This window comes from Ruegeria lacuscaerulensis (genome assembly GCF_013031245.1).
GTDB lineage: Bacteria > Pseudomonadota > Alphaproteobacteria > Rhodobacterales > Rhodobacteraceae > Ruegeria > Ruegeria lacuscaerulensis_C.
In genome coordinates, this window is the sequence record NZ_WPZL01000027.1 from 1 (window position 1) to 53,986 (window position 53,986).

The 53,986-nt window shown below is 57.2% G+C and carries 59 protein-coding genes and 4 pseudogenes; 32 read left to right on the plus strand and 31 right to left on the minus strand.

The window, feature by feature from the left end:
- Positions 1 to 104: 104 nt before the first annotated feature.
- The 6 genes and pseudogenes from GOX66_RS20530 to GOX66_RS26365 form a co-directional block, all read right to left on the minus strand.
- Positions 105 to 1,052 carry a DMT family transporter gene (locus GOX66_RS20530; protein ID WP_336509510.1) on the minus strand — a complete coding sequence of 316 codons (948 nt, stop codon included), beginning with the start codon at positions 1,050 to 1,052 and terminating at the stop codon, positions 105 to 107.
- Positions 1,053 to 1,504: 452 nt separating this feature from the next.
- A complete protein-coding gene (locus GOX66_RS20535; RefSeq protein WP_214652711.1) occupies positions 1,505 to 1,897 on the minus strand; it encodes an isochorismatase family protein in 393 nt (130 codons plus the stop codon).
- A complete protein-coding gene (locus tag GOX66_RS25655) occupies positions 1,898 to 2,092 on the minus strand; it encodes a cysteine hydrolase family protein (RefSeq protein WP_214652714.1) in 195 nt (64 codons plus the stop codon). It lies immediately after the preceding gene.
- A 241-nt stretch (positions 2,093 to 2,333) separates the two neighbouring features.
- Positions 2,334 to 2,777 (minus strand): glutathione S-transferase family protein, encoded by a 444-nt coding sequence (locus GOX66_RS20540; protein WP_170765030.1) that lies wholly within the window; start codon positions 2,775 to 2,777, stop codon positions 2,334 to 2,336.
- Between the two features lie 10 nt (positions 2,778 to 2,787).
- Positions 2,788 to 2,988 (minus strand): annotated as a pseudogene (locus tag GOX66_RS26360) (pirin family protein); the annotation flags it as partial.
- Complete coding sequence (locus tag GOX66_RS26365; RefSeq protein ID WP_170765125.1) at positions 2,906 to 3,310, minus strand: pirin family protein; 405 nt, start codon at positions 3,308 to 3,310, stop codon at positions 2,906 to 2,908. The gene GOX66_RS26365 and the pseudogene GOX66_RS26360, both read right to left, overlap by 83 nt.
- On the opposite strand from GOX66_RS26365, the gene GOX66_RS20555 reads away from it, so the two are divergent.
- Complete coding sequence (locus GOX66_RS20555; RefSeq protein ID WP_170765032.1) at positions 3,203 to 3,433, plus strand: hypothetical protein; 231 nt, start codon at positions 3,203 to 3,205, stop codon at positions 3,431 to 3,433. The genes GOX66_RS26365 and GOX66_RS20555 overlap by 108 nt on opposite strands.
- A gap of 207 nt (positions 3,434 to 3,640) precedes the next feature.
- Here GOX66_RS20555 and GOX66_RS20560 read toward each other — a convergent pair whose 3' ends face one another.
- Genes GOX66_RS20560 through GOX66_RS20570 form a run of 3 tightly spaced genes read right to left on the minus strand, consistent with a single transcriptional unit; the run spans position 3,641 to position 6,198 of the window.
- Entirely contained in the window at positions 3,641 to 5,008 is a 1,368-nt protein-coding gene (locus tag GOX66_RS20560) for an MATE family efflux transporter (protein WP_170765034.1), read from the minus strand.
- A gap of 12 nt (positions 5,009 to 5,020) precedes the next feature.
- Entirely contained in the window at positions 5,021 to 5,620 is a 600-nt protein-coding gene (locus tag GOX66_RS20565; protein ID WP_237212701.1) for a helix-turn-helix domain-containing protein, read from the minus strand.
- Complete coding sequence (locus tag GOX66_RS20570) at positions 5,620 to 6,198, minus strand: carboxymuconolactone decarboxylase family protein (RefSeq protein WP_170765037.1); 579 nt, start codon at positions 6,196 to 6,198, stop codon at positions 5,620 to 5,622. The genes GOX66_RS20565 and GOX66_RS20570 overlap by 1 nt, the downstream gene beginning before the upstream one ends.
- Positions 6,199 to 6,496: 298 nt before the next feature.
- Here GOX66_RS20570 and GOX66_RS20575 point away from each other — a divergent pair, with 298 nt between their 5' ends.
- The 4 genes from GOX66_RS20575 to GOX66_RS20590 are packed head-to-tail and all read left to right on the plus strand — an operon-like array spanning position 6,497 to position 9,895.
- On the plus strand, positions 6,497 to 7,243 hold the full coding sequence (locus tag GOX66_RS20575; protein ID WP_272871537.1) for an amino acid ABC transporter ATP-binding protein: 747 nt from the start codon (positions 6,497 to 6,499) through the stop codon (positions 7,241 to 7,243).
- 2 nt (positions 7,244 to 7,245) lie between these two features.
- The gene (locus tag GOX66_RS20580) at positions 7,246 to 8,088 is read left to right on the plus strand and encodes an ABC transporter permease subunit (protein ID WP_170765039.1); all 843 of its coding nucleotides are present in this window, start codon (positions 7,246 to 7,248) and stop codon (positions 8,086 to 8,088) included.
- Between the two features lie 36 nt (positions 8,089 to 8,124).
- The gene (locus GOX66_RS20585) at positions 8,125 to 8,958 is read left to right on the plus strand and encodes a transporter substrate-binding domain-containing protein (RefSeq protein WP_170765041.1); all 834 of its coding nucleotides are present in this window, start codon (positions 8,125 to 8,127) and stop codon (positions 8,956 to 8,958) included.
- A gap of 55 nt (positions 8,959 to 9,013) precedes the next feature.
- Positions 9,014 to 9,895 (plus strand): ABC transporter permease subunit, encoded by an 882-nt coding sequence (locus GOX66_RS20590; protein ID WP_170765043.1) that lies wholly within the window; start codon positions 9,014 to 9,016, stop codon positions 9,893 to 9,895.
- A gap of 15 nt (positions 9,896 to 9,910) precedes the next feature.
- Here the strand turns inward: GOX66_RS20590 and GOX66_RS20595 are convergent, their stop codons facing one another.
- The 3 genes from GOX66_RS20595 to GOX66_RS20605 form a co-directional block, all read right to left on the minus strand.
- Positions 9,911 to 10,228 carry a non-heme iron oxygenase ferredoxin subunit gene (locus GOX66_RS20595; RefSeq protein ID WP_170765045.1) on the minus strand — a complete coding sequence of 106 codons (318 nt, stop codon included), beginning with the start codon at positions 10,226 to 10,228 and terminating at the stop codon, positions 9,911 to 9,913.
- 3 nt (positions 10,229 to 10,231) lie between these two features.
- Positions 10,232 to 11,188, minus strand: a complete 957-nt coding sequence (locus tag GOX66_RS20600) for a fatty acid desaturase family protein (RefSeq protein ID WP_170765048.1) — start codon at positions 11,186 to 11,188, stop codon at positions 10,232 to 10,234.
- Positions 11,189 to 11,341: 153 nt separating this feature from the next.
- Entirely contained in the window at positions 11,342 to 12,427 is a 1,086-nt protein-coding gene (locus tag GOX66_RS20605; protein WP_170765049.1) for a hypothetical protein, read from the minus strand.
- A 96-nt stretch (positions 12,428 to 12,523) separates the two neighbouring features.
- On the opposite strand from GOX66_RS20605, the gene GOX66_RS20610 reads away from it, so the two are divergent.
- On the plus strand, positions 12,524 to 13,447 hold the full coding sequence (locus tag GOX66_RS20610; protein ID WP_170765051.1) for a LysR substrate-binding domain-containing protein: 924 nt from the start codon (positions 12,524 to 12,526) through the stop codon (positions 13,445 to 13,447).
- Positions 13,448 to 13,549: 102 nt separating this feature from the next.
- Positions 13,550 to 14,596: an aromatic ring-hydroxylating dioxygenase subunit alpha gene (locus GOX66_RS20615; protein WP_170765053.1), complete on the plus strand. Its 1,047-nt coding sequence runs from the start codon at positions 13,550 to 13,552 to the stop codon at positions 14,594 to 14,596.
- Positions 14,597 to 14,633: 37 nt separating this feature from the next.
- On the opposite strand, the gene GOX66_RS20620 is transcribed toward GOX66_RS20615, so the two are convergent.
- Together GOX66_RS20620 and GOX66_RS20625 are read right to left on the minus strand one after the other, a co-directional pair.
- Positions 14,634 to 15,104 carry a GNAT family N-acetyltransferase gene (locus GOX66_RS20620; RefSeq protein ID WP_170765056.1) on the minus strand — a complete coding sequence of 157 codons (471 nt, stop codon included), beginning with the start codon at positions 15,102 to 15,104 and terminating at the stop codon, positions 14,634 to 14,636.
- 238 nt (positions 15,105 to 15,342) lie between these two features.
- Entirely contained in the window at positions 15,343 to 16,131 is a 789-nt protein-coding gene (locus GOX66_RS20625) for a phytanoyl-CoA dioxygenase family protein (protein WP_170765058.1), read from the minus strand.
- A 744-nt stretch (positions 16,132 to 16,875) separates the two neighbouring features.
- On the opposite strand from GOX66_RS20625, the gene nhaC reads away from it, so the two are divergent.
- Positions 16,876 to 18,348 carry a Na+/H+ antiporter NhaC gene (gene nhaC, locus GOX66_RS20630; RefSeq protein ID WP_170765060.1) on the plus strand — a complete coding sequence of 491 codons (1,473 nt, stop codon included), beginning with the start codon at positions 16,876 to 16,878 and terminating at the stop codon, positions 18,346 to 18,348.
- 72 nt (positions 18,349 to 18,420) lie between these two features.
- On the plus strand, positions 18,421 to 19,437 hold the full coding sequence (locus GOX66_RS20635) for a GlxA family transcriptional regulator (RefSeq protein WP_170765062.1): 1,017 nt from the start codon (positions 18,421 to 18,423) through the stop codon (positions 19,435 to 19,437).
- Positions 19,438 to 19,661: 224 nt separating this feature from the next.
- On the opposite strand, the gene GOX66_RS20640 is transcribed toward GOX66_RS20635, so the two are convergent.
- The 7 genes from GOX66_RS20640 to GOX66_RS20670 form a co-directional block, all read right to left on the minus strand.
- Positions 19,662 to 19,985 carry a 2Fe-2S iron-sulfur cluster-binding protein gene (locus GOX66_RS20640; protein ID WP_170765064.1) on the minus strand — a complete coding sequence of 108 codons (324 nt, stop codon included), beginning with the start codon at positions 19,983 to 19,985 and terminating at the stop codon, positions 19,662 to 19,664.
- A 15-nt stretch (positions 19,986 to 20,000) separates the two neighbouring features.
- Positions 20,001 to 21,290 (minus strand): amidase, encoded by a 1,290-nt coding sequence (locus tag GOX66_RS20645; protein ID WP_170765066.1) that lies wholly within the window; start codon positions 21,288 to 21,290, stop codon positions 20,001 to 20,003.
- Positions 21,287 to 22,480: a YlbE family protein gene (locus GOX66_RS20650; RefSeq protein WP_170765067.1), complete on the minus strand. Its 1,194-nt coding sequence runs from the start codon at positions 22,478 to 22,480 to the stop codon at positions 21,287 to 21,289. Before GOX66_RS20650 ends, GOX66_RS20645 begins: the two co-directional genes overlap by 4 nt.
- Positions 22,477 to 23,103: a hypothetical protein gene (locus tag GOX66_RS20655; RefSeq protein WP_170765068.1), complete on the minus strand. Its 627-nt coding sequence runs from the start codon at positions 23,101 to 23,103 to the stop codon at positions 22,477 to 22,479. The genes GOX66_RS20650 and GOX66_RS20655 overlap by 4 nt, the downstream gene beginning before the upstream one ends.
- On the minus strand, positions 23,103 to 23,735 hold the full coding sequence (locus GOX66_RS20660) for a hypothetical protein (RefSeq protein WP_170765069.1): 633 nt from the start codon (positions 23,733 to 23,735) through the stop codon (positions 23,103 to 23,105). Before GOX66_RS20660 ends, GOX66_RS20655 begins: the two co-directional genes overlap by 1 nt.
- Positions 23,732 to 25,117 carry an aromatic ring-hydroxylating dioxygenase subunit alpha gene (locus GOX66_RS20665; RefSeq protein ID WP_170765070.1) on the minus strand — a complete coding sequence of 462 codons (1,386 nt, stop codon included), beginning with the start codon at positions 25,115 to 25,117 and terminating at the stop codon, positions 23,732 to 23,734. The genes GOX66_RS20660 and GOX66_RS20665 overlap by 4 nt, the downstream gene beginning before the upstream one ends.
- 70 nt (positions 25,118 to 25,187) lie before the next feature.
- Positions 25,188 to 25,376, minus strand: a complete 189-nt coding sequence (locus tag GOX66_RS20670; protein ID WP_170765071.1) for a hypothetical protein — start codon at positions 25,374 to 25,376, stop codon at positions 25,188 to 25,190.
- A 340-nt stretch (positions 25,377 to 25,716) separates the two neighbouring features.
- Here GOX66_RS20670 and GOX66_RS20675 point away from each other — a divergent pair, with 340 nt between their 5' ends.
- Positions 25,717 to 26,706 carry a LysR substrate-binding domain-containing protein gene (locus tag GOX66_RS20675; RefSeq protein ID WP_170765072.1) on the plus strand — a complete coding sequence of 330 codons (990 nt, stop codon included), beginning with the start codon at positions 25,717 to 25,719 and terminating at the stop codon, positions 26,704 to 26,706.
- A 30-nt stretch (positions 26,707 to 26,736) separates the two neighbouring features.
- Here the strand turns inward: GOX66_RS20675 and GOX66_RS20680 are convergent, their stop codons facing one another.
- Together GOX66_RS20680 and GOX66_RS20685 are read right to left on the minus strand one after the other, a co-directional pair.
- Positions 26,737 to 28,197: an aldehyde dehydrogenase gene (locus tag GOX66_RS20680; protein ID WP_170765073.1), complete on the minus strand. Its 1,461-nt coding sequence runs from the start codon at positions 28,195 to 28,197 to the stop codon at positions 26,737 to 26,739.
- Complete coding sequence (locus GOX66_RS20685; protein ID WP_336509509.1) at positions 28,198 to 29,178, minus strand: succinylglutamate desuccinylase/aspartoacylase family protein; 981 nt, start codon at positions 29,176 to 29,178, stop codon at positions 28,198 to 28,200.
- 168 nt (positions 29,179 to 29,346) lie between these two features.
- Here GOX66_RS20685 and GOX66_RS20690 point away from each other — a divergent pair, with 168 nt between their 5' ends.
- The 3 genes from GOX66_RS20690 to GOX66_RS20700 are packed head-to-tail and all read left to right on the plus strand — an operon-like array spanning position 29,347 to position 31,558.
- On the plus strand, positions 29,347 to 30,441 hold the full coding sequence (locus tag GOX66_RS20690) for a pyridoxal phosphate-dependent aminotransferase (RefSeq protein ID WP_170765077.1): 1,095 nt from the start codon (positions 29,347 to 29,349) through the stop codon (positions 30,439 to 30,441).
- Positions 30,441 to 30,989 carry a decarboxylase gene (locus tag GOX66_RS20695; RefSeq protein WP_170765079.1) on the plus strand — a complete coding sequence of 183 codons (549 nt, stop codon included), beginning with the start codon at positions 30,441 to 30,443 and terminating at the stop codon, positions 30,987 to 30,989. The genes GOX66_RS20690 and GOX66_RS20695 overlap by 1 nt, the downstream gene beginning before the upstream one ends.
- Positions 30,986 to 31,558: a thiamine pyrophosphate-dependent enzyme gene (locus GOX66_RS20700; protein WP_170765081.1), complete on the plus strand. Its 573-nt coding sequence runs from the start codon at positions 30,986 to 30,988 to the stop codon at positions 31,556 to 31,558. The genes GOX66_RS20695 and GOX66_RS20700 overlap by 4 nt, the downstream gene beginning before the upstream one ends.
- On the opposite strand, the gene GOX66_RS20705 is transcribed toward GOX66_RS20700, so the two are convergent.
- Positions 31,545 to 32,435, minus strand: a complete 891-nt coding sequence (locus GOX66_RS20705; protein ID WP_170765083.1) for a LysR substrate-binding domain-containing protein — start codon at positions 32,433 to 32,435, stop codon at positions 31,545 to 31,547. The genes GOX66_RS20700 and GOX66_RS20705 overlap by 14 nt on opposite strands.
- A gap of 144 nt (positions 32,436 to 32,579) precedes the next feature.
- Here GOX66_RS20705 and GOX66_RS20710 point away from each other — a divergent pair, with 144 nt between their 5' ends.
- The 4 genes from GOX66_RS20710 (at position 32,580) to GOX66_RS20725 (ending at position 36,049) form a co-directional block, all read left to right on the plus strand.
- Positions 32,580 to 33,431 carry an amino acid ABC transporter permease gene (locus GOX66_RS20710; RefSeq protein WP_170765085.1) on the plus strand — a complete coding sequence of 284 codons (852 nt, stop codon included), beginning with the start codon at positions 32,580 to 32,582 and terminating at the stop codon, positions 33,429 to 33,431.
- A gap of 55 nt (positions 33,432 to 33,486) precedes the next feature.
- Complete coding sequence (locus GOX66_RS20715) at positions 33,487 to 34,308, plus strand: transporter substrate-binding domain-containing protein (protein WP_237212703.1); 822 nt, start codon at positions 33,487 to 33,489, stop codon at positions 34,306 to 34,308.
- Between the two features lie 72 nt (positions 34,309 to 34,380).
- Entirely contained in the window at positions 34,381 to 35,286 is a 906-nt protein-coding gene (locus tag GOX66_RS20720) for an amino acid ABC transporter permease (protein WP_170765088.1), read from the plus strand.
- A 10-nt stretch (positions 35,287 to 35,296) separates the two neighbouring features.
- Positions 35,297 to 36,049 carry an amino acid ABC transporter ATP-binding protein gene (locus tag GOX66_RS20725; protein ID WP_170765090.1) on the plus strand — a complete coding sequence of 251 codons (753 nt, stop codon included), beginning with the start codon at positions 35,297 to 35,299 and terminating at the stop codon, positions 36,047 to 36,049.
- Positions 36,050 to 36,067: 18 nt separating this feature from the next.
- On the opposite strand, the gene GOX66_RS20730 is transcribed toward GOX66_RS20725, so the two are convergent.
- Positions 36,068 to 36,649: a helix-turn-helix domain-containing protein gene (locus GOX66_RS20730; protein WP_170765092.1), complete on the minus strand. Its 582-nt coding sequence runs from the start codon at positions 36,647 to 36,649 to the stop codon at positions 36,068 to 36,070.
- A gap of 112 nt (positions 36,650 to 36,761) precedes the next feature.
- Here GOX66_RS20730 and GOX66_RS20735 point away from each other — a divergent pair, with 112 nt between their 5' ends.
- From GOX66_RS20735 to GOX66_RS20800, 14 genes and pseudogenes are all read left to right on the plus strand, one after another.
- Complete coding sequence (locus GOX66_RS20735) at positions 36,762 to 38,012, plus strand: FAD-dependent oxidoreductase (RefSeq protein ID WP_170765095.1); 1,251 nt, start codon at positions 36,762 to 36,764, stop codon at positions 38,010 to 38,012.
- Between the two features lie 13 nt (positions 38,013 to 38,025).
- Positions 38,026 to 38,283: a sarcosine oxidase subunit delta gene (locus GOX66_RS20740; RefSeq protein ID WP_170765097.1), complete on the plus strand. Its 258-nt coding sequence runs from the start codon at positions 38,026 to 38,028 to the stop codon at positions 38,281 to 38,283.
- Positions 38,270 to 41,140, plus strand: coding sequence for a 2Fe-2S iron-sulfur cluster-binding protein (locus tag GOX66_RS20745; RefSeq protein ID WP_170765099.1), 2,871 nt, complete (start codon positions 38,270 to 38,272; stop codon positions 41,138 to 41,140). The genes GOX66_RS20740 and GOX66_RS20745 overlap by 14 nt, the downstream gene beginning before the upstream one ends.
- Position 41,141: 1 nt before the next feature.
- A complete protein-coding gene (locus tag GOX66_RS20750; protein ID WP_170765101.1) occupies positions 41,142 to 41,639 on the plus strand; it encodes an aminomethyltransferase family protein in 498 nt (165 codons plus the stop codon).
- Positions 41,640 to 41,653: 14 nt separating this feature from the next.
- The gene (locus GOX66_RS20755) at positions 41,654 to 42,067 is read left to right on the plus strand and encodes a RidA family protein (protein ID WP_170765102.1); all 414 of its coding nucleotides are present in this window, start codon (positions 41,654 to 41,656) and stop codon (positions 42,065 to 42,067) included.
- Between the two features lie 88 nt (positions 42,068 to 42,155).
- Entirely contained in the window at positions 42,156 to 43,112 is a 957-nt protein-coding gene (locus tag GOX66_RS20760) for an AEC family transporter (RefSeq protein WP_170765103.1), read from the plus strand.
- Positions 43,113 to 43,239: 127 nt separating this feature from the next.
- Positions 43,240 to 43,733: pseudogene (locus GOX66_RS20765) on the plus strand (IS66 family transposase); the annotation flags it as partial.
- Positions 43,734 to 43,799: 66 nt separating this feature from the next.
- Positions 43,800 to 44,330, plus strand: coding sequence for a hypothetical protein (locus GOX66_RS20770; RefSeq protein WP_170765104.1), 531 nt, complete (start codon positions 43,800 to 43,802; stop codon positions 44,328 to 44,330).
- A gap of 185 nt (positions 44,331 to 44,515) precedes the next feature.
- Positions 44,516 to 45,192: pseudogene (locus tag GOX66_RS20775) on the plus strand (IS6 family transposase).
- Between the two features lie 296 nt (positions 45,193 to 45,488).
- Positions 45,489 to 46,580, plus strand: coding sequence for a helix-turn-helix transcriptional regulator (locus GOX66_RS20780; protein WP_170765105.1), 1,092 nt, complete (start codon positions 45,489 to 45,491; stop codon positions 46,578 to 46,580).
- Positions 46,581 to 46,745: 165 nt separating this feature from the next.
- Positions 46,746 to 47,969 (plus strand): formamidase, encoded by a 1,224-nt coding sequence (gene fmdA, locus GOX66_RS20785; protein ID WP_170765106.1) that lies wholly within the window; start codon positions 46,746 to 46,748, stop codon positions 47,967 to 47,969.
- 107 nt (positions 47,970 to 48,076) lie between these two features.
- The gene (locus GOX66_RS20790) at positions 48,077 to 48,622 is read left to right on the plus strand and encodes an AmiS/UreI family transporter (RefSeq protein ID WP_170765107.1); all 546 of its coding nucleotides are present in this window, start codon (positions 48,077 to 48,079) and stop codon (positions 48,620 to 48,622) included.
- A gap of 113 nt (positions 48,623 to 48,735) precedes the next feature.
- Positions 48,736 to 49,101, plus strand: coding sequence for a zinc ribbon domain-containing protein (locus tag GOX66_RS20795; protein ID WP_170765108.1), 366 nt, complete (start codon positions 48,736 to 48,738; stop codon positions 49,099 to 49,101).
- 52 nt (positions 49,102 to 49,153) lie between these two features.
- Positions 49,154 to 49,344: pseudogene (locus tag GOX66_RS20800) on the plus strand (DDE-type integrase/transposase/recombinase); the annotation flags it as partial.
- Between the two features lie 58 nt (positions 49,345 to 49,402).
- Here GOX66_RS20800 and GOX66_RS20805 read toward each other — a convergent pair.
- The 6 genes from GOX66_RS20805 to GOX66_RS26375 all read right to left on the minus strand — a co-directional run bounded on the left by GOX66_RS20805 (position 49,403) and on the right by GOX66_RS26375 (position 53,885).
- On the minus strand, positions 49,403 to 51,532 hold the full coding sequence (locus tag GOX66_RS20805) for a TRAP transporter permease (RefSeq protein WP_170765109.1): 2,130 nt from the start codon (positions 51,530 to 51,532) through the stop codon (positions 49,403 to 49,405).
- An 80-nt stretch (positions 51,533 to 51,612) separates the two neighbouring features.
- Positions 51,613 to 52,605, minus strand: coding sequence for a TAXI family TRAP transporter solute-binding subunit (locus GOX66_RS20810; RefSeq protein ID WP_170765111.1), 993 nt, complete (start codon positions 52,603 to 52,605; stop codon positions 51,613 to 51,615).
- A gap of 203 nt (positions 52,606 to 52,808) precedes the next feature.
- Entirely contained in the window at positions 52,809 to 53,066 is a 258-nt protein-coding gene (locus GOX66_RS26370; protein ID WP_170765113.1) for an XdhC family protein, read from the minus strand.
- Between the two features lie 7 nt (positions 53,067 to 53,073).
- A complete protein-coding gene (locus GOX66_RS20820) occupies positions 53,074 to 53,289 on the minus strand; it encodes a hypothetical protein (RefSeq protein WP_170765115.1) in 216 nt (71 codons plus the stop codon).
- A gap of 93 nt (positions 53,290 to 53,382) precedes the next feature.
- Complete coding sequence (locus GOX66_RS20825) at positions 53,383 to 53,718, minus strand: molybdopterin cofactor-binding domain-containing protein (protein ID WP_170765117.1); 336 nt, start codon at positions 53,716 to 53,718, stop codon at positions 53,383 to 53,385.
- Positions 53,643 to 53,885 (minus strand): molybdopterin cofactor-binding domain-containing protein, encoded by a 243-nt coding sequence (locus GOX66_RS26375; RefSeq protein WP_419555573.1) that lies wholly within the window; start codon positions 53,883 to 53,885, stop codon positions 53,643 to 53,645. Before GOX66_RS26375 ends, GOX66_RS20825 begins: the two co-directional genes overlap by 76 nt.
- Between GOX66_RS26375 and GOX66_RS25895 the strand changes: the two genes are divergently transcribed.
- A partial coding sequence (locus GOX66_RS25895) for a hypothetical protein (RefSeq protein ID WP_237212704.1) occupies positions 53,794 to 53,986 on the plus strand: 193 nt, incomplete at its 3' end. The genes GOX66_RS26375 and GOX66_RS25895 overlap by 92 nt on opposite strands.

The following is a 53,986-nucleotide window of genomic DNA, read 5'->3' on the forward strand; positions in this document are numbered from 1 at the left end:
CGACCGCGATACCCGTATGTGGAACATTCCTTGAGCTGAGACGGATACCAGACAGATACCTCTTTTTCCGCCGAGGTCAGCCAAGAGTTTGAGCGCGTGCAGCCTTATATTGGAGGCGCTGCGCGCTCCGTAACCAACTGCCTGGCGACAGCTCTTTCGCGATGTATCATGTACAGCCCTGCACTGATGATGACGGCAATACCAATCAGGCTAAGCGTGTTTGGGAAGTCACTAAAAACAAGATAGCCGAACAGGGTCGCCACCGGGAGTTCAAAGTACTGCAGAGGGGCCAATGTGACCGAAGGTGCAAACGAAAGCGCATAGGTCATCATCATATGGCTCGCGGTTGCAAAAAACCCAGCTCCCAGAAGCCACAACAACGCGATATCTGTCGGCCAAACGGGATCGAACAGATCAGAGCCGGAACCTTGCGCAACCATTAGGGCTGGAATGCAAAACAGGCTGGCAATCAGGCCGGTGTGGAATTGCAGGGCCACGGGGTGCATTCGGCGCGACAATCCCCGCGTCACAAGAATGTAGAAAGCAAAGGCAATTGCCGTGCCGAGCGGAATAATGGCAACCGCGCCAAATGCCGCGAAACTGGGTTGGATGACGAACAACACCCCAACAAACCCCACAAGTGCCGCCGCGACACGACGCGGGCCGACATCTTCGCCAAGATAAAACTTGCCGACCAACAAGACTATGAACGGGGCCACAAACACGATTGCCAACGCATCGGCAAGTGGCATCACACGGATTGCTGCAATGAAACAAAACGTCGCGAACAACAAGAGTAAAGAGCGGAATACGAGTACCATCAAATCACCTCGCGCCACACGCAACGACAGTCCCATAATCCAGACAAACGGCGCCATCAACGCGCATTGCACCACAAAGCGAGCAGCCGTAATCTGCCCAACTGGCACACTGGCCGATGCGAGTTTCGCAGCTACATCCAGCAAAGGAGCAGTCAGGCAAAATCCCAGCATCAGTGCAACACCGACAAGGATGCGATCTGTTGATTGAGGTATGGAATTAGGGGTGGTCATCCCATCATGTAGAAATATCGCCAAGTGAGTGTCTGTTCTTAATGCGACGCCAGGCAAAAGCCCCGATATTCCCGAGTTCAGTCCGAGTTGAAATTTGCACCCGCAGAGAATGGCAGCTTCAACGGGCCGCACCGCGGCAAAATAGGTAGTGGATCAACCGCAGGTGTGGGCCGTCCGTTTAACCAGTTGTTAGCGCGGCAGGGGCCCTTTCTGCAACGGCACCAGGTCCGTTGTGAGCCCAGAGTCAGCAATGCTGCACATTACTTGAATGTCCGGTATTCAAAGTGGCCAAGAACGTGTCAAATTCAAAGCAAGTTTTGCCCCAAGGGTTTGCGACACAAGAGTATTCAAAGATTTTGGTGATCAAGCGGCTCTGCAAGCGTTCAAAATCAACCGGGCCGGCAACTAGAAGCTGCCGGACTGTTATTGTGCTTTGCTCACTTGGTCAGAAGTCAACCTTTGCTGAGGATTTCTTCACCCAGGATTTGGATGACCTTCTGTCCATCTTCGCTGGCCCAGTTTACCGCGAGCTCAGACATGATCGCACTGGTGGTGATAAGCTCAACCCCGGCGCGTTCCATTCGCCGGAATGTCATCTCGTCAGTAAGCGCAGTGGGCGAACCTGATGCATCCACAATCGCATTGACGTCAAACCCTTCGGATTTCGCGATGATTGCGGGCGGAGCGAGACAGACATCGGTTGTGATGCCAGCCATCAGGAAATGCTTTCGCCCAGTGTTGCGGCATGCATCGGCGAAGGCAGGGTCGTCCCAGCAGTTCACAACACCAGGGCGCTTCACACGCGCCGCAAACGCTTCAGGTGCGATTTTTTCCAGGTCCGGCATTTACGGCCCCTGAATTTGATCCTCCATGCTGGAGGTGAAGACGATGGGCATGCCCAGATCAACCGCTGTTCGCGCTAGGGCACGAGTGTTGGCTTTGATAATTTCAATGTCGACAGAACGGGCCCAGTTCATGGTGCCGATCTGATGGTCGATCAGGATCATGCCCGCATTTTGCGGTGTGGCTTTTTCAGTCATAGCTTGTTCCTTTCTTAAGGGTGTGGTGATGAACGAGAGTGCTCAACGCTTATCCCGGGACCGACACTTTTGGTCGCGTACCCTGACTGCGATGGATGTTTAGGACCGCTTGGTCTGATGCCAGTTTCCTGATTATCCGGTCGACATTGCGGTATTCAGCGGTGGATTTTGGGAAGGCATAAGCCTAGTTTGCCATTGGGTAGAGAAGTGCATCCGCAACAGATTTTTCGCCACCAACCATTCAGCTTTTTCCGTCCAGATGTTGGTCAATGCGGGTAAGCGCCTTGTCGACCAAAAGCTGAGAGGCCTCGACAACATGCGCATGGTCCGCCTCGGAGGTTGTAAAGCGGCCAGGCGAGAAGTAAGGCCAGAAATAAGGGTGCAAGGTGGCTGACAAAAACAGCAACCACTGGTTCAGCTTGACGCGCTCTTCGGATCCGGTGGCTGGCCCAATGCCAGCATTTGGGAAGCGGTCGACACGATACACCAGAACCGCGCTGGCTTCGGACAAAGCCCGTCCTTCATCGACGAGCGTTGGCACAACGACTGAGGGATTGAGCTTTAGGTAAGCTGGCGTTTTCATCGCGGCGTAGTCGAGATGTTCAACTTCGTAGGGCTGACCGATCCACTCCAATGTGATGTGGACAGCGGTCGTGCATGTGCCGGGGGCGGAACAGAGTTTCATTATCCCGCCCTCAGCCAAAAGTGGACGCGGCAAGGTCAAATACCAACAACTCGGCTTCGGCGACGATTGATATTTCAACGGTGTTGACATCACGCAGTGCAAGCCCGTCACCTTTTTCGAGCTTCTGATCACCGGCATTTACTGAACCGCTGATCACAAAAACATAGACGCCGTTGCCGATTGTTTGGGGTCGATAGGTGATGCTTTGCGCATGTGTGAAGGAACCGTAGCATCATCGATGCATCCTGTTGAGCCACGAGCGCTCCATCTGCACCATCTGGAGCCAGAACCAATTCGAACAGATCCGTGTGGCTTGCCGAATTCAGCGTCTTTTTCAAGTAGGCAGGCGCAAGGTTATTGGCTCTGGGCCGAAACCAGATTTGCAAAGCCCGCATGGGATCGTTATCGGAGTTATTGATCTCGTTATGTACGATACCGGTTCCAGCGGTGATGACCTGTATACCCTTGGCTGCAAGGGTCCCCGTGTGTTCCGAGACGTTCGGGTCAATATGCAGAACTTCCCCATCCACCATGAAGGTAACGACTTCGATGTCCTTGTGCGGATGGAGACCAAATACCCCACCGTCTCATACTGTTACGCCAGGGCCGATGCGTTCGCCCTCTGGGACGGCTATATTGCCGAAATGACTGCATGAAGTTCACACGGTTCACTCTTCTCAGTCACGCGCAATCAAGTTGGCAATCACTCTGCTCATGTTTGTTTCAGGCAACCAGCGCCTGAATATGCATTCTCGTCAATCCGAACCAATAATGTGCGACACATCCAGATGGACCGTATTTTGACAGGAACCAACCGCAACCATTCTGTTGCCTCCGGCTTTGGAACACGCAAACAGTGCGTTCTACGCCCACAAACCGCCAATTTCATTTCTTGCGACCGTTGATGTCAGGAAAATGGCGATGATCCAGCCAGTCACGACGGCGACCGCCGTTCCGAGCCAGACGCCGGTTTCGCTGAAACCCAGAATCCCGATGAAAATCCAGACAAAGAATGCGACGCCAAAACCCTGACGATAGAGGCTGATCCAGACGGTCCAAATGGGTCTTTTGAGAGCCTGCAGCAAGGAGTTGATTGAAAACAGCATCATGTAGAAAGGCAGGATCAGGCTGTCGATACGCAGATAACTTACTCCGACACGAATGACCTCGGGGTCTGGTGTGAACAGCCGCATAAGCGGCGGACCCAAAAACCACAGGATCGGAATTGCGATCAAGGACATGACGAACCCTACGCGCCAGCAGTAGAACAACGATCCCCGCACCCGCTGGTGGTTGCGCGCGCCGAAATTCTGCGAAGCAATCGGCAGCAGAGCACCCGTGACACCCAGAATTGGTAACAGCATAACTTGCTCAAGCCTTATGGCGATGGCGTAACCGGCAATGGCATGTTCGCCAAACAGTTTTAGCGCGAATTGTATGACAAAGCTCGACAACAACATGATCATGAAAGAAAAGGCTGTTGGCAGAACCTGTACGGAAATCTCGCCGAACCGCGTCAGATGTGGCCAGAAATAGGCCGCGCGCATCCGCTTCATCCGCCGCCTGCGCAACACCTGCCGTATCAGAAAGATCATCACGCCGGTCTGACTGATGACCGTGGACAACGCGAGACCGTCAAAACCGATGCCGGGGATGATGCCGGGAATCCCATAAATCAATAGGGGATTCAGCAGGATATTTGCCAGAAACGCTACAATCAGTGCACGTTGCATGGATATTGCATCACCATGGGCCTGTAGGATTCCGTTACACCCATAGGCTACCAGGAAACCGGGCATTGCCATCAGCAACCAGTAGAAATAACGCAGGCCTGCATCGCGGTATACGCCCGGTTCGGACACCAGCCGGATTAGCAAAGGTCCGAACCACAGACCTGCCAACGCAAGCAGACACGATGCGATGACACCGTAGGCTATCCCCTGCGCTGCAAAGCGTCGGGCTGCTCGGTTGTCCCCAGCACCCAGCGCATTGCCGACCAGCGCGCTCATGGCGGCACCCAAACCCACGCCAATGGAAATTGATATGAAGAACGCTTGAAACCCAATGGCCAGCCCGGCCTGAGCGCTGGTCGACAGCAGTCCGGCAAAGAAGATGTCGACAATATTATAAAGCGTGCTGAACAGCATTCCGACCGCGCCAGGTATTGCCAGGGTCCGGAAATGACCCGAAATGGACCCGCGAGTCAGATCAAGGTCAAGTGCCTGAGCCATATCAGCAAGGTATCACGGGCGCTCGGCCTGGACGGTCAGAAATACGAACTTGGGGGTCAGAACGGCTTCGAATCCGTGATTGAGCTCTGCGTCCACGCTGATGGAGTCGCCTGCCGACAGGGTAAAGCGGGCCTCGCCGTATCGATAAACGGCTTCACCTTCAAGCGCCTGAACAAAGACAACGCCGTGTCCGACATAGGTTGGCGGAGGACCCCCCTCGCGCAAAAGGGTCACGCGGCGCGCCTGAAATCGCAGATCCTTACGTGAATGCAATGCCAGATTAACGTATTCGTGGCTATGACCGGCCGAGATACGCGTGGATTTCAACCCTTCTCCGTGACGTACAAGGGTATAGTCGGTGTGATCGGTTCGCGCCTCGCGGAACAGCGAGACAATTGGAACTTCAAGGGCCTCAGCCAGTGCGGTCAGCGTATCGATCGATGGGGATACCAGCCCGTTTTCGATCCGGCTTACCATCGCGGCAGATATACCGGACAGCTCGGCCAGTCGGCGTGCGGATTGCTTGCGGCTTTGGCGCAGTTCCTTCAGCGATGCGCCAATGGCTCGGTCGATCTGTTTTCCCGGCGGGTCACCCTGCATGATTTGTCCCATCACTCGCTGCCGTAATAGCCCACCACGTCGCCGTCAGTCGTTACGCCCAACCCGTTCAGCAACCGATTGGCATAATTGAAATAGCCCACGATCTGGTTGATTTCGAGAATTTCGCCATCCGCCCAACCTGCATTTTTTAGGGCGATGACATCGGCCTCGCCCATCTCACCGGGGAACAGTGTCAATTTCTCGGCGTAGACCAGCGCCTCCAACTGATTCCCTTCGAACGCATCCTGTGGTTTGCACGCCCTAAGCGCGGCTTCGATTTTGTCGGCGCGCGCATCATTGCCAATCAGGTGGCGCGCGTTGGCCCAGTGATTGGCGTAAGAATAGGGGCAATTGTTCAGGTTCGAAACGTAGGAGCTGATCACTTCCTGAAACCACATCGGGACCGTGTTCGCTTCATCATGCAAACAGGCCCGATACAAAATCACGTGCCCTTTCATAGTGTTGGGCCGAAGAGAGTGTACCCGCATGACGTTGTCCACAGTTCCGTGCGGTGTTCGCGCCAGATCCAGAGTGGCCTGCAACTGCGCATCGGCATCTTCGTCGGAGATCATCCTGATCCAGGCAGACATACGCGGTTCCTCCTTTGGTCATCAGCACAAATTTCGGTCAGTACCTGGTTCGGCACTGAGTTTTTTATTGACGAGTATTGCATGATAAGCAACCATATTAATCAGAGCGCAACGTATTTGAGGTATCATCGACCTTGTCTGACCGACCAAATCAGTCGCAGCGTCGGTTCGACACGGACCTTGTTGCCGCGCGACGCCCGTCGGCGGGGCAGGGGGATGACCTGTTCTGCACGCTGCCCGGCGCTCAATACCGCAACAGACAGCCAGGCATGGTGTCCCGAACCCAGATAGGCACAACATGACCCAAGCCACTCCGATGATCGAAGTGACCAATCTGGACAAGTACTACGGCACGTTCCATGCGCTGAAGGACATCGATCTGACGGTGCATCAGGGTGAAAAGGTTGTAATTTGCGGACCGTCCGGCTCTGGCAAGTCGACTTTGATCCGTTGCTTTAACGGATTGGAGTGGCACAATTCCGGCCGCCTCGTGATCGACGGAATCGAGGTCTTTGACGGTGCCAAGGAAATTCGCGAATTGCGGCAGGAAGTCGGTATGGTCTTTCAGCAGTTCAACCTGTTTCCGCATTTGACCGTGTTGGAGAATCTGACGATTGGCCCGATGAAAGTGCGTAAGATCTCCAAAGCGCAGGCTGAAGAGACAGCGCGGCAATATCTTGACCGTGTGCACATCCCGGAACAGGCCGACAAGTATCCGGCTCAGCTGTCCGGGGGTCAGCAGCAGCGCGTCGCGATTGCGCGATCATTATGCATGGAAACACGGATCATGCTGTTTGACGAACCCACCTCGGCGCTTGATCCAGAGATGATCAACGAAGTTCTGGACGTGATGGTCGAGCTGGCAGACACCGGCATGACCATGGTGGTCGTAACCCATGAGATGGGTTTCGCCCGCAAAGTTGCGGATACGATGGTCTTTATGGAAGCAGGCCGGATCGTAGAAATTTCACCGCCAGAACAGTTTTTCACCAACCCCTCCAGTGAGCGCTGCCGCTTGTTCCTGGATCAGATTTTGGCGCATTGACCGTGAGCGATCTGGGCATATCGGGCGCAAAAGGCCAGCCCTTGCCGAAGCCGCCCTTCCTCAAGCGGTTTTTCGACTCGGTGCTGGTGTCCATCGTAATCTATGCCCTGATCGTCGGTGCCATCGCCTATGGTGCCTATGTTGGCGCGCAAAGCATGGGGTATAACTGGCAATGGTATCGGGTACCGCAGTTCCTCTACCGCAATACGGAAGTTGGCTTTGAATGGGGACAGATTCCGATTGGCCTGGTCGCGACGGTCAAGTTGTCTGTAATCTCTTTTCTGCTGGCAACTGTGATTGGTCTTCTGATCGCCTTGCTTCGGTTGTCAGGCCTGGTCATCGGGTCTGCTGTCGCCATCGGTTTTCTGGAGTTGATCCGCAATATCCCACTGCTGGTTCTGCTGTATTTGTTCTACTACGTGCTCGGCCCGATTTTCGGTTTCGACCGTTACACGGCGAGTATCCTGACGCTGGCGGTATTCCACTCGGCGCTGATATCGGAAATCTTCCGGGCCGGGATCAACGCCATTCCCACCGGTCAATGGGAAGCGGCAAAATCCATCGGCATGACGCCGGCTCAGACCTACCGCTATATCATCCTGCCGCAATCGGTGCGCTTCATGCTGCCACCTATGACCGGAGAAGTCGTCCACCTGATCAAATCCTCGGCGATTGTCAGCGTGATCGCGGTGGCAGAGCTGACCACGTTCGGCCGCAACATCATTTCCGATACCTACATGAGTTTCGAAATCTGGTTCACCATCGCTCTGGTCTATCTGGTGGTGACCCTGATCCTGTCGATCGGCGTCAGCCATCTGGAGAAGAAATATGCCATCGACCAATAAAACTGAAAACTTTGTCGGACAACAAGGAGAACCAATATGAAGCTTTCCCGCAGATTGCTTGGCGTCGCCCTCGGCGCAGTCGTGGCGACCGGTGTGGCGACATCTGGCTGGGCGCAAAGCACAACGCAGGAACTGTCCCGCGAAAGTGTGATTGAAACCATCAAGCAGGACGGCGTGATCCGGATCGGTTTGTCGCTGTTTGTGCCATGGTCGATGCGCGACAAGAACGGCGACCTGATCGGGTTCGAACTGGATGTCGGGCGCAAACTGGCAAAAGACATGGGTGTTGAGGTTGAATTCGTACCCACCTCATGGGACGGGATTATCCCAGCACTGGTGTCGGGTAATTACGACGTCATCATTTCCGGCATGTCAGTGACCGCGCAACGGAACCTGACCGTGAACTTCACGGATCCCTATGCCTATTCGGGCCTGGCGATCATGGCGAATAAACAACTCACAGAAGGCATGACCATGGCGGATCTGAACTCGCCGGACGTGACCTTTACCGCCCGTCGCGGCGCGACGCCCGCGGTAGTTATTGCGGAAAACTTCCCCGAAGCGAATTTGCTGCTGTTTGATGAGGATGGCGCGTCCGCCCAGGAAGTTCTGAATGGTAACGCTCATGCGACCATGGCGGCGCAACCGACACCGAACCGCGAAGCCGGACGCAATCCGGAAACGCTGGTTGTCATCGAAGGTGACCTGTTCGATCCGCGCGGCGAGGGTTTTGCCCTGCGCAAGGGGGATCCGGACGCGATGAACTTTTTCAACAACTGGATTGCGCAGCAATGGCGCTCCGGTTGGCTGGAAGAGCGCCACAACTACTGGTTTGCCACCGAAGAGTGGGCGGACCAGGTTGCTCAGTAACTGAAATAACCGGGGGCGGCTTCGTCGCCCCCGACCCTGACGCGGAGCAGACCCAGTGCAAGACTTCCTGAAAAAACTCAGATGGCCAGACTACCTGATTGTGGCGGTTCTGATCGCGTTTTTCGGATATATCTGGCTGTCAATCGAAGGCACACTGAACTACAAGTGGCGGTGGGAACTAATCCCAGGCTATGTCGTCGGATGGCATTCTGGCCGTGAAGAGTATTTTCCGAATTTGTTGTTGCAGGGACTCGTGGCAACCATCCGTATCAGCCTGTATTCCGGAATTCTGGCCCTGATTTTGGGCACTGTTCTGGGTGTGGCACGATGCTCGGCCAACCTAACCATCCGGATGCTGGCGAGGACTTATCTGGAATTCCTACGCAACGTGCCGCCGGTTGTTGTCGTTTTTATCTTCTTTTTCTTCCTGTCCCAGCAACTGATCGATGCACTGAACCTGGAACGCTGGGCGCGCGGAATCGCGCGTCAGGACGATAATCAGGTCTGGGAGTTCTTTTTTGGCGATATGCGCCGGTTCCCATCTCTGGTTTCGGGTGTGGTCGTTTTGGCCCTGTTCGAAAGCGCGTTTGTCGGTGAGATCGTCCGTGCCGGTATCCAGTCGATCCCGAAAGGCCAACGTGAAGCCGCACGATCCATCGGCATGAGCCGCATACAGGAACTGCGCTACGTGGTGCTGCCGCAGGCGATGAAGAAGGTTGTGCCCCCTTTGGCCAACCAGTTTATCTCGCTGATCAAGGACAGCTCGATCCTGTCGCTGATATCGGTTCAGGAACTGACCTATAAAACAGTCGAACTTGTGGCGTCGTCCCGCATGATTTTCGAGGCTTGGATCGCGACTGCCGGGTTTTATTTTATCGTTTGTTTCGGCCTCAGCCGACTATTCGCCCGGCTCGAAAAGAAATCGGACAAGTGGTAGGATCGGTCTGAGCGCCTAAACCCTGATCTGCACGACGCCGTTTTCAACTCGTGTTTCGAACACTTTCATCGGGCGTGTGGCCGGCGCGGAAACAGCTTTTCCGTCGCGTACATCGAACGCGCCCTGATGCAACGGGCATTCGATGACGTGACCATCGAAATAGCCATCGCACAAATCCGCCCCACCATGATTGCACAATGCAAGTGAGGCATAGATGCCGCTGGGTGTATCGTAGACGGCAATGACACGCCGTCCAAATTCGACCCTCGTAACCCAGTTCTTTTCCAACCGGCCCGCCTCGATCACATCCTGCCAAGGTTTATCTCCGACCATGAGTCACACCTCCGCCTTTCGCTGTGGACTGTTTTTCAGAATCTGCCGCAGAATGTCGCGATGGGCGGCAAAGTAACCGCCCGGTTCGACAAAGATGTGATCCTTCAGCTTTTCATGCAGCCGGGGCAAAGCGTGGAACGGCACCGAAGCCACATAGTGGTGTTCGGCGTGATAGTTCATTTTCCAGCACAAAAAGGCCCACGGGGCTGAGACCAGATTGGTGCGCGTATTTTCCGACATTTGGGCCACGGTAGGCCGTCCGACATGTTCGGTCATTCGAACAAACCGCATGACCGGCTCGCCCAGAAACAACGGAATGATCCAGTACCAGATCAACCCCCACCAGCCTGTTACGGCCATGCCCAGAAATATGGCCGTGTAGATGGACAACATTCTGCGGGCATCGCGATACACGGCCTTATGTTCAACCTGGGGAATGAACCGCAGTTCAGTTTCGCTGAGACGTCCGCAAGCATGGCGGAAAAGCTCGATGAACTTCCCGCGCCAATAGGGGAGGGCAGATAGGTAGAGCAGATATTGCCCGAGCGTTTTAGGCAACGGGATCAACTCGGGGTCTTCTCCGGTCAGCTGTGTGTAAGTGTGGTGGTCGCAATGTTCGTAGCGAAAGAACCGATGGGGCAGAATGATAATCAGTCCGCAAATCTGGCCAACCAGATCATTCAGCCAACGGGTGCGAAAAACGGTGTAATGCACGCATTCGTGCTGCAGGGAAAAGTGATGGACGAGCACGATGCCTTGCAAGAACATCGCTGGCCAGATCAGCCAGCTGTTCCAGGCCAGAGTAACAAGAGTGGTTGTGCAGATCAGTACCAGAACCCAAAGCGCCAAATGGCGCAAGCCGGGGCCGTTTGACCGTTGTAGGAATCCTTTCAACTCTTCGCGCGTCAGCTTACCTTCGGCCAAGGCCTGAGTCAGGGGCGTAACAATTGCTTTTGACATGTGATTTCCACAAGATTTGCCAGAGCGGGGGCCGCGCCCACATCGCATTTCTGGCACCGGAGACGGGAGTGCTCCGCACCATAGGGCACTATCTGCTGAGCCCTATTGCCAACAGGTTATCGCGACGCGGGGCGTTCGATCAAGACAGAAAGCTCAACTGGCGCTGCGTAGGCCGATATCTGTGTCGGGGCTGACAAACAGACCTGCAGCGCAAGGATACCGCTTTAGTATACTGGCCCCACCGGGCAGTCGATCAGCGTGAAAAACACCGTTGTCCCAATAAGTTATGCCGTCTATCACAATCGTCGGATCAAATACGTTCCAGCTGATCTCGCCCGGTGCGTAGGCGCCACAAGTGTGAAAGTGCAGGATACGTGGATTGCCGAAGGCAGCTCCGCCCCAACGCTCATAATTGTCGCGCATGTCCCAGGGATATCCGCAGCCGGGATGAATGCCAGCATGCCAGGAATGTACAAAGTTACGGTCAATGCCGAACCGCTTGGCGACCCGGTCGTAATGGGCTTCGGCGCGGGCAGTGTCAGTTGGATTACCTTCGAAACCGGTCAGGCGCCCGTTGTTCATGTGGGCAAATACCGGGCAGTCAAACTCGATCGTATATTCGTCATAGTACTTTGAGCCGGTGCCCGTTAGAAAGCTCAGCGCCACCCGGCCGGAAAAGCTGTGTGCAGGAACCGGGGTGAAGACGGACATGGGAAAGCGCAGGATCGATGTATCGCCGTCCGGCTTCAGGTTCATTTCCGGACGCCCACGGACGTCTGTACCCAGAGGGCAGGTAAAGTGCACGTCCTGCGCCGTGTGTAGGACCGCGTTGATCCCGGCCTTGAGTTCCAGGAAGGCGTCGTGGTGGCCGTTCGAAAAACCTGAACCAAACAGTTCACGGCTCAGGGCAAAGCTGACGATGATCTTTTTGCCCTGCGGCATGTCCGAGAACCGTAGCTGATCCCCTAAACGGGCCAGAAACAAAATAATGTCGGCGGTTTCAAACCGCGCAAGCAGGTCGGGGGACAGGTGCGGGTTGCCGGGGTTGAACCCCACATCCACCGTGTCAACGGACAGCCCCATCGATCGGGCAACGCCCGAAACGATAGCAACACTATCCGCGTCAAAGTAACCGAATTCCGGAGGCTCATAAGCAATTAACAACCGGTCCCCGGCCGTCGCACGGGCACAGTTCATCAATAGGTTCCGCGCACCGCGCTCAGGCGTGATGTCCGACATTCGCGTCTCCTACGGGTTCACTCATCTATTAATCTGGCCGGACTCTGGCACCCAATCTATTTGAAAGTGATTATGAGTGGCATTAGGGTGACTAATATGATCCTGAATCTGCCCTATTCCGCCCTGCGCGCCTTTGAGGCAGTGGTCCGCCATTCCGGGTTTTCCCCTGCCGCAACCGAACTGGGGGTCAGCCAAAGCGCGGTCAGCCAGCATGTGCGCGCGCTTGAGGAATGGCTGGGCCGCGATTTGCTGGTCCGCGGCGCGCGCCAATCGCGCCCGAACCGCGAAGGAGAGCTTCTGGCGCTGGCTATATCCGAAGGGTTGGGGCGTATCTCGGACGTATGCACCCAACTGAGGGACAAGACACGTACCGATCGGACCATCGTGATCTCATGCCTGCCGGGGTTTGCATTCAACTGGCTGTTTCCACGGCTATTAAAATTTGATCTTGCCCATCCGGACCTGTCGATATCCATCGCGACTGACACCGGGCAATATCCGTTTTCGCGCGCGGATGCCGATATCGGGATTCGCTATGGGTTGGGGGAGTACCCGGGCTATCAAGTCGATTTGTTGATGACCGAGCAGCTGTTTCCGGTCTGCGCGCCGACCTTGTTGCCAGACCTGCGCAAGGTCGAGGATCTGGTTCGGCATACGCTTCTGGTAGACGAAAACCAGCACCATGGCTCAGCCAGCCCGACCTGGGACTTCTGGGCGCGTCAATGCGGTTTGACCTTACCCCCGGTTGAGCGAACCCGGAGATTGGGGCAGTCCAATATGGTCATTCAGGCTGCCACCGAAGGTCTGGGCGTGGCGCTCGGGCGCGAGCCTTTGGTCATCGATATGCTGTGCGACGGGCGTCTGGTTCGCCCTTTCCGCGAAATGACACAATCGCCCTTGTCCTATTGGCTTGTGCGCCCGCACGAGACCAAAGATAGTAAAAAGGTCATTGAGTTTTTGACCTGGATACGCGCCGAGATCGCTTCGCAGCCTGAGGTTCCGCCTCCGGCTGAGACGTGAAATTAGTCAGGCTAATACAAACCATTACCAATCCGGCATGGCGCAGGGGTGTTCTGCTGCTCATACTAGCATGAGCCATCTGACGATTTGGAGAGCATTTCAATGTTTCTGAGGAACTGCTGGTACGTCGCCGCCTGGAGCAAAGATATCGGTCGCGAATTGCGCGCCGAGACGTTTCTGGGTGAGAATATCGTACTCTATCGCCAGCAGGATGGCACGCCTGCCGCGCTGGAGGATGCCTGTCCCCATCGCAAACTGCCTCTGTCCAAAGGCAATCTGATCGGTGACGTGGTGGAGTGCGGGTATCACGGCCTGAAATTCGACTGCGCCGGGAAATGCACTGACAGCCCGACCCAGCGCGGCATGACACCCCGCCGGGCGGTTGTGAAATCCTATCCCGTGATAGACCGGTATCGGTTCCTCTGGATCTGGATGGGAGACCCGGAGCTGGCCGATCCCGACAAGATCTTCCCGATTGAGAATTTCGACGATTCAAGCTGGGGCAAAACCGATGGCGGTGTGATGGACATCGACTGCCACTACCTGTGGGTCTGTGACAACCTGCTGGACCCCAGCCATGTAGCCTGGGTTCATGTGTCGTCCTTTGCGGGCGCTGGCACGGATGAAGAGCCCTTGAATGTCGAAAGAACCGATCGCGGCGTCATCGTCTCGCGCTGGATCGAAAACAAGCCACCATCGCCCTATTACGCCAAACTCGTCGCGTTCGAAGGAGAGTGCGACCGCTTGCAGCATTATGAAATGTGCCTGCCCGCCATCGGGTTGAACAAGTCCGTCTATACCCCGGTCGGGACGGGCGGATACGACAAACCTACGGTGGCAGAGACCTTCATCAACATCTCCTACAATTTCATGACCCCGATCGACGAGGACCGGACCCGATATTTCTGGTTCCAGCACCGCAATTCCGACCCCGACAATGCGGAGGTATCGAAATTCATGAATGACGGCGCTCGAATGGCTTTTCTTGAAGACAAGGAAGTTCTGGAGCAGGTCCATCTGGGCATGAAGAACGCAACGACGCCGCATATCGATCTGGGTCTGGACGCGGGTGCCAAACTGTTCCGCAAGACGCTTGGCCGGGCGATTGAAGCCGAAGCCACTCTGGTGGACGTCGCCGTCCGGGCCTGAAGGCGCGAGGGACCGATTACGTCACGTCCCGCTGGGTCTAACTTTCAAGGGAAATGCCAAACCGGGGGCCGTTTCCTTGCCTCGGTTCGAACCCACAGGCCAGATACACGGCTTGCGCATCGGAATTGTCGGGGTGCGTGCCGACCATCATGTAGCTGCAAGACAAGTCGCGCGCTTTTTGCTTTGAGCATTCGATCAACTGACGTCCGATGCCCATGTCACGGAAGTCCTGTTCGATATAAAGATGATGCATGTCGATACCCCGGCGGCCCAGCTGTAATTGGATCAACGGGCACAGAGAGGCATATCCCACGATGTCGTCGCCCACTTCCGCAACCAGCACATGGATCCAGGGGGGTGTGCCAAAGGCATCCCGCTCCAGCGCTTTGGTGTTCACCTGCGGATTGTCTCCATGGTGGGCGGCCAATGCGCGTACCATCGACAGCAGCCGGGGAATGTCGCGCTTATCAGCGTCGCGTATGTGCACATTGTGATCTGTTTGTTTCATCGTTTCCTCCTGTCCAAGCCACAGAAGCGAAAAGAAAAATGCCGCACTGTGGCGGCACTTTTTGACTGAACATCATCGACCGCTCCGGTTAGGGGCAGGGGTAATACGAACCGAATTTCAGGGTCATGATCTTCATGCCGGAAACATGCGCCATGGTATATCGAAAGGTCAAGGCGTGACCCCCCTTTGCAACCCAATTTCTGATGTGATGAGGGCTGAGGTCAGCCCCCATCCGTTCTCAGGCTGCCTTGTATATCATCGGAAACCGACCTCCGGCAAAGGCGTCACCGGGGCGCAGGCTGTCATCGTGCAGCCATTCGGTGACCGCATCGCGCGGCTCATAGGTTGCGCCTTCGACTGCAAACCGGATCGCGTAGCCGCGCCTGAGACGGGTCGACGTCCGGTTTCCCATCGCCGAATGCACGGTCATCCCGTCAAAGGCCAGCGCATCGCCTGGCTCCATCAGAGGATAGTGAAATATGTCGTAATCAGACCGGTTGGCTTCAAAATCGGGCATGTCGACATAGTCTGGGTTGCCTTCTTCCAGATAGTGCAGGAAAGCCCCGAGCTGATCGGTTTTGAACGGCCGGTATTTTGCCCCCCAGGCATGTGAGCCGCGCACAAATTCCAGCGCCCCATTGTCGGGGTCCACAGGGTCCAAAGCAATCCACATGGTCATGATCGGCCCTGCAACCGGCCAGTATGGCTGATCGGTATGCCAGCCGGTCTGGGTCTTTGTCCCCGGTTCCTTGGCAAAGATCTGGTCGTAGATCAGCGAGGTCCATGGGCTGCCCGCCACCTCGGCCACGCGCTGTCCGATATCCGAGGTCAGGCAATAGTCCTGAAACACTCCCGGATGCTCGCGCATGTTCTTATAGGCAAAGTACCGATCACCCTTGGCGGTTTCGTCATCCACTGCCTGGCGCAACTTGGCCAGCCAGTCTTGTGAGAGAACACCTTTGAGCAGCACGACACCGTCGCGCGCATAGATGTCCTGAACTGTATTCAGATCTGGTGTAAGTGTCATGTAACGTCCATTTCCGTCGCCTCATCATTTGAGGCGGTTGCAGAAAGCGGGCACATCGTGCCCGGGTTTTTTCGGCGCTACTGGACGGGTGAGCTTCGGCAGTTGATGATAAAGCAGGGCCAAAGCGATCGGGCTGACCATTTGCCAGCAAGGCGTCGACGGAACTGTGTAACGCGACCACGCATGGCTTCACCTTTCGCATGTAACTTACCCCAAATTTTTGCGCGGGCATAGGGCGGGTACTGGCGCGGGACCTGTTGCAAGCTTCTGGCGAGTAACGCACACACCTTTGTTAACTGAATGACTGCCGGATTTATGGCTTTGGCAGGTTTTTCCTTGATTGCAGCAAGGAGCTGTAAAAGTGGAATTCTAGCGGTCAGTTCATGCGTGTAATCTCGCCAAATATAGAAAGCATCGGCGCGGATGTGTCGATGCGAGGCTTTAGTTCGACCCTTCAAACCCCTGAGCCGGGGCAGGTCGGACATGTTCGACGTGACGCTTCGCTGTAACGACATCACACAACCAGCAACCTGACAAAGCCGACGGGATAGTGTAGACGCGGGCAGTTTGTTTCGCTCGATCGCATTGGTTGGCCTTCAACTCAATCGAAGATGCCGAAATCCGACGCACCTGTGTCGCAAATTCTAACAGGATGTGCGCTCTGACCGACGGTCCCACCCCGCCAAATTTGGTTTCTTCCGCAGATCATCACGGTTCCGGATCATTCCAAAGGAGGAGACCCATATGTCTGCGAATGAAGACAACATACGGCAGCCCGGCTTGGTGCTGGCGCTTGTGCCGATAGTGCTAACCCTGTGTGTGCTTGGGCTGCAGCTGTTCTATTTCGGCGACTTTACCCCGCACATCCCGCTGGCGTTCGGGATCGCGATCACTGGTATCGTTGGCCTTATGTTGGGTCACAAATGGCCCAGCATCGAAGAAGGCGTGTTCCACGTCATCAATATCTCGCTGCCGTCGGTCTCGATACTGATCACTGTTGGCATGATCATCGGTGTGTGGATCGCAAGCGGTACTGTCCCAACGCTGATCTATTATGGTCTCAAGATATTGTCGCCTGAGCTTTTCCTTGCTGCGGGAATGGTCCTTTGCTCCATTGTCTCTGTGTCATTGGGCACCTCGTGGGGAACGACTGGCACGGTCGGCCTGGCCCTGATGGGGATCGGTGCCGGGTTCGGTATTCCAATGTATTGGACGGCGGGGGCGGTGGTCTCAGGCGCATTCTTTGGAGACAAGATCTCGCCTTTGTCGGACACGACAAACCTGGCCCCAGCGGTGACAGGGACCAATCTGTTCGATCACATTCGAAATATGCTTCCAACGACAGTTCCTTCGATGCTGATTGCGCTGGTGATTTACTTTGTCGTCGGATTCACCCTGATCGACACGTCTCAGGTTTCTTTTGACCGCATTCACGCAATCACAACGGCGCTGGACGACGCGTTCTGGATTTCCCCAATCATGCTGTTTCCCGCTGTTCTGGTCATCGTGCTGGCAGTTATGAAGCAACCTCCGATCCCGTCACTGTTTGCCGGGGCCGTCGCGGGCGGCATCATGGCTATCTTCTGCCAGGGGGCCGGATTACATGAGACGTTCACCTTCGCCAACAGCGGCTACTCGATCGATACCGGGGTTCCGGAGATCGACCCCCTGCTGAACCGCGGAGGCATTCAATCGATGATGTGGACGATCTCACTGGTGCTGCTGGCCCTGGGTTTCGGCGGAGCGCTTGAACGCGTGGGCTGCCTTCAGGCAATCATCAAAGTTGTCATCTCGAAGGTGAAGACATTTGCCGGCATTCAGACCTCGGCCATTCTGACATCTGTCGCCACCAATACCGTTGCAGGTGACCCTTACCTGTCGATTGCGCTGCCGGGCCGGATGTACGCGCCCGTCTATCGCGCGATGGGCTATTCCCCGCTGAACCTGTCCCGGGCAGTCGAGGAGGGCGGAACACTGGTGTCCCCTCTGATCCCCTGGAATGCCGGTGGTGCGTTCGTAATCACTGCACTTGGCTTGGGTATCGCGGACGGGAACTTCGAAAACCTGCTGTATATTCCGCTCGCATTTGCTTGCTGGCTGTCACCTGTCATCGGTATCATCTATGCCATGACAGGGCTCTTCTCACCAAAAGCGAGCGAAGAAGAGATCCGCTCCTGGGAGGAAAGCGGTGAGCCTGTTGCGCAGATGAGCGCCTGACCGTTCTGCACCAACACCATAAGGGGTGTTGGTGCTCTTTATCCGCCTTGGTCGAAACTGGGAGGAGAGAATATGAACCCTAGAAATTTTGTCCCTAAAGGCGCGGCCAGCTATCGCGTTGTCTACAACGGGCCAGCTAAGGAGATCTATTTCCTGTTGCTCCCAAAGCTGACCATGCTGGCCTTTAGCGCTGCGGTGGAACCTCTGAGGATCGCCAATCAGGTTACAAACAAGGAGCTGTACAAGTGGTTTCTGATCACCGAGGACGGGAACCCGGTCACCTGTTCGAATGGGATTGAGATTACGCCTGATTTCGCTTTGCAAAATCTGCCGCGATCATCGCGCCTGTTCGTTTGTTCAGGTATTGAACCAGCCGAAAGTACAAACCCTAAAGTCCTGTCGTGGATCAGCCGACAGAGAACCTTTGGCTGTGATCTGGGTGGTATTTGCACGGGCGCTTTTGCCCTTGCGAAAGCCGGGGTTCTGTCAGGAAAAAGGTTCACTTTGCATTGGGAAAACCACCCGGCATTCGTCGAACATTTTGTTGATTTGGAGCCATCGGCAAACCTGTATGAGATCGACAACGAACTTATGACATGTGGTGGTGGCAATGCCGCAACTGACATGATGCTGGACATGATCGAATCCGACTTCGGAAACGACCTGGCGGTCATCGTATCGGACATGTGCATCCACTTTCGGTCCAACAATAGCAAAACGCTTCAGAAATCAGCCTTCTCGGTGGCCTTGGGCAGTCGCAACCAATATCTGATCAATGCCATGCAGATCATGCATGAAAACCTGGAAGAGCCGTTGGATATCTCTGAAATAGCAGAAGCCGTACAGATATCTCGTCGTCAGCTGGAGCGTCTTTTCCAAAAGTATGTCGAGATTTCACCTGTGCAGTTCTACATCGAACTGCGCGTCGCGAGGGCTTACGCATTGCTCAGCGAAACCGAGATGACGGTTGCCGAAATCGCGGCAGCCACAGGCTTTAGCAGCGCTACCCAACTTACTGTGAGATTCAAAAAACGCTACGGCGGGGCGCCAACTTCGTTCAGACGGGGGTGGTCTGAAAAACGTGAGTAACTTGCGACTGACAAGGGTCAGAAATTGCGACTTCTGAACTATTGAAATAAATTCGCAGGAGCTAACCAAAGTCCGTTTTGACAACCTTGCACCTTCGGTATGGCAATTGCCCGCCAAATACCTGTCAGACATCTCATAACCGCAAACAATCTGGGTCAGGCCCTGTTTGTTTCTTGTAACGGGTGTACTTCACGGTGTGCACAAGACCCTAAACGCCTGAGTTCCTAGCCTTGTGTGTCGGGGGTGTGCACTGACAAACCTTCGAGTGCGGCAGTGACCCTGACCTGACAGGACAGGCGCGAGCGGTGGTCGGTGGGCGCGGCCGCGAAATCCAGCATATCGGCCTCGTTCGGGTCCTGCGCGCCCACCCTGTCCACCCAGGCGTCGTCGATATAGACATGGCAGGTGGCGCAAGCACAGGCGCCGCCGCAATCTGCGGCTATAGCATCGATCCCCGCATCCCGGGCGCCCTCCATAAGCGACCGGCCCTCGGCAACTTCGATATCCCGAGACGTTCCGGTGTGATCGGTAAAAGTGATTTTGGGCATTGCGAAGTCCTAATGTCAGTTGGAGTGTTTGAGGGTATCCTGCACCCATTGTGCGGTATCGAGCAGCCGGGCATCGGCGCCGCGCGGCGCGATCAGTTGAATGCCCAGCGGCAGGCCATTCGGAGCTTTGCCAAAGGGAATGGCGAAGGACGGCACCTGCAACAGGTTCCACATGCGTGAAAACAGCGGATCGCCAGTAGCTTCCAAACCTGCGGGGGCCGGTCCGGGCGCTGAAGGCACCAGCAAGGCGTCGGTATCCTCAAACAGTTGATCCAGAATGGCATTCGCTCGGTCGCGTACGGCCAGCGCCTGTTGGTATTCGCCCTCGCTAACCTGCTGGCCGGCTTCAATCAGGGCGTGGAACTGGGGGCTGATGGCAGGGACGCCAAGATCGAATTCTTGGTGGCGCAGGCATGCGGCCTCGTAGCTCATGACCGTGTTATGGGCTGCCGTTAGTTCGGTAAAGACCGGTGGATGGGCCATCTCGCCAGCCTCAGCCCCGGCGTCGGCGATTGCGGACAGTGCACGGGAGCAGGCGTCGCGCATTTCAATCGAGCCATCCATCCAGTGCGGCCCGCGCATCAGGCTGATGCGCGGCAGGTTGTCTTCGAAACAGGGCACTGATGGTGGATCGACCCCACGCAGGACCGCATCCGTCAGCGCCAGATCGGCCGGATCGCGTGCCAGTACACCCAGCGTGTCCAGGCTGTGCGACAGGCCCATGACACCCTCCAGCGGATAGCTGTTGATGGTGGGGCGAAAGCCGCAGACGCCGCAATAGGCCGCAGGCCGGATCAGCGAGGCCGCCGTTTGTGAGCCAAAGGCCAGAGGCACCATGAAATCTGCCACCGCCGCGGCGGAACCCGATGAGGACCCGCCCGGCGTATGCGCCGGGTTATGCGGATTGGCGGTCTTGCCGGGGCGGAAATAGGCGAATTCGGTGGTCACCGTCTTGCCAACGGGTATCGCGCCCGCGTTCAGAAACGCCTGCACACAGATGGCGGTCCGATCCGGCTGACGATCCCGGTACAGATCGCTACCCCAGCCGGTCGGCATGTCATCGGTGTCGATAATGTCCTTGATGGCAAAAGGCACGCCATGAAGCGGGCCGCCGATGGGGAGAGTGTCGGCGATCCGGGCTCGCTCCATGGCGCGGTCCGCATCCAGATGCTGAAAGGCCCCGACAATGGGTTCCCTCAGCGCGATGCGATCCAGATGCGCCTGCATGACCTCGGATGGTTTGGCCTCGCCCGCCCGGATCAGACCGGCAAGTTCGGTGACGCTGCGATGGTTCAGATCGCTCATGCATCCAACGCTTTCATGGCCGCGGCGAACGGGGTAACGGGCATATCGTAGATGCCGCCGCCCAGCCTGCCTGCTTCGCCCAGACGGTCCAGAATGCCCAGACCGATCACCGGACCCGATCCCTGCGCCACCGCACCGCGCGCCGTCGAGCCCAATCGGATGTCAAGCGCGCGGAAATAGGGGTGTGCGCCAACCGACAGGCCCGATGCGCGCGCCTCGGCATTGTCGGGCAAAAATGCGCCCACACTCTTTTTCTGCTCGGGGCTATGCTCAATCGCCATAGCACCCAGACCGAAGGCTTCGACAACCGCGCTGTCGCCGATGGCGCCCAGAGCGCGATCTTCGGGCAGATCGACATCGAAATTGCCTCGCGGCGGGCTGGCAGGGGTAGTGAACCACTTTCCGGGCAGGCCGGCGATCTGAATGCCAACCTCGCGCCCGTTGCCGCCCGCTGCGGTGACAAAGCTCGACCCTTCGACCCCTTCGGCCAGCTTCATCATGATTTTGGTCGCTGCCATCCACAGGTTGAGGAACAGGGATGGCGAAGTCGCCATGAACTCCAGCGCGTTGTCGTCGCTGATGCCGTTGGGCGTCCGGTCCTTCAACTCTTCGACCAGTGCTTGTGTGGCAACCGGGGTACGCCCGTGACAGTCATCACCGCCCACCAGACCGACAACCGCCAGCGGCACCAATGCGATACCTTCGGCAATGCCGCCCTGCAACACGTCCAGAAAGCGGGTGTTGAGCCAGCGGATATGCTCCAGCACCGCCTCAGACCGCAGCCCCAGCCGCATCGCAGGGCGCGACCCGGCATTGATCGGAGTGAATATCCGCGTCTGCCCGCGCCACGCGTCATAAATCGTGTGCAAAGGCATGTTGGCCGAGACCACAGCAGCCAGAGGCGTGACCACATCGTGATCCTGCGCCGGTTGCAGCACGATCTCGCCGGACAAGATCATCGCCTCAGCCTGATCGAAGTCGCGCGCCAGGCCTTCCCAAACAGCGGCCACACAGGCCGAGTTCAGGATCGGGGCGGTGATCTGATCCGGCGCGGCAAAGGCAGGGCCTGCGTGCAGCAGAACGTTATCCGGCAGGTTCACCGCGTCGGCGGCGGTGTTGAAACGGTTCCAGACCGGTTGCGTCACCATCGCCCTGTCAAATGCCAGTTGATCGGCTTGATGCAGGCTCATGACACCTCCGGCGGGATGATCCAGGTTTCCGAGAAGTAAAGAAAGGCGCTGGTGGTTTCGTACCCGGCCTGCACTCTTGTCCCCAGCTTTCCGGGCAGGGGGCGGCCGTTGACGATGATCTGCGCCGCATGCGCGGGCACCAGCAGCGAGAACATGTTTTGCTCACCCGAGGCCACCTCGTGCGGCGAAAGCTCCAACGCACGGGGTTTCTCCAGATCTTCCCAAACCAGTTCCACGGTCAGGCCGGGACCCGCGATGGTTTCCGTGTAGCGATGGCTCATCGGATCGCCGCCCGCCCGAACCGCCTGCGCGCCGACCTCGGGCAAACTCGCATAGGCGGGCGCATTGGCAAAAGCGGCCAGCTTGCTGATGAAGTTTTCCCTCAGAAACGCCGTGACGTCGGGATTATCGGACAGGATGACATTGGGGGCATCGGCTGTGCCCTCAACCGTACCGGGCGAGCCCAGCAGCAACAGGACCTGCCCCTGACCCACAGGGGACCAGGCCACGCGGAAAAACAGCGCCATGGCCGAAAACTCGCCATTCTCGTCGCACAGCAGAATGCCGGGGTTTTCGCCGGTCCAGTCGACGGCGCCCGGCGTGATTGGTTCGTTCAGGGGCATCAGACGTCCTCCCGCAGGGTGACCCATGTTTCGGAAAAGGCCAGAAAGGCGGTGCTCATGGTTCGGCCAAAAAATTGGCGATCCGCCACCTGACCGGGCAACGCGGTTCCGTTGACCCTGACCTGCGCCGCCCTGGCTTCGAGGAACACCGAATACATCTCGTGTTCCTTGGTGGCCGAATTTTCCTTGGTGACTTCAACCGGCAGGGGCGGGCCCATGTTCTGCCAGATCATCTCGAGCGTCACCCCCGATCCGCGCAGGGTTTCGGAATAGCGTGTTTTCAGATCGCCGGGGCGCTTTTCCACGCTGTCGCAATCCAACCAGGTCATCGCAGCCAGACCCGCCTTGCCGATGAACGTCGGCATCTTGGTCACCCAGCCGTCGACGATCCAGCGCATCATGCGCTGGTTGTCAGTCATGATCAGGTTGGGCACATGCGGCCAGCCGCGCGCCTCGTCCGGGGCGCCCAGCACGATGGCCGCGTGGCCGCGCCCATATGGTGATAAAACCACGCGGAAAAACAGTGCCAGAGTATCGTAGTGGTCCTGACCCGGGTTCTGTTTCAGGTAGATACCCGGGTTCTCCCCAGACCAGTCGACCCGGCCGGGGTTGTGGGGGATGCGTGTGCTCATACCCAGCTTGCCTCGTATTCCTTAAGCGCGGTTTCGATGAAATCACGCCGTTCCTGGCCTTGCAGGTGATCGCCGGATTTGAGGATCTCGGCCACCTTGAACGACACCTCCTTTTGCAGGGCGCCGTCATCGCGGCCTTCCTGCAGCGGGATTTTCAGAACTGTATCGCCGGCATAAGTCGGAATGACCTTGCCTTGGAAATTATCTGTAGGCTGCGTTGGGCTTTCACCCTTTTGCAGGGCGCGTACCGCGTTGCGCAGCATCCGGCGCGCCTTGGCCACGCCGCGGTCGGTGAAGGACAGGTTCTCGCGGGCATGTATGTTGATCGGTCCCTGGCTGACCCAGGCATCGTAATCGCCCGGATCGCGCTGGCGCATCTCGTAGGGGCGATCAGGCCCCTGACCGTAGAAATCGGTTTTGCCAAAACCCACCTCGTCACGGTTGGTCATGCCGCGCGGGTCGTCGTTGAAGCTCGGGTCGCGGAAGTGACGCCATGCGATGACCATGGTGTTGGTGTCATCTATCGGCGTGATCCAGCGGGTCAGCCCACCCCGGCCAAAATAACGCGACCGATCCGGGATCGGGAAGTGCCCGCCATTCTGGGTGAACGAGGGCAGCATGTGATCATGCACCCGGACCCAGATGAAATCGCCGTCCCGGCGCACATTGGTGTAAAAGTCGCCGGTCTGACTGTCGTGAAACTCGATCATCGGCATATGGGCGAAGGCTTCGTGAAACTGTACCCGCGCTGCCTTGGTGTGCAGATAGACTACATGGAACGGGTCCCAGGCGTTTTCCATCACCTGCAACCAGTTGCAGGGCGATTTGATCAGGTAGGGCACCAGTTCATCCCCGGTGTCATCGAAGGTGTCCATCACCGGGAAGGGCGGCATGACGTCTTTCGGCCCCAGATAGGCAAAGGCCAGCCCCTTATATTCAATAACCGGATAGGCGCCCAAACAGGCCTTTTTCTTGACCTGAGACGCGGGCGGTTCGCACGGCGTTTCCAGAACCGTGCCGTCCAGCCCGTATTTCCAACCATGGTACGAGCAGCGGATACCGCCCTCTTCGATGATGCCGAATTCGAGGCTCATGTTGCGGTGACAACAGTGCAGATGCGTACAGCCCAGCTTACCTTCCTTCTTTTCACGGAACAGGATCAGATCCTCGCCCAGAATGCGGATGCGATAGGGCAGATCACCGATCTGATCAGTCATCGCCACCGGCATCCAGAACCGGCGCAGATACTCACCACAAGGCGTGCCGGGACCAACCTCGGTCAGTTCCGGATCGTATCCTTGCGACCATACCGATTGCTGATCGTGACCGCGAAAATTTCCCTGGGGAATTGCAAACGGGTCCGTGTCAACTGGCTTGTTCATCTTAGTCCTCCCTACGTCTTAAAACTCATGCGCGCTTCTGGCGTGTTGGTGGCAGTGTCAGCGCCCGGCCTCATTCCGGCAACGCGGCAGAGGTAGCCTGCACGTGTTGAACACTATGAGCATCATCGCCCATCTTGATCGCGCGATCAGGTAGACGACTGGAAACCCAGGACCTGAGGAACACGCCCTGCGACGCAGCCACCAGTGAAATGCTGATTGCAATTGGTGGAACAGGCAGAATCCACCAGTTCTTGAACATCTTCCCTCCCCTTTGGCAGGACACCCGAAAACACTCACCTGCCCGTCGACTTCTTGGGGTAGTGAGAGGTCCGGTCGGTAAAACTCTGATTATGACCACGAGACTTGCTGTAAGTTGGGTGTTTTCATATATTAGATTTAAGCATAGATACGGCATATGGTATGTCAATGTCTTATTTATTACAAAATCCAACGCGCGCAGTACAGTTCCCGAGTAGGGGCTTAAGTGCCCGATGCTTCAGGAGGGCTGGACCACAGCCTGCGACAGTCCCGTGCAGTATCAGGCAAGCTGACGCAGTCCACGGGTCAGTGTTTTGAAAATCCGGGACGGACGTGTCTATATGGCCGAAAGCCTCAACCATTGGGACATGATCAGGAATGACAGTACGCCCCGGCACATCACGCGCAAACCTCCACATCCGGTTCAACGGCGTTTCATGCTGACGTTTCGACAGGTCGAGGCGTTTCGCTGCGTCTATCTGACCGGAAGCACCACAAGCGCCGCAAAGCTTCTGGGAGTGTCGCAACCTGCGGTGAGCCGTCTGCTGGGTGAGCTTGAAAGAGAGCTGGATCTGACCCTTTTCGAGCGAGCCGGACGGCGTCTGGCCAAAACTCAGGAGGCTGACGCGCTGTACGAAGAAGTGCAGCGCTCGTATCTCGGGCTGGAGCGGATAAAGGAAGCTGCCGAAAGCATTCGCGACTATCCGCATGGCAAGATTTGCCTCGTGGCCATTCCCACGGTCGAATCTACCATCGGGCTAGATCTGGTGGCACAGTTCAAACGGGAATATCCGCGCGCTTCGGCCTCGCTCGAGGTGCTTTTGTCGGATCAGGCCTGCGAGTGGGTCAGCGCCCGTCAGGCCAATATTGCGGTTGCCTATCCCTACAGCAACCGGCCGGGCCTGAATGTCAGGGTGGTCGATACGTCGCCTGCTGTCTGCGCGCTGTCTGCCGATCACCGGCTGGCGTCATGCGACATCATCAATGCCGAGGACCTGCAGGGCGAGAGCTTTGTGTCCTACCGCCCTGACAGCCTGCTGCGGCTGCGTATCGATCAGGTGTTTCGCGAACGTGGCGTGGCGCGGGATATCCGGCTGGAATGTCGTGCAACCGCCTCGGTCTTCGGAATGGTGGCGCGGGGTATGGGTGTGGCCGTGGTCGGCCCGCACCAGCCCCCGCCCAACGACGGAAGTGTGATCATTCGCCCTTTCAAGCCCGAGATTCCCGTCGAGCTGGCGGTGATCTGGCCCAAGGGCGCAAATCCGACCACGCTCGAGTCCAAGATGCTCGAAATCATCGAAACCTATTTCGGCGTATCGATCACCGATTGAGGTCACCCGGGCCTCAATAGCTGAACGCACTTACGGAAACGGATCGGGCACGGGAGCGGTTCCGGTCCAGACTGATTTGACCTGCAGGAAGTCCTTGATCGCATCGGGGCCCAGTTCGCGCCCGTATCCGGACAGTTTGATGCCGCCGATCGGACTTCCGGGATCAACGCTGCGGTAATGGTTGATATAGACTGTCCCTGACAGGATGCCGTCGGCCACCCGCGCCCCTTTGGCGGCATCAGACGTCCAGACACCTGCGGCCAGCCCGTAATCGCTGTCATTGGCCAGGGCAATGGCCTCCTCCTCGGTGTCGAAGGGGATGATTGCCAGCACCGGGCCGAACACCTCCTCGCGCCACAGTTGCATGTCGGGGCGGACCTGATCGAAGATCGTCGGCCCCACATAATACCCCCGCATCCCCTGCGCCGTTTGGGTGCCGTCCAGCAGACAGTCGGCGCCATCGGCCTTGGCCTGCGCGATCATCGAGGTCACCTTGCGCAGATGCGGCTCGTTTGCCAGTGGCGCGACCTGCGTTGCCGGGTCCATCGGATCGCCCAGTCTCAAACCCCTCGCCCGCTCCAGCAGGCGCGTGACTAAGGCGTCCTTAACCGGCGCCTCGACAATCAGCCGCGAGCCTGCCACGCAGGTCTGCCCGTTCGACAGGAAAATGCCGGACAGAACGCCGTTGACGGTGTTTTCCAGATCGCAATCTGCGAACACGACCTGAGGCGACTTGCCCCCTAGCTCCAACGTGGTGGGCACCACCCCGACCGAGGCAGCCTCGGCCACCTTGCGGCCACCAAAATCCGACCCTGTAAAGGTCACCTTGCGGGTCAGCGGATGGCGCACCAACGCCTCGCCCACCTCGTGCCCCAGCCCCGTTACCACATTCAGAACACCGGGCGGCAGGCCGGACTGATGCGCCAGCCGCGTAAATTCCAGGGTCGAGGCTGAGGTCATCTCGGAGGGTTTCACGACCACCGTGTTGCCAGCCGCCAGCGCCGGGGCCAGTTTCCACGCCAGAATCATCAGGGGCGAGTTCCATGGGGTGATCGCCACCACCACCCCATAGGGCAACCAATGCCCCACACTGGTCACATTCGGTATGGCGTTATCCTGCGTTTCGGGTGTCAACTTGCGCGCTTCGGCGGCGAAATAGCGATACCAGCTGTGCAGCCCAGCGAACTGGCCGCGCACCTCGGTGATGCGCTTGCCGTTGTCCCGGATTTCTGGCTCGACCAACTCCTCCCAGTGGATCTCAAGCGTATCGGCCAACGCGTCGAGCATGTCGGCCCGTTCCGAAGGGGTGGCCGAGGCCCAGGGTCCCTTGCGAAAGGCCAGATCAGCGTCGCGGATGGCAGCGTCGGCCTCGGATGCGCCGCAGCGTGCGACCCGACTCCATTCTGTTCCGGAGGCCGGGTCGATGCTGGGTATGGTCTCGCCCTGCCACGGCAGAAATGCCCCGGAGATAAACGGTGTATAGGTTTTCATTTATTGTCCTTCGGAAACATCGTGTGCGACAAGGGTAAGCAGATCACCACGGCAAACCATGCCGCGATTGCCATGTGCCAGTACCAGACCACCGGTCGGAAACGTCAGATTCAGCGCCGGACGCGCGGGATCATCGGGAAAACGCAAGTAACCCGCCAGGTCGCCTGTCCGCACATCCTGCCCGGCGCTGACCTTGCGATCAAACAAACCGGCGGCAGGGGCGTAAAGCGATGCGAGTGGAGAGGTGATCTCAACCTGACGTGTGGCAGTGTCCGGCGGGGCACCGTCTAGCACACCCAGATGGGTCAGGCAGTGCAGCAGACCGGCCTCAGCCGCGTCCACAATCTCGGGGGTCACATTACCACCACCTCCCAGTTCCGCCGCGATCATTGGAACACCGGCGCGGACCGCCGCCGCATTTACGGATCGGTTGTCGTTATGCTCGCCCAGTATCCAGATCAGCGGCAGGCCAAAAGCCTGGGCCAAATTCAGATTAGCCCGGGTCAGAAAAGCATTAGCGCAGCGCGAGGCCAGCGCGCAGGGCGCAAACACGGATGCCTTGCCGCCGGAATGCAGATCGATCACCGCATCGACGCGCGGCATCAGAACGGATTCGACAAAATGCGCCAGCATCGCGGTTGGCCCGCCATCGGGATCACCCGGAAAGGCGCGGTTCAGGTTCTGCCCGTCCAGTGGCGTCACCCGCGAGGATGCGGCCAGTGCTGCGGCGTTCAGCGCGGGCATCAGGATCAACTGACCCTGAACCTGCGTTGGATCCAGCCGCTCCGACAGCCGCAGAATTGCGGCAGGACCTTCGAATTCGTCGCCATGGGTGCCACCCAAAATCAAAACGGTCGGCCCATCTGATCCGCGCAGGCTGACGATCGGTATGGGGTAATAGCCCAGCGGCACATCATTGTCCGACCATTTCAGCATCACGTCCCCGGCCTGTCTGCCGGGGAGATCCAAATCAATTGTCACAAGCAATCTGCTGGTCTGAGTGGGGTGGGCCTGGGTCATGATCATCCTGATGCGGCAAATGTCCGGGGTTTTCATATCATAATTTTTTTGAAAGAGAATTGCAAAAAACTTTCTCTCGTGTGATATGAGGGTTGGGGAGATGCGAAAGATCGGCATTGGAGACATCATATGGTCGTAGCCCGCGCGAAGGCAGGTATAGACAAAATCAAACCGCATATGGTTGGAGGGGCGACACAGGCGGTTCCGCCGGTATCCATCCTGTTGAATTCCAACGAAAGCGTTTACGGCCCCAGCCCCCACGCGCTTGCGGCGGCGCGGGCGGCGGTCAGCGGGATTGAAAGGTATCTGGAAAATCCCGATCAGGTTCTGGCCCCGGCCATTGCCGAACATTTTGACCTGGACGCGGCGCGGATCACCACCGGGCAGGGTTCGGACGATTTGCTGGCGCGGCTGGCACGAGCCTATCTGGGCCCCGGCACCGAGCTGATCCGCAGCGAAAACGGCTATCTGAAAGTGCCGAACTACGCTTTTGCCAACGATGCTGATGTGATCTCGGTGCCTGATGACGATTTCAAACCCTCGGTAGACCGCATGATTGCGGCACTGACCGATCGCACCCGGATTGTCTATCTGGCCAATCCCGAGAATCCGGCGGGCACCTACCTGAGCGGCGCCGAAGTACGCCGCCTGCATGCCGCGCTGCCCGACAATGTGCTGCTGGTGATTGACGCCGCCTATGAGGAATACGTCGACGCCGACGATTACGAACCGGCGCACAAACTGGTGGAAGAGGCCGGGAACGTTGTCATGTGCCGGACGTTTTCCAAGATTTTCGGCCTGGCGGGGGCGCGGGTCGGGTGGATTTATGCGCCTGAAGATGTGATCGATTCCGTACGCCGCATCGCTCTGACCTTTCCCGTCGCGTCGCCCTCGGTCGCGGCGGCCATTGCTGCGCTGGAAGACGAAGCACATACCAGGTTTGTATTTGAAGAAAATCGCAAGGGGCGCAATTGGCTGACGGCCGAGTTGCAGGGCCTGGGCCTGAAAGTTGTGCCCAGCCAGGCCAATTTCCTTCTGGTGCATTTCCACAACCCCGAAAAATCCGCCGAAGCGGTTGATCATGCGCTGCGCCAGCAAGGCATCGCGGCGCGCCGTTTCGCATCTCCCGCCTACAAGGACTATATCCGCCTCACGGTTGGACAGTCGCAAGAGCTGAAGGCCGCGCGGGACGGTATCGCGCAATTTCTGAATGGAGGAGCATGATGGTTGCCTCGCCCCAACTGGCCCAGGATGCCCCGGTAGTCGACCACCCCTCTGGTGCAAAGATAGTCGAACAGATTAAGGCCGCAGACGTCCGCGAGATCGTTGCGCTGCCAGATATCGTCACCAGCGACGGGTTGCTCTGGCCGATCTCGCGCGACCCCGACTTCCGGCTGACCCGCATCTGCAAAGAGGATGAGGGTGTCAGCATTTGCGGCGCAATGTCCTACAACGGCACCCGCGCGGTGCTGATGATGCAGCAAACCGGGCTGATGGATTCGCTGAATGCCATTCGTGCAATCGGCATTGATTATGAACTGCCCATTGTGATGATGGTGGGGTTGCAGGGCAAGGAACCCCACGTGCATCCCGATCAGTCCGCGTCTTATGGCGTGCGGATCATCCGCCCGGTGCTGGATGCGATGCAGATTTCCCATTCCCTGATCGAAGAACCTGAAGACACTGATCATGTTTCAGGTGCTATCTCAGCAGCCTACGCGGCATCCCGCCCACATATCTTCCTGATTGGCCGTGCACCGGAGGCCCAATGACACTCTATCGTGACCAGGCGCTCAAGGCGCTGATCCCGCACATTAATGACCGCGATATCGTGGTTGCCGTCTATCAAAGCTGTTTCGATTGGCTGCAACTAAACCCGCGTGATCTGAATTATGTTGCCGTGGGCGCAATGGGGCAGGCCAGTTCGCACGGATTGGGTTTGGCGCTGGCCAATCCCGACCGGCGGGTCATCGTGCTGGATGGGGATGGCAGTTTGCTGATGAATCTCGGATCGCTGGTGACCATTGCCAATTCCGGTGTGACAAACCTGTATCATTTCCTATCGGCCAACCGGGTCTATGAAGTGAACGGTGCACATCCTCTGCCGGGTGCGGATCAGGTGGATTTCGAGGGCTTTGCCCGGTCCGCCGGATATGCTCGGGCGCAGAGCTTTTACGAGCTGGACCGGTTCACTGACGACCTTCCTGGCATCCTGTCGGCACCTGGGCCACAATTTGTCTGTATGGAAGTCACGGCAGGCGAAGCATTTCCACGGGACTACGCCTACATTCACAGTGCCAAAGCCCGGCAGACGTTCCGGGATGCACTCAGTCGGGGCTGAGTGAACCCCTGGCGATGTCCAGAAACATTTGTGCAACTGCAGACAGGGGCTCATTCTTGGACCAGAACAGAACAGCTTTGAAGTTCAGCGGCGCGGCGAACGGCAGCGCGACACAGCCGGGGATCGTTTCAAGATAACCCTTGGATGATCCCACGATGGAAACCCCGAGCCCCCGCGCCACCAGGCGGCAAATCCCATCTGTGGTGCGGGTTTCGTATTTCATGCTGCGTGAAATGGACTTTGCTTCGAAAAAACGATCGACCTCAAAGCGGAAACGCGAGGAACTCATATAAGAGATAAAGCTCTCATCCGCCAGATCGCGGGCCTGAATGATGGGTTTGTCAGCCAGCGGATGCCCCTCGGGCAGAACGCAATACACATCGTCATCCCAGATGATCAGGCTATCGAAGGACGGGTTGGACGGCACGCTTGACGTAATTCCGAAATCGTAATTCTGCGACACCATCCATTCAACCGTATCATCATTGGCCTCGAACTCCAGCCGGGCCATGGCATCGGGGCAGGTGGTCGCAAACGTGCCGATCAGGTCCGGGGCCAGTTGCGAGGCAAAGGCTGGTGTGGTCACCAGGCTGAGTCGGGCATGTCCGAATTTGCCGATCGCCGTCACGGCCTGCTTGATATGTTCCATCCCGCTCACAGCCTGACGTACCTCCTGCACCAGCAGTCGGGCTTCGTCAGTGGGAACCAGCACCCGGCCCGAGCGCTGAAACAGGGCGAACCCCACCTCGCCCTCGAGATCTGAGAGCAGCCGGCTGACAGCGGGTTGTGAAATACCAAGCATTTCCGCGGCTTCGGTTACGGTGCCGGTGGATACCACGGTTCGGAATGCATCGACCTGTCGGAAGGTAATCTTCATACCAACCGTCTTTCCACTATCAGAAAGTTTTCGCAAGGGAATTCTAATTATAGCATTTTTGAAAGAATAACTCGATAAAATGTTGACAGAGCTATATGTTGACCCTGATACTCATCAAATAATTCGGCGCGCCAGGGGGCTTGCATGCATGGACGGGTGACCACCGCAACACCACGAGCCAACCGCACTCGGGAGGATACAGGCTTTGACGCGGCAGCGTTTGGCCGCACAATCTGGCAGGTCGGGCAGGCTGTTCTTGTTTTTGCGGTCCTGGGGTTTCTGATCTGGCGCGGCGCGCAGTCGATGGACTACAGCTGGCAATGGTATCGGGTCGAGCCGTTCTTTTTCCGCGAAATCGATGGTGAGATAATATGGGGGCCGCTTGTGCGTGGCCTGATGGAAACGTTGCGTCTTGCCGGTATCGCAGGCGTGATCGCCATTCTGATCGGCTTTGTTGCCGCCTTTGCCCGGCTGTCGGATTCCATCGCTGGTCGCATTGTGTCCAAGGTCTACCTCGAGGCGATCCGCAATACTCCGCTGCTGGTTCAATTGTTCCTGTTTTACTTCGTTCTGGCGCCGATATTCGGAATTGACCGGTTCTGGGCGGGCGTCCTGTGTCTGGCCTTTTTCGAAGGGTCTTTTGCCGCTGAAATCATTCGGGGCGGCATTACCGCCGTGGACAAGGGGCAATATGAAGGCGCCGACGCCATTGGTCTGACGGCGGTTGATAAGTACCGCTTCATTATCGTGCCCCAATCATTGCCGCTGATTCTGCCGCCACTCACGGGTTTGCTGATCTCGCTGATCAAGCATTCGGCTATTGTCAGCGTCATTGCGGTTTCTGAACTCACGACCGCAGGCCTGAACCTGATTGCCGACACGTTCATGGCGTTCGAGGTCTGGTTCCTGGTTGCAGGCATCTACCTGTCGGTGACCATCACCCTGTCCATACTGGTCAGTATGTTCGAACACTCACTCAACAAAGGCAAAAGATAAGCTTTTGAAAATAAACAAATCTAACAATATCGGAGGAATAACCCAGATGAAATTCATGAAACCTATCAAAGGACTCGCAGTGGCAGCAGCAGTTGCTGTGACCAGCCTGTCAGCATCCGCCATTCCCGCTGCGGCAGAGGGCGTGATCGAGGAAATTCAGAAGCGCGGCAAGCTGCGCGTTGGCATGTCCACCTTCGTTCCCTGGGCGATGCGCGACAAGGACGGCAACCTGATCGGCTTTGAAATCGACGTCGCCACCAAAGTGGCCGAGGATATGGGGGTCGAGGTCGAATTCGTGCCCACCGCCTGGAGCGGGATCATTCCGGCACTGATCGCCAAGAAATTCGACATCATCATTGGCGGCATGTCGATCACACCGCAACGGAACCTGACGGTCAATTTCACCGCTCCTTACGCGCATTCGGGCCAGCAAATGGCGTCGAACACCGAGCTTGCGGGCGGATTTACATCCCTGGATGACTACAATGACACCAGCGTCACCATCGCCTGCCGCCGGGGCGCGACCCCATGCAACTTTGCTGCCGATCGTTTCCCCAAGGCCACTTTGCGCAAGTTCGATGACGACGCTCAGGCCTTTCAGGAAGTTGTGAACGGCAACGCCCATGCGATGATCTCATCAGCGCCAAAGCCGCGTTTCTGGTCAGATGCGCATTCTGACAAGGTGTTTGTTGCCAATGACGGTGAAAACCTCAGCCGCGGCAACGAAGCCTTCGCGCTGCGCAAGGGCGATCCGGACGCGCTGAACTTTTTCTCCAACTGGATTCTTGTGAACACCGCAAATGGTTGGCTGCAGGAAACGCATGACTATTGGTTCAAGGATCAGTCTGAGTGGAAAGACATGGTTGCCTCTAACTGATCTCCTCAAAGGCAACTCGCGGAGGCACGGCCTGATACCGTGCCTCCGTTCTTCTCCGAGGTGAAAGTGCCCATGGACAGAAATTCCCCCCCGCCCGCCCCGCCAAGAAAGCGTCTTGCCGTCTCCGATTTTGTTATATTCGGCGCGGTTGCCGCCCTGGTGATCTATGCCGGATATCAGGTCAAGGATGTGCTGGTATACAAATGGGATTGGTCGCGCGTTCTCGATTTTCTGATCCGCTGGGACCCGGAAAGACAGGAATATGTCGCAAACCTTCTGCTGATAGGCCTGTTCACTACTTTGCGCCTTGCGGTCTGGGGAACGATACTGGCCACGGTAATCGGTGTCCTTATGGGATACTGGCGCACGTCAAACAATCTGACGCTGAAGATCATCAGCCGAACCTATGTCGAACTAATCCGTAATATCCCGCCTCTGGTCTTCATTTTTATCTTCTACTTCTTCGTCTCCAGTCAATTGTTCCCAGCCATGGGGCTGGACGACGTGAACCCCGACAGCGCGATGGTCGACAATCCGGTGTTCCGGATCATGTTCGGCCGGCCCGAGTTGCTGTCGAACTTTCTCGCCGGGGTTCTGTGCCTGGCCCTGTTTGAGGGCGCCTATATTACCGAGATCGTCCGTGCCGGTATCCAGTCCGTTCCCAAGGGGCAATGGGAGGGCGCCCGTGCCATCGGTCTGTCGCCGTTCAACGTTCTGCGCGACGTGATCCTGCCCCAGGCTCTGCGCAAGATTCTGCCGCCGCTGGCAGGCCAGTTCATCACCCTGATCAAGGACAGCGCCATTGTCTCGCTGATTTCCATTCAGGAACTGACCTTTATGGCCACCGAGGTCGCCGCAACCACAACCAAGGTGTTCGAAACCTGGATTCTGGTGGGCGCGATGTACTTCGCCCTGTGTTACAGCTTTGCGCTTTTGTTCGACTGGCTCGAACGACGTGCTGCCAGAATTCGCCGATAGGAGTAGTTTAATGCTTGATGCCTCCGTCAGACCGCTGGTCGAAATCACCGGAATGTGCAAGTGGTACGGTCAGTTCAGCGCCCTGCACGACATCAACATGACCGTGAATGAGGGCGAGAAGGTTGTTGTTTGCGGCCCGTCCGGGTCGGGTAAGTCGACCATGATCCGCTGTATCAACCAGCTTGAGGCGCATCAGAAAGGCACCATCATGGTTGATGGGATCGAGGTCACGCCGGACATGAGGAACATCGCCGAAATCCGCCGCGAAGTGGGCATGGTGTTCCAGAGTTTCAACCTGTTCCCGCATATGACGATCCTCGACAACCTGATCCTGGGGCCAATGCGGAACCGGGGCGTATCAAAGAAGGACGCTACCGATCTTGCCATGCACTATCTGGAGCGGGTGCATATCGCGCAACAGGCCGGCAAGTATCCACCCCAGCTGTCGGGCGGCCAGCAACAGCGCGTGGCGATCGCGCGCTCTCTTTGCATGAAGCCCAAGCTGATGTTGTTCGACGAGCCAACCTCGGCATTGGACCCGGAGATGATCGCAGGGGTTTTGGATGTGATGATCGAACTGGCAGAGGAAGGCATGACCATGATCTGCGTGACGCATGAGATGGGCTTTGCCCGCAAGGTGGCCGATCGTGTCGTGTTTATGGACGAAGGCGAGATTATCGAGGTAGCAGGCCCTGAAGAGTTCTTCGGCAACCCGCAAAGCGACCGCGCCCAGCTGTTCCTGAGCCAGCTTCTGGGGCACTGACGGTCGGTTTACGCCGTGCTATTGCGGGCGGGTTGAGACGGTGATGAACTCGATCTCATCCGACAGGATGTCGCGGAACCCGTGCGGCAGCTTGGCGTCGAAGCTGAGTGTGTCGCCCGCCGACATCGCAAAGTCCTGAGTGCCACAACCATAAGTCGCCTGGCCTTCGATCATCTGGATGAAAACGTATCCTTCGTGCTGGTAGCGAGGCAGGTTGCCTGCTTCTTCTTTCGCTATTCGTATGCGGGCGGACTGAAAAATGCCTCCCAGGCCGTTGTGTTTGCCCAACAACAGATAGTTGTGGGCGTGGTCCTGCGTAATGCGGCAGGAAGGCAGGCCGGTTCCTGCCTTGACATGATGCACGTCCGCAGCATCGTCGGAACGGCTGAACAAAGCCATCAAAGATACCGACAGGGAATCGGCAAGTGCCTGAAGTGTGCCCAGCGAAGGTGATACATTTCCATTTTCAATACGACTGATCATCGGCGCCGATACCTGCGCCTGTGCAGCCAGCTCGGTGACGGTCAGGTTCCTCTCTTGTCGCAGCCGTTGCAGGGTCCGCCCGATTTCCAGTTCGGCATCCGATTTCCTGTCCTGCATTGAATGACCTTCATCTGATTAATTTTGAGCCCAGAATAGCTTCATTGGAGCTTGCGCAAAAGTAAAAACGTTGCTTGACAGTAAATAACTAATGATAAATATTGTTACTACCATGCAAAAGTATTCCGTCTTCTCGCTCGCCCGAAACGCACTTTCCGGGCACAAAAATTGGCCACGAGCCTGGCAAAGCCCTCCGCTCAAAGATCGCTATGAAGTGGTGGTGATCGGGGCAGGGGGGCATGGGCTGGCCACCGCCTACTACCTGTCCAAAGAGTTTGGCATCACCGATGTGGCGGTGCTGGAGCGCGGCTGGCTGGGTGGCGGCAACATAGCCCGAAACACCGTGACAATCCGCTCGAACTACATGCGTGACGAGTCAATCCCGTTCTATGTCAAATCCGTCGCCATGTACGAAGGGCTGACGGATGAGCTGAACTTCAACATGATGCATTCAAAACGCACCATGGTGGACGTGGTCCAAACATGGCCCAAGCTGCGTGAATTGCGCAGACGACAGCTTACGATGGACATCTATGGCTCGACCTATGAACACATCACGACCGAAGAACTGCGCAGGCGCATTCCGGCACTGACTGGTGGCGGACCAGATGCCCGCCTGCCGGTGATCTGCGGCATGGTGCATACGGATGCGGGTGTAAACCGGCATGATGCCGTGGCATGGGGTTACGCCCGTGCTGCGGATGCGATGGGCGTGGAGATCCATCAGCAGACCCCCGTGCAATCTCTGATCCGCGGTAACGATGGTGCCATCGAAGGTGTCGAGACCAATCGTGGCACTGTGCGGGCGCGCAAGGTTGTGGTGGCCGTGTCGGGCCATACCACAACGCTGACGGAAACTGCCGGGCTGAAACTGCCGTTGCGGACGATGAACCTGACGGCCTTTGTGTCCGAGCCGGTGAAGCCCCTGGTCGATGTGATCGTGAACTGCCCGGATAGTGGGTTCTATTTCAGCCAGTCCGACAAGGGCGAGATGGTGATCGGCGGCGCGCCTGATATGGGGCAAAGCTTCCGCCGCGACATCAAGCAGCATGTCTTCGAAGACACCGTGACCGCGATGCTGTCGCTGTTCCCAAGCTTCAAAAAGCTCAAGCTGATGCGGCAATGGGGCGGGCATCTGGACATTGCTCATGATGCCTCGCCCATCATGGATCAGACCGAAGTGCCGGGGCTGTTTGTCACCGCCGGGTGGTGGGGCGGATACAAGGCCATCCCCGCCGGTGGGCTGACGTTAGCGCATCTGGTGGCCAAGGGAGAACCGCACCCTCTGATGGCTCCATTCACACTTGGCAGGTTCCGACATCTGGACTTCGTGATGGAAGCCGGCACCACAACGGCGCGATAGAAAGGACGGGACCATGATGCTTTTAACCTGCCCGTTCTGCGGCAAGCGAAATGAAAGCGAGTTTATCTATGGAGGTCCGGTTGGGGCGGACCGCCCCGATCCCAACGCCGTCAGTGACGCGGAATGGGTAGAGTATCTGACTGTGACGCCGAACCCCTTAGGACCGGTTCGGGAAAAATGGTGGCACGCGCGCGGATGCGGAGGATGGTTCGCGATCTGGCGGGACACACGGACCCATGACATTGTGGAGGTCCCCGATGGCACAAAGTAACCGTCGCGCCTCGGGAGGGCGCATCGACCGGAACCAACCTTTGCAATTTACCTTCAACGGCAAGTCTTATGAGGGGTTCAAGGGCGACACGCTCGCCTCGGCGCTGCTGGCAAACGGCGTGCGGGTCACTGCCCGCAGTTTTAAGTACCATCGCCCGCGCGGCATCATGGGTCACGGACCCGAGGAACCGGCGACATTGGTTGAGCTTGATGGCGAAGACGCCTCGGGCAACCGTCCGGCGACTACGGTGCCGCTGCGCGACGGTCTGAGTGCCCGGTCGGTCAATTGCTGGCCCTCACCCGAGTTCGATCTGGGCGGTATAAACCAACTGTTTGAGCGGTTCCTCCCGGCAGGTTTCTATTACAAGACGTTCAAATGGCCCAATTGGCACCTGTTCGAACCGTCGATTCGCAAAGCCGCCGGTCTGGCGGCAGCTCCGGCCAAACCTCCGGCCAGGGGTCATTTCGAGGCCCGCAATGCCCATGCCGACGTGTTGATCGCCGGGGCGGGTCCTGCCGGTTTGCAGGCTGCACTTGAGGCGGCGCGCGCGGGTATGCGGGTGTTTCTGGCCGATGAGGGTGCTGAGGCGGGCGGCAGCCTGCTCCATCGCAACCTGACCATCGGCGGCCGTCCCGCTATGGATTGGGTGGCCGATGCGGTGGCCGAACTGCGCGGGATGGAGAATGTGATCCACCTACAGAACGCAACCGTCTGGGCCTATCGTGAGCATAATCTGCTGATCGTGAACCAGCGGGACCCTGAGCAGGATTCGATCCTCGAACGCAGCTGGCGGGTCCGTGCGGGCGAGGTTGTCATCGCCACCGGGGCCACGGAACGCGCATTGGTGTTTGGCGGCAATGATCGTCCTGGTGTGATGCTGGCCTCTTCGGTTCAGGCTTATGTCAACCGCTGGGGGGTGACGCCTGGGCAGCGCGTGGTGCTGTTTACCAACAACAACAGTGCTTATGCAGTGGCGGCCGATCTGGCCGTGGCGGGCGTCACGGTCGAGGCGATCCTGGACAGCCGCAACACGGTGCCGAAGGCGGCATTGGATCTGGTTTCCGGGATTACGGTGCGTTCCGGAACCGTTGTCAGCGATGTCCGGGGGCACAAACGTGTCCGCGCCGTGAAGGCTGTGCCCGCCAACGGCGGGGCCGGGACCTGGATCACTTGCGATCTGCTGGCCTGCTCCGGGGGTTGGAATCCGACGGTGCATCTGTGGTCTCAGTCCCGCAGCACTCTGCGGTTTGATGAGGAGCTGGCTGCGTTTTGCCCCGATCAGGCGGTGCAATCCTGCCGGGCCGTGGGTGCGGCGGCCGGTGTTCTGACGCTGGACCGGATCGTCGATGGAGGCGAAGACCTGACCTATCGGATTGAGCCGCTTTGGCGGGTGGATGTTCCAGGCCAGCGTGGCAAGGCGTTTCTGGACGTTCAGAACGATGTGGCCGTCAGCGATGTGCACCTGGCGCTTCGCGAAGGCTACGACAATGCCGAACATGTCAAACGCTACACCACCGGCGGCATGGGCATCGATCAGGGCAAGACCGGCAACATTAACATTATCGGCACTGTTGCCTTGCAAAAGGGCGTTCCGCTGCAGGAGGTTGGCACAACCACCTTCCGGTCGCCCTATACACCGGTCTCCTTTGGCGCGATCGGAGGATTGCGGGAAGAGACGGTGCTGTTCCCCTATCGCCATACCCCGGTGACGCAATGGAACAAGGACAATGGCGCGGTGATGTACGAGGCTGGCGCCCGATGGCGGCGGCCGGGGTATTTCCCCAAGCCCGGAGAAGATCTGCAAGAGGCGGTGAACCGGGAATGCCGCGCGGTGCGCGAAGGCGTTGGTGTCTACGATGGTTCTCCGCTTGGCACGTTCGAGCTGAAAGGGCGGGACGTTCCGCAATTCCTCGATTTTATCTATTCCAACATCATGTCCAGCCTGAAACCGGGTGATGGACGATATGGGTTGATGCTGTCCGAGGATGGGTTGATCCTGGACGATGGCGTGGCCTTCCGGCTGGATGAGCACCGCTGGATGATCTCGACCTCGACCGGCCATGCGGATGCAGTGAACCAGCAAATGGAAAAGCTGCTGCAAACCGAGTTCCCGAACTGGCAGGTGATGATCACGACTGTCACAAGCCAGTGGAACAATGCCACCATCTGTGGCCCCATGGCGCGCGAGGTCATGCACGCTCTGGGGACAGATATCGATCTCTCGCCCGAGGCGTTCCCCTTCATGTCCTTCCGAGATGGCACCGTCGCCGGTTTTCCGGCGCGTGTGGTCCGGGTCAGCTTCACCGGTGAGCTGTCCTATGAGGTCAATGTCGCCCCCCGCCATATGGCGGAATTGTGGGGCAAAGTGATGGAGGCGGGTGCTCCCTTTGGCATCCTGCCTGTCGGCTCAGAGTCCAGCCACGTGCTGCGGGTCGAAAAGGGGTTCCTGTCGCTTGGTCACGAGGTTGACGGAACGGTTGATGCCTACGATTTGGGTATGGGCTGGGCAATGTCGAAGAAGAAACCAGACTACCTGGGTAAACGCTCGGTTGCTCTGCGCCGGTCGGGCGGCGGAACGCGGCGCGAGTTGGTGGGGATTCTGCCGGAAGACCCCAACCGGCCAATCCCCGAAGGCGCGCCGTTGACCCCCGGAGGCCGCAAGGAGGCCACCGATGGTCTGGTCACGGCCTGCGTCTGGAGTGTGGTCAACAACCGATGGGTCGGGCTGGCACTGCTGCAGAACGGTCACGCGCGACAGGGCGAAACCGCCCATGTCCGGGTGAAGGATGATGTGATCCCGGTGACGGTAACGAAGCCGGTATTCCACGATCCCGAAGGCAAGCTGCTGAGGTCCTGAGATGAGTTACAAGGTTAATATCGCCCGCCAGAGCCTGAACGCGCTGTTCGACCTCAAAGGGTCCCCCGCAGCAATTCTGACTTGGGTTGAAGGGGCCTTGCCGGCTTTGCCGGAACGACCGAATTCCCGGACAAGGCGGGATGCGCTCGACCTGTATCACATCGGGCGAGATCACTGGATTGTGCGTGCCCCGCTGGGCTTGGAAGGGCGGCTCGAGACGCAGCTCAGACCCACCGACTGCCCGGCCGATATCAGTATCGTGCGGGTCTCGGACACTCTGACCTTTTTCCGCGTCACCGGCCTACAAGCGGCGGATGTGATGGCCATTGCCTGCCCGCTCGATCTGCACGACACTGCGTTTGACGCTGACGCGGTCACTTATTCCGAGCTGTTTGGCCTGAAAGCACTGGTGATGCGGTGCGAGGGCGGTTTCGAATTCGCCGTCGAACAGAGCTTTGGCGACATGATCACGGATTACCTGACCCGCGCAACTGCCTGAAAAAAGGAGGTCCCATGGCCCGCACGCATGTCCACAAATATCAGACCCGCTATCACGCTCAGGCGACCTATTCCAAAGCGATCCGCGCGCGGGGGGATTTCGTGTTCATGCAGGGACAGGTCGGCACCCTGTTGGACGGGACCCTGGTCGGTGAAGGCGACCCCGGCGCGCAGGCGGATCAGGCCTGCCGTAACATCCAGCGCTGGATGGAAGAGGCCGGCGGCAGCCTGGCAGATGTGTGTAAACTAACGGTCTATGTTACCGATATCTCATACCGTCCTGCCGTTTACGAGGCGATCAATCGCTGGTTCGAAGGCGTGCACCACTGTTCGACCGGGGTGGTTGTGCAGGGGCTGGCCGATCCGTCGTTGCTGGTCGAGATCGACGCGATGGCCGTTATCGACGACAATGCGGAACAGGCCGGGTAGGGTGGCAGACAAAAACTATCGAGAACCATTGTGTTCCAGGTTGTTTCGGTGTCCGGTTGCCCCGACCCCACGCCGCAAGTGACACGCCATGCTGACGACCCTGACTTCGATCCTGCCAATCTTTCTGATCATTGCCTTGGGCCTGGCCCTGCGCAAGGGCGGCATTCCCAGTACCGATTTCTGGAACCTGAATGACAAGCTGGTCTACTGGGTGCTTATGCCCTGCCTGCTGTTCACCAAGATTTCTCTGGCGCCGGTCGAGGCCACGTCACTGGGGCTGTATTCGATCACCATTCTGGGTGGGTTCATCGCCACTTTGCTTTTTGGCCTGATCGCACCCCGGTTGGCGGGTTATCCGGCGCCTCAGGCCACTTCGATACTGCAAGGGTGTGCCCGGCATAACTCGTTCATCGGGTTGGCGATGGCGGGCAATTTGTTTGGGCAGCAGGGGTTCGATATCGCTATTCTGGCCACCGCCATGTTGGTGCCGGTTACAAATATCGCAATGGTGGTTTTGATGGTCAGCGCGCTTCAGAAACGCGGAACGGGGTACCTGCCGATGGCCATTCTGCGCGAACTGGCGCGCAACCCCTATGTGATCGCAATCCTGTTGGCAATTCTGGCCAATCGTATTGTAGGTGACCGGATCCCAGTAGTTCACGAGATATCCGATGTTCTGGGTGCGGGCGCTTTGCCGATTACCCTGCTGGCAGTGGGGGCCAATCTGCGGGTGCGGGCGATGACGGCCCGGGTATGGCCGATACTGCTGTCCTTTTTGGGCAAGATGATGGTGTTTCCGCTGGCTGCTCTGGCCATCGGTCTGCTCATAGGTCTCCCGCAGAATGTCCTGCAGATCGCCATTGTCTATTCGGTGGTGCCAACTGGTGTATCGTCGTACACGCTGGCGAAACAGCTTGGCGGGGACGCCCCGCTAATGGCGGCGATCGTCACGATCCAAACTCTGGTCTCGGCAATCACCATCCCCGTCTCTTTGGCGCTGCTGCTGCCATTGACCGGGGCGGCCATTGCCGGTGGTGTTAGCTAGACTTCAAAGGGATCTGATGCCTGTCAAGTACCAGGTTTTCATGGGGTTCTGAAGGTGTAGACGTCCCCGCTGGCCTCTCTGTGCCATTGTGGGTTTTCAAACAGTCCGGTTTGGAGGCGTCTAAGCAATTGCCGAAGAAGCCATCCGCAGGATTGCAAAGTTCTATGCCGTAGAAAAAGTGGCACGGCGCAAACCCCCGAAAAGCGTGCCGCCTTGCGACAGGATAAGGCCAAACCAGTCTTTGATGAACTCGAACAAGGGCTGCACGATCAATTGCCCCGAATATCCGGCAAGTTGCCGCTGGCGAAGGCGATCCGCTATGCTTTGGGACGCTTGCCGAAAGCCCGCGCATACCTGGATCATGGTTACTTGGAACTGGACAACAACTCGGCCGAGCGTGCTGTCAAACCCGTCGCCATCGGGAGAAAGAACTGGATGTTTGCTGGATCCGAAGGTGGCGGAAAAGCCATGGCCATCGCATTCACCCTGATCGAAACCGCCAAACTCAATGGCGTCGACCCAAAAGCCTGGCTCAGTTGGGCCTTAGAGCGCATCTCAGATCACAAGATCACCCGCCTCTGTGAACTCATGCCTTGGAATTACACCACGCAAGCTGTGTAAAAGAGGCCAAACAATCACAATAGACCGGGCTTACCGACCGGCATCTTCAAACTGAGGAAAATACTGGTGTATATCTATGACGAAGAAGCGTCCGCGGTGAATAAAGCGGCCATTGCACGTAACACGGAAACAGGTTCGTCTGTACTCTCTCTCAACCGCATGGAAGGGCGACAAGGAGATGCGATGTTTTATTCCCGCTATGAGGGCCCTGATGGTGTGTTTGAATTCGCGACGCACAAAGAGGGCGGGGATCGTCAGGTAAAAGCAATTCTTCCCGACCCTGTCTTTTTGGGAGATATCTCCGCGGAAGAACGGCGTGAGCTGAGGAAAAAGCAGTGGGCCCTGCGAGATGAACTGAATATCCTTCACAAAGAAATCGTTAATATTCATCGAGAAATGCCACTTTCTATGGTTCTGGCTGAAGACCTGATGCGGCTTGTTTGGACCTCAAGCAGTCATGGGGGCGAACGCACGGATTGTTATATTACAGTTGGCTTTCTGAACGGGAACCCGATGGCGCCCCGTGGACAGGAAACCCCCTACCTCAAGCTGGATCAGTATGCCGCTTTTAGCGTCGGTATAAATGGAAAGTGGTGAATTGAGTTCAAACCCAACGCTTGATCGATATCTTAGTGAACCAGCCCCTGTTTCAGCGGACACCTAAACGGTTTCAGATTAGTCCTGATGAACTCGCGGGGCGAGCGTCATTTCAGGCTGCTTAGTGGTTGGTTGTTGTTATATTCTTCCATCCAGTCTCCTATCGTTGACTGCACGGTTTCGGCATCCGGCGGCGTGCTCACAGGGCGATCACGAAGGATGCGATCCTGTTCTCGGTCCTCTTCTATGCTCGATACGGCGTGTCGTACCGTGACCTTGAAGAAATCATGTCCGAGCGTGGCGTTGCGGTAGATCACACGACGCTGAACCGTTGGGTCACACGATATTCAGGCGCAATCGCCGACGCAGCGCGCAGACGGAAGGGATTGTGTGACCGTTCCTGGCTTATAGATGAGACTTACGTAAAAGTGAAAGGCGCGTGGGTCTATCTCTGCCGAGCCGCCGACAAACACGGCAAGACACATGGTTTCATGATTTCACGACGTCGGAACAAACCTGCCGCGACGAAATTCATTGCTCGAATGCTGGAATGGTCTTCCTCGAAAGTTCGTCATCGACAAGAGCGGTGCGAACATCGCTGGCATCAAAACAATCAACAAGATTCTGAAAGGCTTTGGCTGCCCGATCCCGATTGAGATGGTGAGACGCAAGTACCTTAACAACATCATGGAACAGGACCATCGATTCATCAAGAGACGCATTCGGCTAATGCTGGGATTCAAGGCATTCGCTTCAGCAGCGGCAACACTCGACGAAATCGAAGTGGCACATTTGAACTGCAACAACCAAACAACGCCCGGACATTGTTCCGTTTCATCTATTCGCCGAGGTGGCAATCTGAATCTGAAGCGATCACAAAACCATTTGTCCGACCCAATACTTTGCAACGTAATCATATGTCGCCGGTAAACAAATCTGTTCAACCTCATTCAAACACGCAGTCCCATCGGTGAGCCATTGCAAACAGAGGGATCTCTCCGTGAAGAACTGGCGCGAATCCATCGAGGCATAGGTGCTTATTCGGCTTTCTTTAACGCTGCCTTGAGCTACATCCAATTACATCCAACATATTTGTAATGCCGAGTTCAATATTGGCAGGTGGGACAGCGTAACTGGAGAAGCAGGCGCAAAATTTCCATGGAGATTTTGTCATTGGATATCTCCCGGCTTTACGCCGGTCTCAACGGGAAGGGCGATCTGTCGCCCTTGTTGGAAACGGTCTGCCAAGAATTCGGCGGATCCACGGCTATGCTGGAAATTGGTCTCGCTGACGGTCAGAAAACCCTGCTGAACCATTGCCCGCACTGGCCGTGTACGGACCAGTCAGGCACCGGCATGACTGGTCCTCGGCCTACCGTAGGAGAATTGCGTCGTCTGGTGGCACTCAAGCCCGGCATGGTCCTATCCGGGCAGGAAATGGCTGAAATTCTTCGGATCACAAGGTTCTCAATCCGGATTCGGGAGGCTGCCCTGCGCAAACGTGCAATCCTTGGAGTCACGGCACGATGCGGCATGTGCGCCGAAGTCGTGGTTGTATGGGCCAGAAACTTTACGCGCGAGTACAACGATTGCGATGGTCGACATCTCAAATCCATCCTTCTGCATCTAGACAAGATTCGCGAGCTTGGCCTCAGTATTGGCGAATATCGGCAGGAACGGCGCGCGTTGTCCACGGTCCTCAATCACATTTCCTCTGGCTGCCTGCTGGTCAATGAACACTGCTATCTTCGCTTTATGAATGCTGCGGCAGGACGTGCAATTGCCGGGAGTAGGGTTCTGCGTGTTGGTTCCAAAAGACTGGGTGGTCATACGTATGCGACCTCGAGATTGCTGTGGAGCCGGGTGTTGGGCATCGCGAGAGGACCGATAGACAAGACGGAAATCCTATCTCTTTGCGGGCCGCAAGACATCGTGCCGACAGTGCTCCGGCTGGTTCACGTGGTGCCTGTAACCAACCGTCCAGAGCAGCGCGTAGCCATCATCATTCCGGGTGGGCGGTCTGTTCAGGATGATCTTCTTTCGGAAGTTGGGCGCGTTTACGGTCTGACGCCGGCAGAGACACGTTTGCTGGATGCTATAGCAAGAGAGGAAACCCTTTCGGGCGCGGGTCGGCGTATCGGCGTTGGTGCCAACACCGCCCACACCCATTTGCAGCATCTTTACACCAAGCTCGATGTGCACAGCCATGCATGCCTGGTGCGCTTCCTGTCTTCTCGCGGGATTATCTGAGGCATGCACCTCACCTGACGGGGTGATGCGCGGTACAAATTCAACCGCTACATATTGCGCCATAGCCGCCTTGTGCGTGACCGGAACCTGCGAATTTCCGCCGGATGCCGTCGCGATGGCGGCATCCACAATTACACCTCATCGTGAGCTCTGGAGGAAAAACCGATGCACACCGCATTCCATGTCGAATTCGATAAATGGCCGGAGGAGCAATCAGTCAAAACGCACAACCGCTGGCATCCGGACATCCCCATGGTCGAAACCTTCAAACCCGGTGCGGAATTCCGGGTGGAATGCTACGACTGGACCGGCGGCCAGATCAAGAACGACGACAGCGCCAACGACGTGCGCGATGTCGACCTGACCAAGGTGCATTATCTGAGTGGCCCGTTCGGGGTCGAAGGCGCCGAGCCAGGAGACCTCATGGTCGTCGATCTGCTCGATGTGGGATATCTGCCGGAATCCCAATGGGGGTTCACCGGCATATTCGCGCGAGACAACGGGGGCGGATTTCTGACGGAACACTATCCCGATGCCCGCAAGGCTTGCTGGGATTTCCATGGAATCTATACGACCTCGCGCCACGTGCCAAACGTCCGCTGGGCAGGGATCGTCCATCCGGGTCTGATCGGTTGCCTGCCTGACGAGAAATTGCTTAAGGCCGCGAACGACCGAGAAGCCAAGCTGCTATCGACAGACCCTGACCGTGTTCCGCCGCTGCTGGCACCACCCCACGCGGATACCGCGCTAATGGGGCAGTTGGAGGCGGGTAAGGCTGCGAAGGCAGCCGCCGAGGCTTGGCGCACAGTCCCGCCGCGCGAACACGGCGGCAATTGCGACATAAAAAACCTTTCACGCGGCTCGCGGATCTACTTCCCGGTCTATGTACCGGGCGGCGGCCTGTCGATGGGGGACATCCACTGGTCGCAGGGTGATGGCGAGATCACTTTCTGTGGTGCGATCGAGATGGCAGGATACCTCGACATCGGAGTCGATCTGATCAAGGGCGGTATGGAAAAATACGGGGTTATCAATCCGATCTTCCGGCCCAGCCCTATCGAACCGCATTTCGCGGAGTATCTGGTTTTTGAGGGCATCTCTGTCGACGAGACAACGGGCGAACAGTTCTATCTGGATGCCCATGTGGCTTATCGCCGGGCGTGCCTCAACGCCATCGAGTATCTCAAGAAATTCGGCTATAGCGGCGAGCAGGCCTACGTCATACTCGGAACCGCGCCGGTTGAAGGACGTATCAGCGGAATCGTCGACATTCCGAACGCCTGCTGTACCCTCGCTATCCCAACCGAAATCTTTGACTTCGACATCCGACCGTCGGCGCAGGGACCGACGAAGATCGAGAATACGGTGTCGGTTGCCCAAGCCAGCTGACGCCCCGACCATTCACCAGTGCCGCCCACGGTCAAAAACGACTTTTGCCGTCCGGGGTCGCACAACGTTAAAGCGGACGACCGTATCCGCGGACAACGGAGGGTTACATGCTTCTGGGATTGGCGCTTCTTTATGTCGGCGCGGTACTGTTCCTGAACGGGCTTTGGCTGATGGGCCGGATTCAGGATCAGGAAATTGCCATCATCAATGTCTTTAGCGGCGGCATAACGCTATTGGTCGCACTCTATTCGGCCTTTGGTCCGGGGGCCGATGCCGCCTCGATCAAAGCGGCCGCACTGACATTGCTCTTCAGCTTCACCTATCTTTGGGTGGCCTTCAATCGCTACAGCCAGGCCGACGGGCGCGGCCTTGGCTGGTTTTCACTGTTCGTTGCAATCACTGCGGTGCCGGTGTGCCTGCAGACATTTGCAGCGGCGAGCACCCTTTGGGATTTCTGGTTCGCGCTGAGTTGGGGCGCCTGGGCTGTGCTTTGGTTCATGTTCTTCCTGCTCCTCGTGCGGGAGGCGAAGATTGCCCGGGTAACCGGAATGGTTGCGATTGCAGAAGGGATTCTGACAGGCTGGCTTCCCGGCTTCCTGCTGCTTAGCGGATTGATCGGCGCGGCCCCTCCTGCAGCAGTCGGAGCGGGGTGATACGAATCCGGTTTCACGTTCGGAACTTAAAAATGCGCGACCGAGTATCTTAGTTTTCCACCCAAAGGTTAATAGGCACCGAAGAGGAAGTCCCCGATACAAAGGAGGTAAAAATGCCCCTATACGACTACAATTGCGGCACTTGCGGTCCCTTTCAGGGTTACGCTTCTATGAGCCGCTACAGGCATCCTGCAAGTTGCCCAATTTGTGGTTCAAAAAGCGCGCGGAAGATATCGCTGCCTTTCGTTGCCAGACTGGCCCCGGCGGTTGTCGGTGCCAATTTGCGCAATGAGAAAGCAGCAGAAAAGCCAATGGTTATGAACCGCTGTCAGTTCGAAAAAACCGGCCGTCATCTGCATGATGTGCAGCAGTCACAGGATCATCATGTGCCGGATACCCGTCAACAAACCTTCCATCGCCTAGAGCCAGGTCTTCGGTCCCATATCGCGCCGGAGCGCCCATGGTTGCTCGGCCACTAACGTCGGGCCTGATACGATGGCTACTCGATAACAAAAAGAAATAGTGAGGCAGAAAAAATTGAACAATATCGTCGAGCAGGACCACCCTTTCACCAAGCGGCGCACTCGACCTATGCTGGGGTCCAAAGCCTTCGCTTCAGCGGCGGTAACGCTTGAGGGAACCAAGGTGACGCACATGATCCGCAACGGTCAGTTCACGCCTGGATTTGTCTGCTTCAGCAGTTCGCCCGATTGGCGGGATAATCAGCCCGCCGGCGCCAACAATGCCACTTGCAATGAAATTCGCAACACAACCTCACGATCAGGCAGATTGCCTGCTTTTTAGCCGGTTCCTCAACATCAACGCTCCCCCGATCACCAAACCCAACAGGTCGGTCCACCAGTCCCCCGAAATCATGCAGACAGCGCCGAAAAGCAAAATCAAGCGCACGATTGGACCCGCTGGACCGATGAACCATGCCTGCACCGAACCAGCCAGCATGAAAACCCCAAAGAGCGCCGTGACGAGATTGCGCGCGCTGACATACCACGGGGCTTCCAGCAAAAGACCCGGGCTATAGAAGAACATGAAGGGTACAATGAAGGCGGCCAGCCCTACCTTGAAGCTGGTTACCGACGTACGCATCGGCTCGGACCCTGCGATTGCGGCACCAGCGTATGCCGCAAGAGCGACGGGCGGGGTGATTGCTGAAACTACGGCGAAATAGAAGACAAAAAAATGTGCGATAAGGGGTTTGATACCAATCTCGATCAACCCGGGTGCGACAACTGAGGCCGCCACCGCATAAGCGGCCGTCGTCGGCATGCCCATGCCCAGGATCACCGCAATCATCATCGCAAAGATCAGCGCCACCAACGTGCTTTGTTGTGCGAGGTCGAAAAGCAAGCTGGAGAAACGAGCGCCCACACCCGTAAGTGAAATCACACCGACGATCAGGCCTGCGCAGGCACAAACGACAATAATCTGCAGCGACATCCGACCGCCATTTCCCAAAGCCTCGTACACTTCTCGCGGACCCATGCGAAACGGTGTCAGCCAGCTGACCATGGCTGCCGACACAATGGCAAGCGTGCCCGCGCGGATGACGGAATAGCCGCTGAAAAGTGCGCCGATCAGGATAAAGATGGGAATGAAGAGATAGACTTGGCGTATCAGGTCAGACAGCCGTGGCAGCTCATCCGGGCGCATCCCGCGCATCCCGGTGCGACTGGCCTCAAAATCGACCATAAAATAGATCGACGCGAAGTAAAGGATCGCCGGGATCAGCGCTGCGATCACCAATTCCGTGTAAGGGATACCGGTTATTTCAGCCATGATGAACGCGCCTGCGCCCATGATGGGCGGCATGATCTGACCACCGGTCGACGCCGCTGCTTCGATTGCGCCCGCAGATTGAGGGCGGTATCCCACCTTTTTCATCAACGGGATGGTAAGCGATCCTGTTGATACGACATTGCCCGCAGAAGTGCCGTTGATCATGCCCATCAGACCCGAAGCAAGCACCGAAACCTTGGCGGGTCCACCACGCGCACGGCCCGCTGCGGCGAAGGCAAAGTCGACGAAATAGTCCCCGACTTTGGAGCTTTGCAAAAAGGCTGCAAAAACGATGAAAAGGATGATGTATGTCGATGACACTGCTGTTGTCGGGCCAAGCAAGCCGTTGTCGGTGACGATATAGGTGAAAAACCTCTTCAGGTCATAGCCCCTGTGTTCCAGAAAGCCTGGCATCCAGGGTCCCAAAAAGGCGTATGCGATAAAGGCAAGTGTGATGACGACAAGAGCCAAACCGGCAAGCCTGCGGGTCAGTTCTGCGATCAGCACGACGATGACGAAGGCGGCCCAGCCATTGTTTTCGTCAGCAAAAGGTGTTCCGGCCCGCAATCGTAATGACAGCGTGTCGAGACTGAAGAGGATAAAACCGCAACTCGCCACTGTCGCAACGATCAAAGCAATATCGGCCAGCGGCAATTGCCCCTGCCGGGCCGGACGGATCCAGCCGGTCAGAATGGCCAACAGCGCTCCACCGGCAAGGGTCCAGCCATATGGCGCCAGCGTCCAGTCTGGTGGCGCCTGTGCACCGGGTTTCATGGTCAACACCGCCGCACTCAGTGAGCCAAAGGCCACTAAAACCGCAACAAGGGCCAAACCACCCAGTATCCCCGAGAAGCGTTTCTTTGCGCCTTCAGTCGCGGCTCGCACGGACAGGTTTGCGCTTAGACCAAAGCCAAGCATCAATGCGCCGGCAATGTGCAAGATGCGAAATGTCCAGGTTTCCAGCGGGGCAATGTTGAGTACATACAAGTGCCATCCGGCGTAGACGGCACATAGCAGGAACCAGATCTTCATCAGCCCTTGCGCGCGGTCCAACTCCGACGTCGCGCCGTTACCGGTGGAGGGTCCGTCCTGGTGGTGCTTCTGGGTGTCGGTCATCGGCCAAGCCCGTCTGCTGCATCTCCTTTGCATCCCACCGGTTTGGCAGGGTGCCTCGTTTCAGTGGCTTGTTCTTGGCGTCAGCCTTTCAACTCGTCCGGGATTTCGAAACCGTTTTCTTCAAACCAGCGGACGGCACCAGGATGCCACGGGATAAAAGTGTTCTTGTCGAAATTCTCAGGCAGGGTTTCGACGGCGGCCTTGTGAATCTCGATCATCTGCGGGTTGCTGGTCATCACCGCTTTGACAACCTCGTAGACAAAGCTTTCAGGCAGGTCGGCATGGGCAATGGCGAAATTCCACATCGACACACTCAGCTGGTCTTCTTCCAGAGACGGATACGTGCCCGCTGGGATCGTAAAGCTGGACACAGGTTGCGTGTCGATGACTACGGCCTGCTCTTCAGGGGAAAAGCCGAAGTAAGTTACATCGGTTTGCGCATCCAGCTGGCTGAACGCCGGATAAGGCAATCCGCCGGCCCAGGTGTAAACATCAATCAGCCCATCCTGCAGCTGGCCCGCCAGGTCCGCAGCACCGCCATTGCGAAACTCGACATTCTTGCCCATGCCTTCGAGTATGCGCGGCCAATAGGTACCGGGCGTACCTCCTGCCGGTCCCACGCCGACAACGGCACCGTCGGGGATATTGCCGAACTCCGTAATGCCAGAGCTTTCCAGCGTCACGGCATGAAAGCCTGTTTTGTACATCGGAAAGATCGCGCGAATCTGGTCGTGCTGAAGGCCGGGCGCCAATGCGCTGTTGCCATTGATCGCATCAAAGGCAGGTCCCATGGTGACCATTCCCATGTCCAGATCGCCGGTCTGCACCAGTGCAGCATTCTGAACCGGACCACCTGTAACTTCTGTGCCCCCGGGAACATCCAACGTTTCTGATATCAGGTTGGTCCAGCCCGTGCCGTACACAAAATAGGTGCCACCCTGACTTGCGGTCCCGACCGAAAAACTGTCGGGCCAGTCGCTTCGGTCTTGGGCCATGGCCATGCCAACGGCAATATAAAATGCACTTGATACAGCGATCGCTTTGCATGCGGTTGAGCGTTGTGTGATTGTCATGGTCTCCTCCTGTTGAGACAGGGCAAACTCGGGGTGTTCAGGAAAAACTTCATTTTTTACCCAAACTATAAAGCTATGCGTGTCTCTGATGGAGGCAAGCGATGTAACGCATTTTCTATTGGCGATTTCCAAAATCTGGGAGGAAGGCAAATGGCGCTATTTGTTGCGACACAGCCGGCGGAAGAGGAACTTATCGATGCTTTCTATGTCCAAATCCGGACACGGGCATCCGAACGCCGGTTAATGTGACAACACCGGTAGGACGGATTGTGCATAAGTTGTCGGGCGATATGCAGGGCTTCAAACTCAAGTGTACCGCCGCCTGTGGAGCCTAAAAAGGAACGGGGACCAACAACCAGCCATGTCCCGGCATTTCGCGGGGTCGATCCGGCGGCATCAATTATTACAACCCGAACGCAACCCCCTCGGTTTCTAAAACCTGTAAGGCTTTTTCGATCCACATTTGGGTCAGGCGCGGTTTAGATAGCGCTGCAAGGTCATCAGGATATTTTCTGCGGTCGCGGGGGCATCGAGACCTTCGTAGTCCCGTCGCTGAACCACGCTTGCCACTGTATCTGACAGAGCGTTCAGAACGCAGATCGCCAGAAAAAAAGGAGGCTCGCCGATAGCTTTGGGCCGGAACACTGAGTCATCGACATTGGTGGACCAATCGACAAATTCCATGCGCATGTCGTTCGGACGATCGCTGCAGGTGGGAATTTTGTACGTTGCCGGGGCGTGCGTTCGCGGACGACCCTGATCGTCCCAGATCAGTTCTTAGGTCGTCACCCAGCCCAGGCCTTGTATGAAACCGCCCTCAAGCAGTCCTAAATCCAAGGCCGGGTTCAAGGATTTGCCGGCGTCGTGCAATAGGTCTAAACGTGTGACCCTTTTCTCGCCAGTCAGGGTATCGACCACAACTTCGGCAACGGCAGCCCCATAAACATAATTCCGATGAGGCTGCCCGGTCATGGCGATCGGATCATACTGGTCTTCCGGCGATTTGTAGTGGCCGGTCGCCAACAGCGATAAACGCTTCATAAATTCCTGTCCGGTGAGATCGTCGAATGAAATATCCTGATTTCCGACCCGGACCCGGTTAGGCAGAAACACGTCTGATCGCGGGGCACAGAATGTTCTTCGGACAAGAATTCTGTGAGCCGAACCTTGATCTTGCGGGCTGCATTTATGGCTGCAGCTGCGTTTACGTCGGTTCTCGAAGAAGCCGCAGTGGCAATCGTGTTCGGAACCTTTTCAGTTGTTGTTGCCGAGACGTGGATCCGTTCGACATCTACCTGCAATTCTTCGGCAATCACCGGATGTGTTGCAAACTTCTTGCGAGTGAAAAAGTTGCCACTCACAAGGCACACTTATCCTACGA

What these genes read in the sequence shown, in the direction of transcription:
- GOX66_RS20635 (WP_170765062.1), top strand. Translation starts at nt 18,421, where the DNA reads ATGAACCCTAGAAATTTTGTCCCTAAAGGCGCGGCCAGCTATCGCGTT.
- GOX66_RS20615 (WP_170765053.1), top strand. Translation starts at nt 13,550, where the DNA reads ATGTTTCTGAGGAACTGCTGGTACGTCGCCGCCTGGAGCAAAGATATC.
- GOX66_RS20660 (WP_170765069.1), bottom strand. Translation starts at nt 23,735, where the DNA reads ATGAGCACACGCATCCCCCACAACCCCGGCCGGGTCGACTGGTCTGGG.
- GOX66_RS20695 (WP_170765079.1), top strand. Translation starts at nt 30,441, where the DNA reads ATGGTTGCCTCGCCCCAACTGGCCCAGGATGCCCCGGTAGTCGACCAC.
- fmdA (WP_170765106.1), top strand. Translation starts at nt 46,746, where the DNA reads ATGCACACCGCATTCCATGTCGAATTCGATAAATGGCCGGAGGAGCAA.
- GOX66_RS20715 (WP_237212703.1), top strand. Translation starts at nt 33,487, where the DNA reads ATGAAACCTATCAAAGGACTCGCAGTGGCAGCAGCAGTTGCTGTGACC.
- GOX66_RS20645 (WP_170765066.1), bottom strand. Translation starts at nt 21,290, where the DNA reads ATGAGCGATCTGAACCATCGCAGCGTCACCGAACTTGCCGGTCTGATC.
- GOX66_RS20680 (WP_170765073.1), bottom strand. Translation starts at nt 28,197, where the DNA reads ATGAAAACCTATACACCGTTTATCTCCGGGGCATTTCTGCCGTGGCAG.
- GOX66_RS20690 (WP_170765077.1), top strand. Translation starts at nt 29,347, where the DNA reads ATGGTCGTAGCCCGCGCGAAGGCAGGTATAGACAAAATCAAACCGCAT.
- GOX66_RS20720 (WP_170765088.1), top strand. Translation starts at nt 34,381, where the DNA reads ATGGACAGAAATTCCCCCCCGCCCGCCCCGCCAAGAAAGCGTCTTGCC.
- GOX66_RS20730 (WP_170765092.1), bottom strand. Translation starts at nt 36,649, where the DNA reads ATGCAGGACAGGAAATCGGATGCCGAACTGGAAATCGGGCGGACCCTG.
- GOX66_RS20625 (WP_170765058.1), bottom strand. Translation starts at nt 16,131, where the DNA reads ATGACACTTACACCAGATCTGAATACAGTTCAGGACATCTATGCGCGC.
- GOX66_RS20670 (WP_170765071.1), bottom strand. Translation starts at nt 25,376, where the DNA reads ATGTTCAAGAACTGGTGGATTCTGCCTGTTCCACCAATTGCAATCAGC.
- GOX66_RS20790 (WP_170765107.1), top strand. Translation starts at nt 48,077, where the DNA reads ATGCTTCTGGGATTGGCGCTTCTTTATGTCGGCGCGGTACTGTTCCTG.
- GOX66_RS20725 (WP_170765090.1), top strand. Translation starts at nt 35,297, where the DNA reads ATGCTTGATGCCTCCGTCAGACCGCTGGTCGAAATCACCGGAATGTGC.
- GOX66_RS20605 (WP_170765049.1), bottom strand. Translation starts at nt 12,427, where the DNA reads ATGTCGGACATCACGCCTGAGCGCGGTGCGCGGAACCTATTGATGAAC.
- GOX66_RS20530 (WP_336509510.1), bottom strand. Translation starts at nt 1,052, where the DNA reads ATGACCACCCCTAATTCCATACCTCAATCAACAGATCGCATCCTTGTC.
- GOX66_RS20700 (WP_170765081.1), top strand. Translation starts at nt 30,986, where the DNA reads ATGACACTCTATCGTGACCAGGCGCTCAAGGCGCTGATCCCGCACATT.
- GOX66_RS20640 (WP_170765064.1), bottom strand. Translation starts at nt 19,985, where the DNA reads ATGCCCAAAATCACTTTTACCGATCACACCGGAACGTCTCGGGATATC.
- GOX66_RS20570 (WP_170765037.1), bottom strand. Translation starts at nt 6,198, where the DNA reads ATGTCTGCCTGGATCAGGATGATCTCCGACGAAGATGCCGATGCGCAG.
- GOX66_RS20535 (WP_214652711.1), bottom strand. Translation starts at nt 1,897, where the DNA reads ATGCCGGACCTGGAAAAAATCGCACCTGAAGCGTTTGCGGCGCGTGTG.
- GOX66_RS20555 (WP_170765032.1), top strand. Translation starts at nt 3,203, where the DNA reads ATGTACGATACCGGTTCCAGCGGTGATGACCTGTATACCCTTGGCTGC.
- GOX66_RS20805 (WP_170765109.1), bottom strand. Translation starts at nt 51,532, where the DNA reads ATGACCGACACCCAGAAGCACCACCAGGACGGACCCTCCACCGGTAAC.
- GOX66_RS25655 (WP_214652714.1), bottom strand. Translation starts at nt 2,092, where the DNA reads ATGACTGAAAAAGCCACACCGCAAAATGCGGGCATGATCCTGATCGAC.
- GOX66_RS20610 (WP_170765051.1), top strand. Translation starts at nt 12,524, where the DNA reads ATGATCCTGAATCTGCCCTATTCCGCCCTGCGCGCCTTTGAGGCAGTG.
- GOX66_RS20600 (WP_170765048.1), bottom strand. Translation starts at nt 11,188, where the DNA reads ATGTCAAAAGCAATTGTTACGCCCCTGACTCAGGCCTTGGCCGAAGGT.
- GOX66_RS20760 (WP_170765103.1), top strand. Translation starts at nt 42,156, where the DNA reads ATGCTGACGACCCTGACTTCGATCCTGCCAATCTTTCTGATCATTGCC.
- GOX66_RS20735 (WP_170765095.1), top strand. Translation starts at nt 36,762, where the DNA reads ATGCAAAAGTATTCCGTCTTCTCGCTCGCCCGAAACGCACTTTCCGGG.
- GOX66_RS20750 (WP_170765101.1), top strand. Translation starts at nt 41,142, where the DNA reads ATGAGTTACAAGGTTAATATCGCCCGCCAGAGCCTGAACGCGCTGTTC.
- GOX66_RS20820 (WP_170765115.1), bottom strand. Translation starts at nt 53,289, where the DNA reads ATGGAATTTGTCGATTGGTCCACCAATGTCGATGACTCAGTGTTCCGG.
- GOX66_RS20665 (WP_170765070.1), bottom strand. Translation starts at nt 25,117, where the DNA reads ATGAACAAGCCAGTTGACACGGACCCGTTTGCAATTCCCCAGGGAAAT.
- GOX66_RS20810 (WP_170765111.1), bottom strand. Translation starts at nt 52,605, where the DNA reads ATGACAATCACACAACGCTCAACCGCATGCAAAGCGATCGCTGTATCA.
- GOX66_RS20745 (WP_170765099.1), top strand. Translation starts at nt 38,270, where the DNA reads ATGGCACAAAGTAACCGTCGCGCCTCGGGAGGGCGCATCGACCGGAAC.
- nhaC (WP_170765060.1), top strand. Translation starts at nt 16,876, where the DNA reads ATGTCTGCGAATGAAGACAACATACGGCAGCCCGGCTTGGTGCTGGCG.
- GOX66_RS20705 (WP_170765083.1), bottom strand. Translation starts at nt 32,435, where the DNA reads ATGAAGATTACCTTCCGACAGGTCGATGCATTCCGAACCGTGGTATCC.
- GOX66_RS20565 (WP_237212701.1), bottom strand. Translation starts at nt 5,620, where the DNA reads ATGGGACAAATCATGCAGGGTGACCCGCCGGGAAAACAGATCGACCGA.
- GOX66_RS26365 (WP_170765125.1), bottom strand. Translation starts at nt 3,310, where the DNA reads ATGGTGGATGGGGAAGTTCTGCATATTGACCCGAACGTCTCGGAACAC.
- GOX66_RS20540 (WP_170765030.1), bottom strand. Translation starts at nt 2,777, where the DNA reads ATGAAACTCTGTTCCGCCCCCGGCACATGCACGACCGCTGTCCACATC.
- GOX66_RS20740 (WP_170765097.1), top strand. Translation starts at nt 38,026, where the DNA reads ATGATGCTTTTAACCTGCCCGTTCTGCGGCAAGCGAAATGAAAGCGAG.
- GOX66_RS20755 (WP_170765102.1), top strand. Translation starts at nt 41,654, where the DNA reads ATGGCCCGCACGCATGTCCACAAATATCAGACCCGCTATCACGCTCAG.
- GOX66_RS20595 (WP_170765045.1), bottom strand. Translation starts at nt 10,228, where the DNA reads ATGGTCGGAGATAAACCTTGGCAGGATGTGATCGAGGCGGGCCGGTTG.
- GOX66_RS20795 (WP_170765108.1), top strand. Translation starts at nt 48,736, where the DNA reads ATGCCCCTATACGACTACAATTGCGGCACTTGCGGTCCCTTTCAGGGT.
- GOX66_RS20675 (WP_170765072.1), top strand. Translation starts at nt 25,717, where the DNA reads ATGGCCGAAAGCCTCAACCATTGGGACATGATCAGGAATGACAGTACG.
- GOX66_RS20655 (WP_170765068.1), bottom strand. Translation starts at nt 23,103, where the DNA reads ATGCCCCTGAACGAACCAATCACGCCGGGCGCCGTCGACTGGACCGGC.
- GOX66_RS20620 (WP_170765056.1), bottom strand. Translation starts at nt 15,104, where the DNA reads ATGAAACAAACAGATCACAATGTGCACATACGCGACGCTGATAAGCGC.
- GOX66_RS20780 (WP_170765105.1), top strand. Translation starts at nt 45,489, where the DNA reads ATGGAGATTTTGTCATTGGATATCTCCCGGCTTTACGCCGGTCTCAAC.
- GOX66_RS20650 (WP_170765067.1), bottom strand. Translation starts at nt 22,480, where the DNA reads ATGAGCCTGCATCAAGCCGATCAACTGGCATTTGACAGGGCGATGGTG.
- GOX66_RS20560 (WP_170765034.1), bottom strand. Translation starts at nt 5,008, where the DNA reads ATGGCTCAGGCACTTGACCTTGATCTGACTCGCGGGTCCATTTCGGGT.
- GOX66_RS20585 (WP_170765041.1), top strand. Translation starts at nt 8,125, where the DNA reads ATGAAGCTTTCCCGCAGATTGCTTGGCGTCGCCCTCGGCGCAGTCGTG.
- GOX66_RS20710 (WP_170765085.1), top strand. Translation starts at nt 32,580, where the DNA reads ATGCATGGACGGGTGACCACCGCAACACCACGAGCCAACCGCACTCGG.
- GOX66_RS20575 (WP_272871537.1), top strand. Translation starts at nt 6,497, where the DNA reads ATGACCCAAGCCACTCCGATGATCGAAGTGACCAATCTGGACAAGTAC.